49 protein-coding genes and 1 riboswitch (2 of these 50 cut by a window edge) are annotated in these 56526 nt (G+C 71.4%); of the genes, 24 read left to right on the forward strand and 25 right to left on the reverse strand.

The genetic code is table 11. The features are described 5' to 3' along the window. The 6 genes from AB0J76_RS15575 to AB0J76_RS15600 all read right to left on the reverse strand — a co-directional run. On the reverse strand, window positions 1-1145 hold the 5' portion of the coding sequence (locus AB0J76_RS15575) for a GH1 family beta-glucosidase (RefSeq protein ID WP_352325794.1). The gene continues 265 nt to the left of window position 1, outside the view; the window shows 1145 of its 1410 coding nt (coding positions 1-1145); the start codon lies at window positions 1143-1145; its stop codon lies beyond the left edge, outside the window. Next, a complete protein-coding gene (locus tag AB0J76_RS15580) occupies window positions 1142-1972 on the reverse strand; it encodes a carbohydrate ABC transporter permease (protein ID WP_352325795.1) in 831 nt (276 codons plus the stop codon). Before AB0J76_RS15580 ends, AB0J76_RS15575 begins: the two co-directional genes overlap by 4 nt. Then, window positions 1969-2925: a sugar ABC transporter permease gene (locus tag AB0J76_RS15585; RefSeq protein WP_352325796.1), complete on the reverse strand. Its 957-nt coding sequence runs from the start codon at window positions 2923-2925 to the stop codon at window positions 1969-1971. The genes AB0J76_RS15580 and AB0J76_RS15585 overlap by 4 nt, the downstream gene beginning before the upstream one ends. Window positions 2926-2981: 56 nt before the next feature. Beyond that, the gene (locus AB0J76_RS15590) at window positions 2982-4322 is read right to left on the reverse strand and encodes an extracellular solute-binding protein (protein WP_352325797.1); all 1341 of its coding nucleotides are present in this window, start codon (window positions 4320-4322) and stop codon (window positions 2982-2984) included. A 364-nt stretch (window positions 4323-4686) separates the two neighbouring features. Then, window positions 4687-5979, reverse strand: a complete 1293-nt coding sequence (locus tag AB0J76_RS15595) for an RNA polymerase sigma factor (protein WP_352325799.1) — start codon at window positions 5977-5979, stop codon at window positions 4687-4689. Between the two features lie 45 nt (window positions 5980-6024). Continuing rightward, the gene (locus AB0J76_RS15600; protein ID WP_352325806.1) at window positions 6025-6453 is read right to left on the reverse strand and encodes a YciI family protein; all 429 of its coding nucleotides are present in this window, start codon (window positions 6451-6453) and stop codon (window positions 6025-6027) included. 161 nt (window positions 6454-6614) lie between these two features. On the opposite strand from AB0J76_RS15600, the gene AB0J76_RS15605 reads away from it, so the two are divergent. Next, the gene (locus AB0J76_RS15605; RefSeq protein WP_352325800.1) at window positions 6615-7433 is read left to right on the forward strand and encodes a class I SAM-dependent methyltransferase; all 819 of its coding nucleotides are present in this window, start codon (window positions 6615-6617) and stop codon (window positions 7431-7433) included. A gap of 54 nt (window positions 7434-7487) precedes the next feature. On the opposite strand, the gene AB0J76_RS15610 is transcribed toward AB0J76_RS15605, so the two are convergent. From AB0J76_RS15610 to AB0J76_RS15620, 3 genes are all read right to left on the reverse strand, one after another. After that, a complete protein-coding gene (locus tag AB0J76_RS15610; RefSeq protein ID WP_352325801.1) occupies window positions 7488-8192 on the reverse strand; it encodes a CHAP domain-containing protein in 705 nt (234 codons plus the stop codon). A 5-nt stretch (window positions 8193-8197) separates the two neighbouring features. Continuing rightward, a riboswitch (cyclic di-AMP (ydaO/yuaA leader) is annotated at window positions 8198-8335 on the reverse strand. A gap of 117 nt (window positions 8336-8452) precedes the next feature. Then, complete coding sequence (locus tag AB0J76_RS15615; RefSeq protein ID WP_352325802.1) at window positions 8453-9406, reverse strand: Gfo/Idh/MocA family oxidoreductase; 954 nt, start codon at window positions 9404-9406, stop codon at window positions 8453-8455. A gap of 19 nt (window positions 9407-9425) precedes the next feature. Next, complete coding sequence (locus AB0J76_RS15620; RefSeq protein WP_352325803.1) at window positions 9426-10247, reverse strand: aldo/keto reductase; 822 nt, start codon at window positions 10245-10247, stop codon at window positions 9426-9428. Between the two features lie 97 nt (window positions 10248-10344). Between AB0J76_RS15620 and AB0J76_RS15625 the strand changes: the two genes are divergently transcribed. Continuing rightward, a complete protein-coding gene (locus AB0J76_RS15625; RefSeq protein WP_352325804.1) occupies window positions 10345-11289 on the forward strand; it encodes a hypothetical protein in 945 nt (314 codons plus the stop codon). Next, on the forward strand, window positions 11286-12464 hold the full coding sequence (locus AB0J76_RS15630) for a DUF6716 putative glycosyltransferase (protein ID WP_352325805.1): 1179 nt from the start codon (window positions 11286-11288) through the stop codon (window positions 12462-12464). The genes AB0J76_RS15625 and AB0J76_RS15630 overlap by 4 nt, the downstream gene beginning before the upstream one ends. On the opposite strand, the gene AB0J76_RS15635 is transcribed toward AB0J76_RS15630, so the two are convergent. The 5 genes from AB0J76_RS15635 to AB0J76_RS15655 form a co-directional block, all read right to left on the reverse strand. Further along, window positions 12448-13683, reverse strand: a complete 1236-nt coding sequence (locus AB0J76_RS15635) for a polysialyltransferase family glycosyltransferase (protein WP_364389724.1) — start codon at window positions 13681-13683, stop codon at window positions 12448-12450. The two genes, AB0J76_RS15630 and AB0J76_RS15635, sit on opposite strands and share 17 nt — an antisense overlap. Then, window positions 13683-14669: a glycosyltransferase family 2 protein gene (locus tag AB0J76_RS15640; RefSeq protein ID WP_352329669.1), complete on the reverse strand. Its 987-nt coding sequence runs from the start codon at window positions 14667-14669 to the stop codon at window positions 13683-13685. The genes AB0J76_RS15635 and AB0J76_RS15640 overlap by 1 nt, the downstream gene beginning before the upstream one ends. 3 nt (window positions 14670-14672) lie before the next feature. Beyond that, on the reverse strand, window positions 14673-16709 hold the full coding sequence (locus AB0J76_RS15645) for an N-acetylneuraminate synthase family protein (RefSeq protein WP_352329671.1): 2037 nt from the start codon (window positions 16707-16709) through the stop codon (window positions 14673-14675). Window positions 16710-16782: 73 nt separating this feature from the next. Beyond that, window positions 16783-17502, reverse strand: coding sequence for a response regulator (locus AB0J76_RS15650; protein WP_352329673.1), 720 nt, complete (start codon window positions 17500-17502; stop codon window positions 16783-16785). Further along, the gene (locus AB0J76_RS15655) at window positions 17499-18992 is read right to left on the reverse strand and encodes an ATP-binding protein (protein ID WP_364389726.1); all 1494 of its coding nucleotides are present in this window, start codon (window positions 18990-18992) and stop codon (window positions 17499-17501) included. The genes AB0J76_RS15650 and AB0J76_RS15655 overlap by 4 nt, the downstream gene beginning before the upstream one ends. Before the next feature lie 103 nt (window positions 18993-19095). Between AB0J76_RS15655 and AB0J76_RS15660 the strand changes: the two genes are divergently transcribed. Then, on the forward strand, window positions 19096-20424 hold the full coding sequence (locus AB0J76_RS15660; protein ID WP_352327955.1) for a cation:dicarboxylase symporter family transporter: 1329 nt from the start codon (window positions 19096-19098) through the stop codon (window positions 20422-20424). A gap of 27 nt (window positions 20425-20451) precedes the next feature. Here AB0J76_RS15660 and AB0J76_RS15665 read toward each other — a convergent pair whose 3' ends face one another. The 3 genes from AB0J76_RS15665 to AB0J76_RS15675 form a co-directional block, all read right to left on the reverse strand. Next, window positions 20452-21270 (reverse strand): SAM-dependent methyltransferase, encoded by an 819-nt coding sequence (locus AB0J76_RS15665; RefSeq protein WP_352327954.1) that lies wholly within the window; start codon window positions 21268-21270, stop codon window positions 20452-20454. Window positions 21271-21317: 47 nt separating this feature from the next. Further along, a complete protein-coding gene (locus AB0J76_RS15670) occupies window positions 21318-22673 on the reverse strand; it encodes an ATP-binding protein (RefSeq protein ID WP_352327953.1) in 1356 nt (451 codons plus the stop codon). A gap of 63 nt (window positions 22674-22736) precedes the next feature. Next, window positions 22737-24230: a glycoside hydrolase family 13 protein gene (locus tag AB0J76_RS15675; RefSeq protein WP_352327952.1), complete on the reverse strand. Its 1494-nt coding sequence runs from the start codon at window positions 24228-24230 to the stop codon at window positions 22737-22739. Between the two features lie 298 nt (window positions 24231-24528). Between AB0J76_RS15675 and AB0J76_RS15680 the strand changes: the two genes are divergently transcribed. Genes AB0J76_RS15680 through AB0J76_RS15705 form a run of 6 tightly spaced genes read left to right on the forward strand, consistent with a single transcriptional unit; the run spans window position 24529 to window position 31638 of the window. Beyond that, a complete protein-coding gene (locus tag AB0J76_RS15680; RefSeq protein WP_352327951.1) occupies window positions 24529-25818 on the forward strand; it encodes a maltose ABC transporter substrate-binding protein in 1290 nt (429 codons plus the stop codon). Window position 25819: 1 nt separating this feature from the next. Next, complete coding sequence (locus AB0J76_RS15685; protein WP_352327950.1) at window positions 25820-27388, forward strand: ABC transporter permease subunit; 1569 nt, start codon at window positions 25820-25822, stop codon at window positions 27386-27388. Further along, the gene (locus tag AB0J76_RS15690; protein WP_352327949.1) at window positions 27385-28224 is read left to right on the forward strand and encodes a sugar ABC transporter permease; all 840 of its coding nucleotides are present in this window, start codon (window positions 27385-27387) and stop codon (window positions 28222-28224) included. Before AB0J76_RS15685 ends, AB0J76_RS15690 begins: the two co-directional genes overlap by 4 nt. A 5-nt stretch (window positions 28225-28229) precedes the next feature. Continuing rightward, on the forward strand, window positions 28230-30014 hold the full coding sequence (locus AB0J76_RS15695) for a glycoside hydrolase family 13 protein (protein ID WP_364389730.1): 1785 nt from the start codon (window positions 28230-28232) through the stop codon (window positions 30012-30014). A 58-nt stretch (window positions 30015-30072) separates the two neighbouring features. Beyond that, complete coding sequence (locus AB0J76_RS15700; RefSeq protein WP_352326742.1) at window positions 30073-31323, forward strand: right-handed parallel beta-helix repeat-containing protein; 1251 nt, start codon at window positions 30073-30075, stop codon at window positions 31321-31323. A gap of 18 nt (window positions 31324-31341) precedes the next feature. Beyond that, complete coding sequence (locus tag AB0J76_RS15705; protein ID WP_352326743.1) at window positions 31342-31638, forward strand: hypothetical protein; 297 nt, start codon at window positions 31342-31344, stop codon at window positions 31636-31638. A 3-nt stretch (window positions 31639-31641) separates the two neighbouring features. Here AB0J76_RS15705 and AB0J76_RS15710 read toward each other — a convergent pair whose 3' ends face one another. Further along, a complete protein-coding gene (locus tag AB0J76_RS15710) occupies window positions 31642-32802 on the reverse strand; it encodes a thiolase family protein (RefSeq protein ID WP_352326745.1) in 1161 nt (386 codons plus the stop codon). 70 nt (window positions 32803-32872) lie between these two features. Further along, entirely contained in the window at window positions 32873-33430 is a 558-nt protein-coding gene (locus AB0J76_RS15715) for a WHG domain-containing protein (RefSeq protein WP_352326747.1), read from the reverse strand. Between the two features lie 54 nt (window positions 33431-33484). Here AB0J76_RS15715 and AB0J76_RS15720 point away from each other — a divergent pair, with 54 nt between their 5' ends. The 3 genes from AB0J76_RS15720 to AB0J76_RS15730 all read left to right on the forward strand — a co-directional run bounded on the left by AB0J76_RS15720 (window position 33485) and on the right by AB0J76_RS15730 (window position 38675). Beyond that, window positions 33485-36601, forward strand: a complete 3117-nt coding sequence (locus AB0J76_RS15720; RefSeq protein WP_352326749.1) for a cytochrome P450 — start codon at window positions 33485-33487, stop codon at window positions 36599-36601. 232 nt (window positions 36602-36833) lie between these two features. After that, window positions 36834-37469, forward strand: coding sequence for an amino acid-binding protein (locus tag AB0J76_RS15725; RefSeq protein ID WP_352326751.1), 636 nt, complete (start codon window positions 36834-36836; stop codon window positions 37467-37469). A 42-nt stretch (window positions 37470-37511) separates the two neighbouring features. Further along, entirely contained in the window at window positions 37512-38675 is a 1164-nt protein-coding gene (locus AB0J76_RS15730) for an acyl-CoA dehydrogenase family protein (RefSeq protein ID WP_352326753.1), read from the forward strand. Here the strand turns inward: AB0J76_RS15730 and AB0J76_RS15735 are convergent, their stop codons facing one another. Next, window positions 38676-39032 carry a metalloregulator ArsR/SmtB family transcription factor gene (locus AB0J76_RS15735; RefSeq protein WP_352326755.1) on the reverse strand — a complete coding sequence of 119 codons (357 nt, stop codon included), beginning with the start codon at window positions 39030-39032 and terminating at the stop codon, window positions 38676-38678. Window positions 39033-39083: 51 nt separating this feature from the next. Here AB0J76_RS15735 and AB0J76_RS15740 point away from each other — a divergent pair, with 51 nt between their 5' ends. The 3 genes from AB0J76_RS15740 (at window position 39084) to AB0J76_RS15750 (ending at window position 42857) form a co-directional block, all read left to right on the forward strand. Further along, window positions 39084-40208 carry a cation diffusion facilitator family transporter gene (locus AB0J76_RS15740; RefSeq protein ID WP_352326756.1) on the forward strand — a complete coding sequence of 375 codons (1125 nt, stop codon included), beginning with the start codon at window positions 39084-39086 and terminating at the stop codon, window positions 40206-40208. Window positions 40209-40232: 24 nt separating this feature from the next. Further along, window positions 40233-41495 carry an acyltransferase gene (locus tag AB0J76_RS15745; protein WP_352326757.1) on the forward strand — a complete coding sequence of 421 codons (1263 nt, stop codon included), beginning with the start codon at window positions 40233-40235 and terminating at the stop codon, window positions 41493-41495. A gap of 186 nt (window positions 41496-41681) precedes the next feature. Then, the gene (locus tag AB0J76_RS15750; protein WP_352326758.1) at window positions 41682-42857 is read left to right on the forward strand and encodes a hypothetical protein; all 1176 of its coding nucleotides are present in this window, start codon (window positions 41682-41684) and stop codon (window positions 42855-42857) included. A gap of 62 nt (window positions 42858-42919) precedes the next feature. Here AB0J76_RS15750 and AB0J76_RS15755 read toward each other — a convergent pair whose 3' ends face one another. The 4 genes from AB0J76_RS15755 to AB0J76_RS15770 all read right to left on the reverse strand — a co-directional run bounded on the left by AB0J76_RS15755 (window position 42920) and on the right by AB0J76_RS15770 (window position 47107). Beyond that, window positions 42920-43543 (reverse strand): NAD(P)H-dependent oxidoreductase, encoded by a 624-nt coding sequence (locus AB0J76_RS15755; protein ID WP_364389735.1) that lies wholly within the window; start codon window positions 43541-43543, stop codon window positions 42920-42922. Between the two features lie 652 nt (window positions 43544-44195). Further along, window positions 44196-44450: a hypothetical protein gene (locus AB0J76_RS15760; protein ID WP_352328475.1), complete on the reverse strand. Its 255-nt coding sequence runs from the start codon at window positions 44448-44450 to the stop codon at window positions 44196-44198. Between the two features lie 136 nt (window positions 44451-44586). Further along, entirely contained in the window at window positions 44587-45198 is a 612-nt protein-coding gene (locus AB0J76_RS15765; protein WP_352328473.1) for an RICIN domain-containing protein, read from the reverse strand. Window positions 45199-45823: 625 nt separating this feature from the next. Beyond that, window positions 45824-47107 (reverse strand): ATP-binding cassette domain-containing protein, encoded by a 1284-nt coding sequence (locus AB0J76_RS15770; protein ID WP_352328471.1) that lies wholly within the window; start codon window positions 47105-47107, stop codon window positions 45824-45826. Window positions 47108-47338: 231 nt separating this feature from the next. Here AB0J76_RS15770 and AB0J76_RS15775 point away from each other — a divergent pair, with 231 nt between their 5' ends. The 4 genes from AB0J76_RS15775 to AB0J76_RS15790 all read left to right on the forward strand — a co-directional run bounded on the left by AB0J76_RS15775 (window position 47339) and on the right by AB0J76_RS15790 (window position 51510). Then, on the forward strand, window positions 47339-48808 hold the full coding sequence (locus tag AB0J76_RS15775) for a glycoside hydrolase family 13 protein (RefSeq protein WP_352328470.1): 1470 nt from the start codon (window positions 47339-47341) through the stop codon (window positions 48806-48808). After that, window positions 48805-49830 (forward strand): LacI family DNA-binding transcriptional regulator, encoded by a 1026-nt coding sequence (locus tag AB0J76_RS15780; RefSeq protein WP_352328468.1) that lies wholly within the window; start codon window positions 48805-48807, stop codon window positions 49828-49830. The genes AB0J76_RS15775 and AB0J76_RS15780 overlap by 4 nt, the downstream gene beginning before the upstream one ends. Window positions 49831-49864: 34 nt before the next feature. Further along, window positions 49865-50743 carry a PfkB family carbohydrate kinase gene (locus tag AB0J76_RS15785; protein ID WP_352328466.1) on the forward strand — a complete coding sequence of 293 codons (879 nt, stop codon included), beginning with the start codon at window positions 49865-49867 and terminating at the stop codon, window positions 50741-50743. A gap of 122 nt (window positions 50744-50865) precedes the next feature. Continuing rightward, entirely contained in the window at window positions 50866-51510 is a 645-nt protein-coding gene (locus AB0J76_RS15790; protein ID WP_364389738.1) for a signal peptidase II, read from the forward strand. Between the two features lie 470 nt (window positions 51511-51980). Here AB0J76_RS15790 and AB0J76_RS15795 read toward each other — a convergent pair whose 3' ends face one another. Further along, the gene (locus AB0J76_RS15795; RefSeq protein ID WP_352327637.1) at window positions 51981-53336 is read right to left on the reverse strand and encodes a sorbosone dehydrogenase family protein; all 1356 of its coding nucleotides are present in this window, start codon (window positions 53334-53336) and stop codon (window positions 51981-51983) included. A gap of 230 nt (window positions 53337-53566) precedes the next feature. On the opposite strand from AB0J76_RS15795, the gene AB0J76_RS15800 reads away from it, so the two are divergent. From AB0J76_RS15800 to AB0J76_RS15815, 4 genes are all read left to right on the forward strand, one after another. Further along, a complete protein-coding gene (locus AB0J76_RS15800; protein WP_352327636.1) occupies window positions 53567-54172 on the forward strand; it encodes a TetR/AcrR family transcriptional regulator in 606 nt (201 codons plus the stop codon). A gap of 161 nt (window positions 54173-54333) precedes the next feature. After that, window positions 54334-54798, forward strand: a complete 465-nt coding sequence (locus AB0J76_RS15805) for an MFS transporter (protein WP_352327635.1) — start codon at window positions 54334-54336, stop codon at window positions 54796-54798. Between the two features lie 73 nt (window positions 54799-54871). Next, window positions 54872-55786, forward strand: coding sequence for a sugar kinase (locus AB0J76_RS15810; RefSeq protein ID WP_352327634.1), 915 nt, complete (start codon window positions 54872-54874; stop codon window positions 55784-55786). Window positions 55787-56083: 297 nt separating this feature from the next. Next, window positions 56084-56526 carry the 5' portion of a bifunctional 4-hydroxy-2-oxoglutarate aldolase/2-dehydro-3-deoxy-phosphogluconate aldolase gene (locus AB0J76_RS15815; RefSeq protein WP_352327633.1) on the forward strand. The gene runs 178 nt beyond the window's last position, so 443 of the gene's 621 nt are visible here — the first part of the coding sequence; the start codon lies at window positions 56084-56086; the stop codon falls past the right edge of the window.

Genomic DNA, 56526 nt, shown 5'->3' on the forward strand with positions numbered 1-56526 from the left:
TCGGCCAGCACGTCGTCGAAGGCGGCGCCGTTCTCGGAGACCACCATCGGGATCGGCGGGTAGTCCCGCGCCACCCGGGTGAGCACCTCCACCAGGCCGTCCTCGTCGATCTCCCAGCCCATCGCGGTGACCGGCCGGCCGCCGTTGACGAACGAGACGTGCTCGCTGCCCACCCACGGCGAGGCCGTGTCCGTGGGGGCCGCCGCCGCCGACGCCTTGCCGCCGGGCGCGCCGGAGACCGTGAAGCGGCTGTAGTAGTTCACCAGCAGCACGTCGATCGGCGCGTTGATGATCTTCATGTCGCCCGGCCGCACGAGGTCGTCGTCGATCGGGATGTCGTACAGCACGTCCTCGGGGTAGCGGCCGGTCAGCAGCGCGTCCAGGAAGAACCGGTTCTGCAGGCCGTCGATACGGCGGGCCGCGTCCAGGTCGGCCTCGCTGCCGGTCTCGGGGGAGATCGCGTACAGGTTGACGCAGCCGCCGGCGCGGCGCGCGTCCATCGCCTGGACGGCCAGGCCGTGGGCGAGGTTGAGGTGATGCGCGCCCCTGATCGCGTTGCGCGGCTCACGCCGGCCCGGGGCGTGCTCGCCCGAGGCGTAGCCGAGGAACGCGGCGCACCATGGCTCGTTGACCGTGCTGAAGGTGTGGACGTGGTCCTTCAGCGCGTCGTGCACGATCGTGGCGTACTCGGCGAAGCGGTAGGCCGTGTCGCGGTTGGGCCAGCCGCCCTTGTCCTCCAGCTCCTGCGGCAGGTCCCAGTGGTAGAGGGTCAGCCACGGGTCGATGCCGTTGTTCTGGAGCTCGTCGGTGAGCCGCTTGTAGAAGTCCAGGCCCTTCTGGTTGACCGCGCCCGAGCCGGTCGGCTGGATCCGCGGCCAGGACACCGAGAAGCGGTAGGCCGTCAGGCCCAGGTCCGCCATGATGGCGACGTCCTGCCGGTAGCGGTGGTAGTGGTCCATGGCCACGTCCCCGTGGTGCCCGTTGAGCACCCGCCCCGGGGTCTTGGTGAAGGTGTCCCAGATGGACGGGCCGCGTCCGTCCTCGGTGACCGCGCCCTCGATCTGGTACGCCGAGGTGGCCGCGCCGAACGCGAAACCGGGAGGGAAGCGCAGCCCGGGACGAATCTGTTCCTCTTGTGTCGTCACGCCTTGACCGCACCTTCCATGAGTCCGCCGACGATCTGGCGGCCGAATGCGACGAATACCGCGATGAGCGGAATGATGGACAGCGCGGTACCCGCGAAGATCAGCGAGTAGCTGGTCGAGTAGCGCGCGTTGAGCGAGTTGATGGCGATCTGCACGGTCGGGTTGTCCGGCGTCAGCACGATCAGCGGCCACATGTAGTCGTTCCACATGAGCATGAAGGTGTTGATGCCGAGCACCGCCATGCCCGGACGCACGGCCGGCAGCACGACGTTCCACCAGATCCGCAGCGTCGCCGCGCCGTCCACCCTGGCCGCCTCGACCAGTTCGTTCGGCACGGCCTGGCGCGTGTACTGGGTCATCAGGAACACGCCGAACCCGTTGAGCAGGTACGGCAGGATGATGGCCTTCAGCGTGCCGGTCCACTCCAGGCTCACCATCATGCGGTAGAGCGGGACCACGCCCATCTGCTGCAGCGGCACCGCCATCGTCAGCAGCACGAGCAGCAGCAGGATGTTGCGGCCCCTGAACTGCAGGCTGGCGAAGGCGAACCCGGCCAGCGTGGAGATGATCACCACGGACACGGTGACGATCGCCGCGCTGACGAAGGAGTTGGTCAGGCCGAGCAGGAAGTGCGCGTCCTCGTTCTCCAGCACCGCGACGATGTTCTCGCCGAGGTTGCCGCCGGGCAGGAACTTCGGCGGCACCGACACGGCGTCGGAGTTCGTGCGCGAGGCGATGACGAGCATCCAGTACAGCGGGAACGCCGACAGGAAGATGGCCACCCCGAGCATGACCCGCGTCATGACGGTCGGTTTCCAGCCGGTCACTTGGCGCCTCCGATCCGCCGGACGAACAGGAAGTTGACGGCCGCGCCGATGAGGATCAGCAGGAACAGCAGCCAGGCGGCCGCCGCGGCATAGCCGTAGTCGAACTCGCGGAAGCCCTGCTTGACGACGAACATCGCCACCGTCTGGAACTGGCCCTGCGAGCCGCCGTCCACGTTGCCGTTGTAGAAGGTGGTCGGCTCGGAGAACAGCGTCAGGCCGCCGATCGTGGAGTTGAGCACCACGAAGATCATGGTCGGGCGCAGCATCGGCAGCGTGATCTGCCAGAACTGGCGCCGCCGGGACGCGCCGTCGATGGCGGCCGCCTCGTACAGGTCCTTGGGGATCGTCTGCATGCCGGCCAGGAAGATGATGGCGTTGTAGCCCGTCCAGCGCCAGTCGACCATCGCGGCGATGGCCAGCCAGGACGGGAAACGCTCGGCCCGCCAGTTGATCTTGTCCCCGCCGAACCAGCCCAGGACCCAGTTGACCAGGCCCCAGTCGCGCGCGAACAGCTGGGTGAACACCACGGCGACCGCGACCACCGAGGTGACCAGCGGCAGCAGCACGCTCATGCGGATCGGCAGGCGCCAGCGCAGCTTCTTGTTCAGCGCGTTGGCCAGGAACAGGGCCATCAGCATCTGCGGGATCGTGGCCAGCAGGAAGATGCCGACGGTGTTGGTGACGGCGTTCCAGAAGTCCTCGTCGGCCAGCAGCGCGGCGTAGTTGCCCAGCCCGGCCCACTTGGTCTCGCCGGTCAGGCTGTACTTGTAGAGCGAGTAGTAGAGCGTGAAGGCCAGCGGGAACAGCCCGAAGGCGGCGAACAGCAGGAAGTACGGGGACACCAGGGCGTACGGCATGGCCTTGACGTCGAGTCGGGAACGCCAGAGGCGGCCGGGTGGGCGGGCGCGGCGACGGTTGCCCCGCGCCGGCCGCGGATGAGAGTCGAAGCTCATAACAGACCTTTCGGCGGCAAGCCCGGCCCGCCAGTCGCGGGCCGGGCGGAGCAAGATCAGCCCGCGGCCTTCACCGCGTCGTCGACCAGCTGCTGCCAGGCCTTGTCGTAGGCCACCGAGCCGTCGTCCATGCCCTGGATGACCGACTCGACCGCGTTCTTGACCTGCGCGTGCTTCACGCCGAGGAAGACCGGCTGCAGGCTCTCCGCGGACTTGGCGAAGATCTCACCGATCGGGGCGTCGCTGAAGAACTCGTTCTTCGCGCCCTGCACGGCGGCGTCGGCCTGGGCCTTGCTGTTGCTCGGCATGTTGCCGAAGTCGGTGAAGATGCTCGCCTCGGTCTGCGCGCTGGTCAGGTAGTCGGCGACCTGCGCGGCCTCCTTCGGGTGCTTGGACTGCTTGGGCACGGCCACCCACGAGCCGCCCCAGTTGCCGCCGCCGCCGGGCACCGAGGCGACGTCCCACTTGCCCTTCATGCCGTCACCGGCGTTGCCGGAGACCACGCCGAGCATCCAGGACGGGCAGCCGACCGTGGCGAAGGCGCCCTTCTGGGTGCCCGCCGCCCACTCGTCGGTGAAGTTGCGCAGCTTGGCCGTCAGGCCGGACTGGCTGAGCTTGGAGGCGAAGTCGAAGCCCGCCTTCACCGCCGGGTTCTTGTCGACGATGAGGTTGTTGTCCTTGTCGAAGTAGGCGACGTTGCCGTTCTTGGCCGCCTCCTGGTACAGCACCACGTTGTAGAGGGTGTTGGTGCCGTCGGTGAACTTGGTGTCCTTCACCTTCGCCTGGAACTGCTGGCCGACCTTCATGAAGTCGTCCCACGTCGGCCACAGGGCGGCGACCTTCTCGCGGTCCGTGGGCAGCCCGGCCTTCTTGAACAGGTCCGTGCGGTAGCACAGGCTCATGCCGCCGATGTCCGTGCCGAGGCCGAAGATCTTGCCGTCGGCCGTCACGCCGTTCTCCCACTTCCAGGCGGGGTAATCGGCCTTGCGGCCCTCAAGGCCGTACTCCTTGAGGTCGGCCCACCACTCGGGGTGCGCCTTGGCCAGGCCCATGCCGCCCTCGTCGATGCCGACGACGTCGCCCGCGCCGTTGCCCGACTGCAGCCACTGGATCATCTGGGGCCAGTACTGCTGCTCGAACTGGTCGGTCAGGTGCTCTTCCTTGATCTGGATGTCCTTGTGCTCGGCGTTCCACTTCGCGATGGCGTTCTTGTAGCCGAAGTTGGAGCCGCCGCCGAAGGTCTGCACCCGGATGGTGACGGGCTCGGCCGCCGCCGCGGAGGAGGCGGGGCTGTTGCCGGCGGCCGGCGTGTCGCCGCTGCCGCACGACGCGACGGTCAGCGCCGCCGCGGCCAGGGCTGAGGCCGCGGCCAGACCGCGACGCTTGCTGATCATCATGGGAGACCCCTTCTCGGGTGACTGATGGGAGGTGCACCGCGGCATGCGCTCCGCCGCGGTGGGAGTGTTTGGGAGCGCTCCCACAAAGGGTGCACTTACCGGCTGTGTCCGTCAATCCGCCGAAACGGAACCGTTACCAATCGTGCGTTTTGCCCCCCGTAATCAGGATTTAAGGGGATGAAGGGTGTGAAGGGCCGTTTGGGAGCGCTCCCACCTCAAGAGACATCTTTCGTGCCGCATCAAGGGCATGTCGCCCGGACACTGCGGGCTTGCTCCCGGTCAGGTCCCGCTGTCACGGAGCGTGACGGTCTTCTGGAGCGGTCCAGTGACCGCCTCGGCGCCACGCGGTCGGGGGAGGCGGCGCTCAGCAGGCGGCGGCGCGTTCGCGCAGCAGGGCGCGTTCGCGGGAGTTGCGGGTCATCGCGGCAGCCCGTTCGAACTCGGCCCGCGCCTCCTCGTGCCGGCCCAGCCGGAACAGCAGGTCGCCGCGGACACTCGGCAGCAGGTGGTAGCCCTTGAGTGACGGCTCGTCCACGATCTGGTCGAGCAGGTCAAGGCCCACCGCCGGGCCGTAGGCCATCGACAGCGCCACCGCGCGGTTGAGCTCGACGACGGGGGAGCGGGCCAGGCGGGCCAGCGCCTCGTACAGGCTCGCGATGCGCACCCAGTCGGTGTCGCCGGGGTCGAACGCGCGGGCGTGGCAGGCCGCGATCGCGGCCTGCAGCGTGTACGGCCCCGCCGCGCCCGCCGGCTCCCCGGCCCGTTCCTTGTCTCGCTCCCGGTCTCGTTCCCCGGCCAGTTGCTCGGCCAGTTGCTCGGCTCGGGCCAGGGCCGCCAGCCCGCGCCCGATGAGCAGCCGGTCCCACCGGGTGCGGTCCTGCTCCAGCAGCAGCACCGGCTCGCCGGACGGCCCCACCCGGGCCGCCGCCCTGGACGCCTGGATCTCCATGAGCGCGACCAGCCCGTGCACCTCCGGTTCTGCGGGCATCAGCCCCGCCAGCACGCGGCCCAGCCGCAGGGCGTCCTCGCACAGGCCGGGCCGCATCCAGTCGTCGCCCGCGGTCGCCGAGTACCCCTCGTTGAAGATCAGGTAGATGACCTCCAGCACGGACGACAGGCGTCCGGCCAGCTCGGGGCCCTGCGGCACCTCGAACGGGACCTTCCGGTCGGCCAGGGTGCGCTTGGCCCGCACGATCCGCTGGGCGGCGGTCGGCTCGGGCACCAGGAACGCGCGGGCGATCTCGTCGGTGCTCAGGCCACCGAGCACCCGCAGCGTCAGGGCCACCCGCGCCTCCATCGACAGCGCCGGATGGCAGGCGGTGAAGACCAGCCGCAGCAGGTCGTCCTCGATCTCGTCGGGTTCGGGCGGCTCCGCGGCGGTCTCCAGCCGGTGGCCCAGCTCGGCCAGGTTGCGGGACATCCGCTCGTTCCTGCGGATCAGGTCGACGGCGCGGCGCTTGGACACCGTCATCAGCCAGGCGCCCGGGTTGCGTGGCACGCCCGATTCCGGCCACTGCTCCAGGGCCGCGACCAGCGCGTCCTGGGCCAGCTCCTCGGCCAGGCCGACGTCGCGGACCAGCCCGGCCAGGCCGGCGATGAGCCGGGGGGCCTCGATCCGCCAGACCGCCTCGATCGCCCGGTGGGTGTCGGAAGCCATCACCGGCTCATGACACCAGCACCGTCCTGGGTCCGCAAGGCGAGGTCAGCTCTCCCGCCCGTCCAGACGCCGGCGCATGGCCTTCTCCCGCTCGATCTCCGCCGGGTCGGACGAGGCCGCGTCGGGCGCGTCGGAGGCGTCGTACACCCGCCACACGTCCAGGCCGATGCCGTCATAGCCCTCCGGGACGGGCACGCGCATGGCCCATTCCAGAGCCTCCTCCCTGGACTTCACCTGGATCAGCCAGAACCCCGCGATCAGCTCCTTGGCCTCGGTGAACGGGCCGTCGATCACCGTGGCCCGGCCGCCGCTGTAGGCGATCTGCGCGCCCTGCGAGCTCGGGTAGAGTCCTTCGGCGGCCAGCAGCACCCCCGCCTTGGCCAGCGCCTCGTTGTAGGCGTGCATGTTGTCGACGAGCTCCTGGCTGGGCAGCGCCCCGGCCTCGGTCTCCCCGTTGGCCCTGCCGACGATCATGAATTTCACCCTGGCGTCCTTCCGTCCGCGGCCCCGGGGCGGAGCCGGCCTCGCCGAAGCGTCGAACGGGCGCCGGCCGGATCGACAAGGGCACGGGCCGTCCGCTTCCAGGGCACCGTACCGGTCGTGCGGCCGGGTGGCCGATGTGCCATCCTCGCCCCATGCCCCAACCCGCACAAGACGCCCCCGTCCCCAACCGGGCCCTGTGGGACGAGCGTGCCCGCGTCCACGGCTCCACCTCCACCGACCGGTTCTACGACGTCGACGCCTTCCTCGCCGGCCGGCAGACGCTCTACCCGCTCGAACGCCGCCTGGCCGGCGACGTCACCGGCCGGGACCTGCTCCACCTGCAGTGCCACTTCGGCCTGGACACGCTGAGCTGGGCCCGCCTCGGAGCGCGGGTGACCGGCGTCGACTTCTCCCCGGTGGCGGTCGAGCGCGCCCGCGACCTGGCGGCCAGGGCCGGGCTGGCGGCCACGTTCGTGGAGGCCGACACGCAGCGGCTGCCGGCGGAGCTGGCCGGCGGCTTCGACGTGGCGGTGGCCACGTACGGAGTCCTGTGCTGGATCGGCGACCTGGACGCCTGGATGCGCGGCGCGGCCATGGCGCTGCGGCCCGGCGGGCGGCTGGTGCTGGTCGACCTGCATCCGGCCTACCAGACGGTGGCCTCGCTCGATCCGCTGGTGGCCGACTGGCCCTACGGCGGCGGCCAGGCCCACAAGGAGACGGTGACCGGCACGTACGCCGACGCCGCGGTGGTGACCGAGACGCATGAGGCGGTCGAGTACCCGTACTCGGTGGGGGAGATCGTCACGGCGGCGGCGCGCGCCGGGTTCACGGTGGCCGAGCTGGGCGAGCACGTCGAGACCGACCTCGACCCGCGCGGCCTGCTGCCCGAGGGCCCGGACGGCCGGTACCGGTTCCCGTTCGGGGACTCGCACCTGCCGATCCTCTACTCGCTGGTGGCGGTCCGGCCCTGAGACGCGGCGAGCGCGCGTCCCTCGTGCGGGACGCGCGCTCGGAGCGGCGGGAGGTCAGCTCGCGTACTGGGGGTATCCGTAGCCGACGACCTGCGACTTCGGACGGACGCGCTCCTCGACCTTGCCGTTGCCGGTGTTGCCCTCGATCGTGGAGATCGTGCCGTCGCCGTTGTCCTTGACGACGAAGCCGACGTGCTGGATGGCGTCCAGGCTCTTGCTGCCGCCCCAGGAGAAGAAGACCACCGCGCCGGGCTTGGCCTCGGTGCCCCAGCGGTCGTTGGCGGCGAACCACTTGGCGTGGGCCACGGTCCAGGCGTCCCAGCCGACCTGGGGGCGGGCGCCGGTGTGCTCGCCGACCCAGGAGACGAAGATCGAGCACCAGGGGGCGTTCAGGTACATCGCGCGGGTGCCGCCGTCGCGGGCGATGGTCTCGGCGGCGCGCTGGGAGTCGGCGTACCACTTCTGGAACTTGGTTCCGCCGCCGTAGGCGTTCTCGGAGGTGCCGACCTGGGCCCTGGCCATCGCCAGGACCTGCTGGGCGGTGACGTTGACCTGGGTCTCCTCCGCCTTGCGGGTGTGAGCGGCGGCCTGCGGCGCGACGGCCGAGTGGCCGGTCGCGGCGGCCGGGCCGGCGCTGTCGGCGGCGGCGGCGGTGGCGTGGGCGCCGAGGGCGGAGGCGAGGACGGCCGCGCCGAGCGCGGCGCGGGCGTAGGTGATCTTCGGGGCACGGATAGGACGGTGCTTGGCCATCGAGGGCATGTGACTCCTTGCTTCCATGCCGCTTACCGGGTTAGCTGACGGGTTCGGACGTGGAAGCTGCCCTACGGCACCGAAGTGCCGATTCACCCCAAAGGACGTGGGTCCCCGGTTCCGCCCGGAGGCGGATTCAGCGGTCACAGGACGATCCTGTGAAATGTCGTGCGATGGTTGGACAAAGCCGGACAAACCGGACGTCTGCCGCGAGATGCCCCACAAGGTAATACACCGGGCAAGAGTCAGGCAAGTGGCTAAAGGTCCAGCTAGGCGAGTTGCGCCCGCGCCTCGGCCAGAAGCCCCATCATGGCAAGGGATTCGTCAAGCGGCATGATCGCACTCTCCGTGCGGCCCTCGACCGTGGCCGCGCGCACCTCGCGCAGCTCGCCCGCGTAACCGTTGTCGGCCGGGTCGAGCACCAGCTCCTCGGTCTCCATCGACGGCCCCGACAGCAGCACCCGCTGCGGCGCCCAGAACGGCGCCAGGATGTCGGCCCGCATCGACGTGCCCACCACGCTCGCGTCGTTGGCGTGATGTGCCAGCAGCGACACGTCGACCAGGGCCCGCCGCCCGTCCGGGTACAGCAGCAGCCCGCCGGCCTCGGCGTCGACCCCGCTGGGCGCCAGCGAGCCCGCCATGCGCAGCTCCGCGGGCATGCCGAGCAGCAGCTGGGCCAGCCCGAACGGGTAGATCCCCAGGTCGAGCAGGGCCCCGCCGCCCAGCTCCGGCGCCCACAGCCGGTGGGCGGGGTCGTAGGGCAGCGCGAAGCCGAACGAGGCCCGCACCGACCGGATCTCACCGAAGCGCGGGTCGGCCGCCACCTGCTGGATGAGCGGGTTGAAGCGCATCCACATGGCCTCCATGAGGAAGACCCCGGCCGCGCGGGCCAGCGCCACCATGCGCTCGGCGTCGGCCACGTCGGCCGCCAGCGGCTTCTCGCACAGCACCGACTTGCCCGCCGCGATGGCCGCCTCGGCCACCTCCAGGTGCTGGGCGTGCGGCGTGGCGACGTAGATCGCGTCTACGGCCGGATCGGCGCACAGGGCCTCGTAGGAGCCGTAGGCCGACTCCGCGCCCAGCTCGTCGGCCAGCGCCCGCGCCCTGAGCGGGCTCCGCGAGCCGACGGCGCCCACCCGCATGCCGGGCTCGGCCACGATGGCCGCCCCCACGGTACGCGCGATGCCGCCGGTCGCCGCTATTCCCCAGGTGAAATCTCGCACGACCGAGATCGTAGAGCGCTCAGGTCAGGTTGAACGAGTCGGGGTCGGGCCCGATCCGCCGCCCCGCGTTCATCGCCCCGATGGCCGCCATGTCCTCGGTGTCGAGGATGAAGTCGAACACGTCGATGTTCTCCTCGATCCGCGACGGCGTGACCGACTTGGGGATCACCACGTTGCCGAGCTGCAGGTGCCAGCGGAGCACGATCTGGGCGGGCGTCTTGCCGTACTTCTCCGACAGCACGCGCAGCGCCGGGTCGGCCAGCAGCCCCTTGCCCTGCCCGAGCGGGCTCCACGCCTCGGTCAGGATGCCGTTGGCCTCGTGGAAGGCCCGCATCTCGCGCTGCTGGAAGTACGGGTGGAGCTCGATCTGGTTGATCGACGGCGTGATGTCGGTCTCCTCCATCAGCCGGGTCAGCGTGGCGACCGTGAAGTTGGAGACCCCGATGGCCTTGGCCCGGCCGTCCCGGTAGATCTTCTCCAGCGCCCGCCAGGCCTGCACGTACCTGTCCTGCTGCGGGGCCGGCCAGTGGATCAGGAAAAGATCTACGTAGTCGAGGCCCAGGCGGGCCAGGCTCTCGTCGAAGGCCTGCTCGGCGCGCTCGTGGTCGCCGTTCCACAGCTTGGTGGTGACGAACACCTTCTCCCGTGGCACCCCGGCGGCGCGCACGGCCCGGCCGACGCCCTCCTCGTTCTCGTAGGCGGCGGCGGTGTCGACGTGCCGGTATCCGGCGCGCAGCGCGGTCGTCACCGCGTGCTCGGCGTCGTCGGCAGAGACCTGCCAGACGCCGAAGCCGAGCTGTGGTATCTGCACACCGTCGGTGTTGAGCATCAGCGAGTTCATACCCTCCATTGTTCACGTGTCGTTTCTTGCGGCTTAAGCAGGCCGGGCTACCTTGAGGCGGGTCGTGCAAGGCCATCCACCGGCTGGGGGAAACAGAGTGGTCAGACAGGCGTCGGCCTGGGTGGAGTCTCCGCTCCAGATGCTGTGCGCCGTCGAGGCCCACCACGCCGGGCTGCTCGGCCCGGACACCGTGGTCGTGCCGCGCGCCGGCCTGCGCCCGCTGCGCGCCACCCGCAAGGAGCTGCGCCGCCTCGACCTGCCCGCCGGCCTGCTGCTGGACGAGCCGCGCGAGCGCATGCCGCGCCGCGTCCAGGCCGTGGGCGACGCGTTCTCCGGCAAGGTCCAGATGCGCTGGCTGACCTCCGACCCCGGCCGCATCGTCGTCGTGGACGACGGCCTGGCCACGCTCAGGCTGCTCGAACTGCTGGCCGCCGGGCCGTTCCGGCCGCTGCTGCGGGCGCGGGCGACCCCCTCGCGGGCGCGCGCCCTGCTGGGCCTGGCCGCCGCGCTGCGGCTGCGGATGAGCCGGGTGTCGGTCTTCACCGCCCTGCCCGTCCCCGACGAGCTGGCCGCGGCCGTCCGGGAGGCGGGCGTCGACCTCGTCCGCCACGACTTCGCCTGGCTGCGCGCCCAGCCGCCGAGCGCCCAGGGGCCCGCCGAGCGCACGGTCGTCCTCGGCACCTCCCTGGTCCGCAACGGCCTGGTCCACCGCGACCACTACCTGCGCTGGCTGACCGAGCTGGCCGGGCGCGAGCCGCTGGCCTACTACCCGCACCGCCGCGAGGACCCCGTGGACCTGGCGCTGATCGGCGAACGTCCCGGCATCACCGTGCACGACGCGGGCGTGCCGGCCGAGCTGACGCTGCGCGGCCTCGACGCCGGCCAGCGGGTGCTCAGCCTGCCCTCGACCGCGATCACCTCGCTGCGGGTGCTGCTCGGCCCGCGCGGCGTCGAGGTCGAGCCGGTGGACGTTCCCGACGACTGGTGGACGAGCAGGGCGGCCCCCGGCCTGCGATCGCATTTGACAGGAGCTTCCAGGTGAGGGTGCTGGCGGTAGCCGACTCCGACTCGTATCTGAAGTGGGCGGCCTGCCTGCTCGACGACCTGCCCGCGGGCTGCGAGAGCGAGCTGGTGGTGGTGCGCACCCCGATCGCGCCCTCGCCGGAGCAGATCGCGGCGGCGGTGGGCGGGCGCGCGGCGCCGCCGGTGTTGTCGGCGCGCTCGCTGCGCCGCCTGGCCGAGCGCACCCGCCCCGACGCGATCCTGGTGGGCTGCACGGGCCCGGTGGTGGACGTCCTGGTGGCCGACGTGCTGGCCGGGCTGCGGCCGGCGGGCCGGGCACGGCCGGTGTTCGTCAGCGGGCTGCCCGGCATCTCGGTCCCGGCCACGGAGAAGGCGTGGCTGTTCCGCAGCGGCTGCGACCTGTTCGTGGTGCACAGCGAGCGCGAGGTGGCCGAGTTCTCCGGGATCGCCGGCCGGCTCGGCGGGGGAGGGGCGGTCGGGCTGGCCAGGCTGCCGTTCCTGCGGCCCGGCGCGGCGTCCGGCGGCGGCGATCGGGTCGTGTTCGCCACCCAGGCCAAGGTGCCGCGGGCGCGCGAGGAGCGCGAGCGGGTGCTGCTGGCGCTGGCCGAGCTGGCCGGACGCCGCCCCGGCCTGGACGTCGTGGTCAAGCTGCGCGCCCTGGAGCACGAACGCCAGACCCACAACGAACGCCACCACTACCAGCGGCTGTGGCGCGAGATGGGCGAGCCGGGCAGGCTGACGTTCGCGGCCGGGTCGATGCACGAGCAGTTGTCGCGGGCGGCCGGGTTCGTCACGGTCAGCTCGACGGCCGCGCTGGAGGCCGTCGCCATGGGCGTGCCGTCGCTGGTGCTGAGCGACTTCGGCGTCAGCGCCGAGATGATCAACCTGGTGTTCGAGGGCAGCGGCCTGCTCGGCACGCTCGACGACCTGGCCCTGGGCGACTTCCGCACGGCCGAGCCGCGCTGGTGCGAGGCCAACTACTTCCACCCGGCCGGCCGTGACGACTGGGCGGCCCTGCTGACCGGCCTGGCCGCGGACGGGGCGCGCCCGCCCGCCCGCTCGCTGCTGGACGGCCCCGAGCACGCCGCGGCCCGCCGCCGGGCCAGGTTGCGGGTGGAGGTGCCGCCCACGATGTTGCGGGCGGGCTACCGGGCCAAGCGGCGGGTGCGCCGCTACCTCAGATCGCTGACCTGATCTTCCTGCGCAGCCTGGACAGCGCCGAGGGCGGCTCGGCCAGCCCCAGCGTCTCCAGGCGCTTGCGCTTGAAGTAGCGCCCGTCGAACGTGACGCCCGACGGGCGCAGCTCGGGATAGGCGTCGGCCTGCATGCAGTAGCCCACCGCGCGCACCAGCGCGGGCAGGTCCGTGCGCGGCGGCTCGTCGATCACGCCGTCGGCGTTCAACCGTGGCAGCAGCGCGTCCACGATCGTGGCCGGCACCCTGTTGCTGTTCTCGTACGGCGTGAGCCGGTCCAGCACCAGGCCGGTGCCGAAGGAGGCGACCGGCAGGCCGAAGTAGCGCCGGGCGGTCACCAGGCCGGTGGAGAAGCAGCCCACGACCAGCTCGGGGCGCTGCGCGGCGAAGCACACCTCGGCCGGCACGCTCTCCCCGGCCACGGTCAGCCGCACCCCCAGCGGCCCGGCCGCCGCGCGCAGCAGTTGCGCGTGCCGGCGGCCGGCGGCCGGGTGCGGCTTGAACACCACGTCGGTGCAGCCGCGGGCGGCCAGCGCGCGCAGCATCGAGGCGTGCAGCCCGGCCTCCTCCTCCGGCGTGACGATCTCCAGCGCCGACAGGTACTGGCCCAGGACGACCGCCTGCCCACCGGGCATGTCCGGCGCGGTGGCGGCCACCTCGTCCACGACCGCGAGGAAACGCTTCTCGGGCAGCATGACGGACGGCACGCCGTACTCGCTGAGCAGCAGCGGGGTCAGGCCGGGCACCAGGTCGAGGTGGAGCAGCCGCTCGATGCGGCGGGAGATCTCCGCGGGCAGCGGGTCGCGGGTCGGCCCGTAGCTCATCAGGCCGTCGGAGTAGACGGTGATCGGGCAGTCGCGCACCAGGCCGGCGATCGTGCGCGCGGGCGGCACCGCGATCGACTCCAGCACCAGCTCCTCGACGTCGTCCAGCGCCAGGTGGGAGCGGATCAGCCGCTCGAACATCGGCACCTCGATGACCCGCGCCCGCCAGTCGGAGGGGTGCAGCGGGGCGATCAGCTCGTTCCAGGAGTGCACCTCGTCGAAGCGCGAGCGCAGGGCGGCGAAGCCGGGCGTGGCGTCGAGCGGCACCGACACCTCGGGGATCGCCGCGTTGTTCGACACGATCAGCACGCGCCGGCCCGCGCCGAAGCGGCCGTCGTCGATGGCCGCGGCCAGCGACATCGCGCCGAACAGCGTCGAGGCGTAGAAGACCTTCATCAGGAATCCTCCCGATCCCGGCGGATCCGGACGTGGGGGCTGGGGGCAATGTCGGGAACCAGGGCGCGCAGCACGGCCTCCCGCTCGACGGCCATCCGCGACACGGCGTCGGCCACCAGGTCGGGCGGCAGGCCGCGGACCATCTGCGCGCCCCGCTCCTCGAACCGGGCGCGCAACGCCGGCGTGAACCGGCCCGCGAGCTCCAGGTGGTGGGCCAGCAGCGCGCAGAAGTTGCGCGCCGCCTTGGGCAGGAACTCCGGCTCCAGGTCCTTGAGGACCAGCTCGAAGGCGTCGAAGAAGTGCAGCTGCCGCTCGTCGCCGACCTGCGTCAGCGACCCGGACACCAGCCGCCGGTAGAACACCCCGGCCATCGGCACCACCGCGAACGTGGCCGCCTCCCGGTGCAGCCGCCAGATCCACGGCCGGTCCTCGGCGGTGTGCAGCGAGCCGGGGAAGTGCAGCAGGTCCCGCAGCGAACGCCGGTAGACCCCGGCCCACGCGTACGGGTAGTCCACCATGGTCCGCTCCCCGGCCGGCAGGATCGCCGAGCGGGGGTCGAGCACCACGCCGCGGCGCGACAGCGGGGCCCGGTGCACCACCCGCCTGCGCCCCTCCACCTGGACGTGGTCGACGCGCACGAAGTCGCAGCCGAGCCCGTCGATGGCCGCCACCAGCCCGGCCAGGTAGCCGGGCGCCAGCCAGTCGTCGCCGTCCATGAACGTGACGAACCGCCCCGAGGCGGCCGACAGCCCGGTGTTGCGGGCGTCGGCCAGCCCCACGGGGGCGGGGTTGCGCAGCACGGCCAGGCCGGGCAGGTCGCGGGCGAAGTCGGCGATGATGTCCGGGGTGGCGTCCACGGAGCCGTCGTCCACGACGATGAACTCGAAGTCGGGCCGGGCGTTGCGGGCGAGCGAGGTGAGCGCGTCGGCGATGAAGCGCTCACCGTCACGCACCGGCACGACGACGGAGAGAGTGGTCGGCGTCATGACTCAGACGGTCACCCGGCGCAGCCGGGCCTTGGGCGCCTCCTCGCCGGGGAAGACGCGCTTGACGCCGTCGCCCATGGCCTGCTCGATGATGCGGATGTCGCGGACGAGGTGCTCCAGCCCCGACGGCTCCAGCGAGGCGGCGTGGTCGGAGCCCCACATGGTGCGGTCGAGCGTGATGTGCCGCTCGACGCAGACCGCGCCCAGGGTGACCGCGGCCAGGGAGATCTGCAGGCCGCGCTCGTGCCCGGAGTAGCCGACCGGCACGCCGTAGCGCTCCTTGAGCGTGGTGATCGTGCGCAGGTTGGCCTCCTCCGGCGGCAGCGGGTACGTGGAGGTGGCGTGCATCATGATCAGCCGGTCGGTGCCGAGGATCTCGACCGCCTGGTCGATCTCCGGCAGCGTGGACATGCCGGTGGACAGGATGAGCGGCTTGCCGGTGGCGGCCAGGGCGCGCAGCAGCTCGTGGTCGGCGACGCTGGCCGAGGCGATCTTGTGCGTCAGCACGTCCATGTCTTCCAGGAACTCCACGGACGGCACGTCCCACGGCGAGGCGAACCAGTGCAGGCCGCGCTCGTCGCAGTACTTCGCGATCTGCCGGTACTCGTCGTGGCCGAACTCGGTGCGCTCCTTGTACTCCAGGTACGTCATCTCGCCCCACGGCGTCTGCCTGATCTGGCCCTTCTGCTCCTCGGGCACGCAGATCGCGGGGGTGCGCTTCTGGAACTTGACCGCCTGGCAGCCCGCGTCGGCCGCCACGTCGATGAGCCGGCGGGCGAGGTCGAGGTCGCCGTTGTGGTTGATGCCGATCTCGCCGATCACGTACACCGGCTCGCCGTCGCCGACCAGCACGTCACCGATCGCGACCGGGCCGAGCCGCGGCCGGGCCTTGGCCTCGGCGACGGGCGGCTCGGGCCGGGCGGCCACCACCAGGTCGCACAGCTCGCGCACCGCGCCGGAGCCGCCGGGCCTGGTGAGCACCACGCGGGCGGCGGCGCGCACGCGCGGGTGCGCGTCGGGGGTGGCGATCGGCCAGCCCACCTCGGCCATCGGGCCCAGGTCGTTGACGTCGTTGCCGACGTAGGCCACCCGCGCCGGGTCCAGGCCCTCGATGGCCAGCCAGTCGCGCAGCACGATGCGCTTCTCGGCCAGGCCCTGCAGCACGGGCACGCCCAGCTTGCGGGCGCGGGCGGCCACGACCGGGTTCTGCTCGGTGGACATCACCAGCACCTTGACCCCGGAGCGGCGCAGCAGCGCGACGCCCATCCCGTCCGAGCGGCTGACCAGGACCATCTCCCGGCCGTCGGAGTCGATGTAGGCGCGGTCGTCGGTGTGCACGCCGTCGAAGTCGGTGATGACCGCGTCCACGTCGATCGGCTCGGGCTTGTCGATGAACGGCGCCAGGGCGCGCACCAGCTCCAGGTCCTCGGGGTCGTCGACCTCGATGGCGTGCTGCGGCGGCACCGGCTGCACGGCGACCTCGCCGAAGAAGCGGTGGCCGTGCTCGCGCAGGCCGGCGGTGCGCATGACGTAGAAGGCGCCGTTCTCGCGGAACTGCGGCTCGCGGTCCTGCCTGCGCTGCCGTACGGCGGGGTCGTGGTTGACGCCCGCGCCCGCGGCCGTCCACAGGAACTCGTGCGTCGGCAGCCCGGACACGACCGAGTCGGCCTCGCCGTCCAGGACCTTGCGCACGGCCGCCGACAGGTCCTCGGGGTCGATGAACGCGCTGGTGCACTGCACCAGGACGACCACGTCCGGGTCCGCGCCGAGCGCGTCCAGGGCGTGCAGCACGGCCGACTCGCTGGAGGCGGTCGCGCCGCTCAGCTCCGCGGGCCGCTCCACCACGGTCGCCCCCGCCGCGCGGGCGGTCTCGGCGATCTGCGGGTGGTCGGTGCTGACCACGACCTGGTCGACGAGCTCGGCCCGCAGGCACGCCCGTACCGCGCGGGTGACCAGCGGGACGCCCCCGACCAGGGCGAGGTTCTTCAGGGGAACGCCCGCCGAACCTCCGCGGGCGGGAACAACGGCCAGGACTCGCAAGTGACTTCTCCTCAGTGCATCGGATCGCACCCAGAAGCTAAGGGCCCGGATTGAACGGGCAGCGTCACCGCCATTAACTTTCCATGGGGATCCGGTAGAGCAACTCTGGCCGGCCCACCCCGCCGTACTGCGGCACGCGCACCGCCGTCCCCAGCTCGACCAGGTGTTCCAGGTAGCGGCGGGCGGTCACCCGCGACACCCCGACGGCCTGCGCCACGCTCTGCGCGGTGCTGCCGCCGGGCCGCTCGCGCAGCCGCGCCGACACGGCGTCGAGGGTGTCGCGGGCCAGCCCTTTGGGCAGCTCGGAGCTGCCGCGCAGGGTGCCGAGCACCCGGTCGACGTCGCCCTGCGCGACGATCACGCCGGTGTCCTGCCTGAACCGGGCGTAACGCGCCAGCTTCTCGGCCAGGGTCGCGTAGGTGAACGGCTTGAGAAGGTACTGGGAGACGCCCAGCGACACGGCCGAGCGCACCGTCGGCAGGTCGCGCGCCGAGGTGACGGCGATGACGTCGCACAGCAGCCCGCCGGCCCGCACCGCGCGGCACACCTCCAGGCCGTGCATGTCGGGCAGGTACAGGTCGAGCAGGATGAGGTCGACCGGCCGGCCGCGCAGGAACCGCAGCGCCTCGCCGCCCGAACGCGCCACCCCGGCCACCTCGAAGCCGGCCACCCGCTCGACGTAGACCCGGTTGGCCTCGGCGGTGATCTCCTCGTCCTCCACGATCAGCACGGAGACCGGCACGTCCGGCCGGCTCGCCGCGCCCGCCCCGGCACCCGTGTCCGGCCGGCTCATCGGACCCGCTCCGGGGCCGGCAGCCGCACCGTGAAGGCCGACCCGGCCACCTCGATCGTGCCGCCGAGCCGCCGCACCGCCTGCCCGACCAGCGCCAGCCCGAGCCCGTGGCCGTCGCCCTTGGTGGTCCAGCCCTTCGCGAACGCCTCCGGCGCGGTCAGCCCCGGCCCGTCGTCGGTCACCCTGATCACGATCCCGTCCCGGTCCGCGCCCAGGTGCACCTCGACCCGGGTGGCCGCGTCGAGGGCGTTGTCGACCAGGTTGCCGACGATCGTCACCAGGTCGCGCGGGTCCAGGCCCAGGTCGTCGAGGTCGCTGTCGGGCGTGAGCAGCAGCTCGCCGCCGCGTTCGGCCGCCTCGGCGCTCTTGCCGAGCAGCAGCGCGGCCAGCACCGGCTCGCGTACCGCGCCCACCACCCGGTCGGTCAGCTCCTGCGCCGCGCGCAGCTCGGCCGTGCCCAGCGCGACGGCCTGCTCGGTGCGTCCCAGCTCGACCAGCGTGATCACGGTGTGCAGCCGGTTGGCGGCCTCGTGCGCGGCCGAGCGCAGCGAGTCGGCGAAGCCGCGTTCGGCGTCGAGCTGCCCGGCCAGCGCCTGCAGCTCGGTGTGGTCGCGTACGGTCACCACCGTGCCGAGCCTGCTGGCCGCGCCGTTGACGGCCAGCACCCGGTCGCCGGCCAGGTGCACGCGTTCCTCGTGGCCCTCCAGCAGCGCGGGCAGGCCCAGCTCGGCCAGGTGCCGGCCCTCGGCGTCCGGCGGCAGGTCCAGGAGCTGCCTGGCGGCGTCGTTGCAGAGCGTCAGCGTGCCGTCGCCGCCGACCAGCAGCAGGCCCTCCCGCACGGCGTGCAGGACGGCGTCGTGGTGGTCGTGGATGCGGCCCAGCTCGACCGGGCCGAGCCCGTGGGTCTGGCGGCGCAGCCGTACGGTGACCAGCCACGTCCCGGCCGCGCCGAGGCCGAGGGCGAGGGCGGCGACCAGGCCGCTCCAGGCGACCTGGTCGCGCAGCCGGGCGCTGATCCGGTCGATGGTGATGCCGGCGCTGACCAGGGCCCGGACCCGGCCGCCGGACCACACGGGCGTCACGGCCCGCTCGGAGGGGCCGAGCGTGCCGGTGTAGGTCTCGACGAACGTCTGCCCGGCCAGGGCCCGGCCGGTGTGGCCGAGGAAGCGCCGGCCGATCTCGGCCGGGTTCGGGTGGGTGTAGCGGGTGCCGTCCGGCTTCATGATCGTGACGAAGTCGACGCCGGTCTCCTTGCGGACCCGTTCGGCGTACGGCTGCAGGGCCAGGGTCGGCTCGGGGCCGTCGAGGGCGGCGGCCACGCCCGGCGCGGCGGCCACGCTGACCGCCACGGCCCTGGCCGTGGCGCCCGCCTCCTCGGTGAGCAGGCGGTGGGCCTGCACCAGCGCGAGCACCGCGCAGCCCGTCACGGCGACCGCGACCACCAGCAACTGCAGGACCAGCATCTGGCCCGCCAGGCTCCAGCGGCGCATGAGCCCCCCTTGCGTGAACGAAACTTACTCAATCGTGACGTGGGTCACAGCGAGCCGCATAGTCGCACGACCAGCCCCTTTTTCAAAGCGGTGGAGACCCCTCATGCGTGATCGCACTCGTTACCTGTACCTGGCCGTCATCGTGGCGGTCCTGCTCGGCATCCTGGTCGGATTCGTCTGGCCGGAGGCGGGCAAGGAGCTCAAACCCCTCGGCACCGGGTTCGTGGCGCTGATCAAGATGCTGATCAGCCCCATCATCTTCTGCACGATCGTGCTCGGCATCGGCTCGGTACGCCAGGCCGCCAAGGTCGGCAAGGTGGGCGGCCTCGCGCTCGGCTACTTCCTGGTGATGTCCACCGTGGCCCTGGTCATCGGCCTGCTGGTCGGCAACGTCATCGACCCCGGCTCCGGGCTGCACCTGACCGACGCCGCCCGGCAGGCCGCCGAGGCCGAGGCGGCCAAGGGCGAGGCCACCGGCGGGGTGGACTTCCTGCTCGGCATCATCCCCGTCACGCTGGTGTCGGCCTTCACCGAGGGCTCGGTCCTGCAGACGCTGCTGGTGGCGCTGCTGGCCGGGTTCGCGCTGCAGGCCATGGGCGAGCGCGGCGCGCCGATCCTGCGCGGCGTGGAGCACGTCCAGCGGCTGGTGTTCCGCATCCTGGCCATGGTCATGTGGGCCGCGCCGGTCGGCGCGTTCGGGGCCATCGCGGCCGTGGTCGGGGCCACCGGGATCGAGGCGCTCAAGAGCCTGGCCATCATCATGGTCGCCTTCTACGTCACCTGCCTGCTGTTCGTCGGCGTGGTGCTGGGCGCGCTGCTGTGGCTGGTGGCCCGGGTCAACCTGTGGTCGCTGCTGCGCTACCTCGGCCGGGAGTTCCTGCTGATCCTGTCCACGTCGTCGTCGGAGACGGCGCTGCCGCGGCTGATCGCGAAGATGGAGCACCTCGGCGTGAGCCGGACGGTGGCCGGCATCACCGTGCCGACCGGCTACTCCTTCAACCTCGACGGCACCGCCATCTACCTCACCATGGCCACGCTGTTCATCGCCTCGGCCACCGGCGCGCCGCTGCAGGTCGGCGAGCAGGTCTCGCTGCTGCTGTTCATGATGGTCGCCTCCAAGGGCGCCGCGGGCGTGACCGGGGCGGGCCTGGCCACGCTCGCCGGCGGCCTGCAGTCGCACCGCCCCGAGCTGGTGGACGGCGTCGGCCTCATCGTCGGCATCGACCGGTTCATGTCCGAGGCCAGGGCGCTGACCAACTTCGCGGGCAACGCCGTGGCCACCGTCGTGGTGGGCACCTGGACCGGCGACTTCGACCGGGAGCGGGCCGCCGAGGTGCTGGCCGGACGGGCGCCGTTCGACGAGTCCACGCTGATCGACGAGGAGGACGACCGCCCCGAGCCGGAGCCCGGACGGCAGGCCGCGCGCGTCTAGGGTGGCCGGCTCTCGGCGCTCGCAGCTCTAGGGTTTGCGGCCGATGCCCGCGTACCCCATGCGGGCGAAGTCGTCGTCGTAGAAGGGCGGGCTCTCGGGGTCGGTGAACGGGAAACCGAGCTCCGGCCCCTTGCCCGTGGCCAGACCGGGCGGGATCAGCTCGAAGTCGCCGAAGAAGGCGGCGATCTCCTTGCCGGGCCGCGGGCAGAACGGCGCGTTGGCCCGCCGGTAGAAGTGGCTGACGCGGGCCAGGCGCTCGGGCGCGTGGTCGGTGCCGACGTGCGACAGGGCCAGGTAGCTGCCGGGCGCGAGCGCGTCGCGGTAGGCGGCCACGAAGCCCTGCGGGTCGTCGGTGTCGGGGATCAGGTGCAGCAGGAACATCATGAGCACGGCGACGGGTCTGCCGAAGTCCAGCAGGCCGCGCACCTCGGGGCTGTCCAGCACCTCCTGCGGGCGCCGGACGTCGCCGTGCAGCATGGCCACCTGCTCGGGGCCGGCCAGCAGGGCCCGTCCGTGGGCGGCCACCACCGGGTCGCTGTCCACGTAGACCACGCGGGCCTGCGGGGCGTACCGCAGCGCCACCTCGTGCACGTTCTCGGCGGCCGGCAGGCCGGAGCCCAGGTCGAGGAACTGGGTGACGCCCTGCTCGCACAGGTACCGCACCACCCGGCCGATCAGCAGCCGGTTCTCCCGCGTGCCGTCCCTGACCTCCGGCATCGCGCTCAGCACCAGCTCGGCCAGCTCGCGGTCGGCCGGGAAATTGTTCTTTCCGCCCAGGAAGTAGTCGTACATGCGCGCGGTGTTGGGGATGTGAGGATCCACGCCCTGGGGGACTTCTTGCGTCATGAGGGCATGATCCACTAACCGGCTGCCGGAAATCTACGCTTTCGACATCAGATGGCCGGAAGCCGCAGGACGAACCGCGCCCCGCCCGGACGGTCCTCCACCCGCACGCTGCCCCGGTGGGCCATCGCCACGTCCCTGGCGATGGCCAGGCCGAGTCCGGTGCCGCCGGAGTCGCGGCTGCGGGCGGCGTCGAGGCGGGTGAACCGCTCGAAGATGCGCTCGCGGTCGGCCTCGCGGATCTCCTGCCCGTCGTTCTCCACCGCCAGCACGGCGGTGCCGCCCCTGGCCGGGCCCGCCTCCCTGGTGACCACGACCCGCACCATGGTCTCGGCGTGCCGCTGGGCGTTGTCCAGCAGGTTCGTCAGCACCCTGGCCAGTTGCAGGCGCACGCCCTCGACGACCACGCCCTCGGTCAGCTCCAGCCGCGTGGGCAGCTTGTCGCTGCGCACGGCCAGCTCCTGCCGGACGAGCTCGGCCAGGTCCACCGGCTCCCTGGCCACGTCCACCCGGGAGCCGATCCTGGCCAGCAGGAGCAGGTCGGTGATGATCGCCTCCAGCCGGTCGGTGTCCCGCAGGGCGCTGTCCACCAGCGCCTCGATGTCGGTGTCGTCCGGGTAGAGCTGGGCGCTCTCCAGCTGGGCGCGCAGCCCGGCGATCGGGGTGCGCAGCTCGTGGGAGGCGTCGGAGGCGAACTGGCGCTGCTGCAGCGCGGAACGTTCCAACCGGGCCAGCGTGTTGTTGACGGCCTTGGCCAGCATGGCGACCTCGTCCTCGCCGCCCGGCTGGGTGACCCGGTGGCTCAGGTCGCCGGCGCTGACCGCGTCCAGCTCGGCGCGCATGGTCGCCACCGGGCGCAGCGCGCGGCCGGTGACCAGCCAGGTCGCCCAGGCCGTGAGCGCGATCAGCACCGCCACCTGGGAGAACACGATCACCTCCAGCGTCTGCGAGGCCAGCACCTCCGGGGTGCTGCGGCCGGCGTAGACGATGGGGGAGTCCTCCGACATGCCGGCCTTGACCGCCGACAGGTGCACGCACTCGGTCGGCAGGCAGTTGGTGGTGTTGACCACCCGGCTCTCGGCGGTGGGCCGCACGTCGCTGAGCGGCGGCAGGTTCCTGGCCGCGTCGCTGCTGGCCAGGACGCGGCCGTCGGTGCCGACGATCTGGATCAGGTCGATGGACGGGTTGGGCACCGGGATCGTGGCGCCCTGCGGCAGCCCGCCCGCGCGCATCTCCGAGGCCACCCGCTCGGCGGTGTCCCGCGTGTCCCGGTAGACGCCGGCCGTCACCAGCGAACGCGAGACGATGCACCCGGCGATGCCCACGGGGATCAGCACGAGGGCGGCTACGGCCGTCGCGATGAGGGTGACGCGTCCGCGCAGGGAGCGGGCCCACAGGGGTGGCACTCCCTGAGACTACTAACCGTCATTGCCGCCAAATGCCGCGTCAAGGGAAAGGTTCCCCCAACCTCACCGCTGGATCCACACGGTGGTGTCCGGCGGGACCGAGCCGTCGGCCGTCAGCGGGCCGCTGGCCAGCAGCACCGTGCCGGGCACGACCGGCGCGACCGGGCGCTCGCCGGTGTTCAGCATCACGACCAGGCCCGGGTCGCGCTGGACGGCCAGCGCGTCCTCGGGGGTCTCCAGCCAGCGCAGCGTGCCGCCGCCGAGCGCCGGGTGCTGCTTGCGCAGCCGGAGCGCGGCCCGGTAGAGGTTCAGCGTGGAGTCCGGGTCGTGCTCCTGGGCCTCGGCCGACAGCTGCGTCCACGACGGCGGGATCGGCAGCCACGGGTCGCGCCAGCCGCAGCCCGGCTCGCTCGTCCACGGGATCGGCACCCGGCAGCCGTCGCGGCTCTCGCCGGTGCGCCGGAACGCCGGGTCCTGGCGCAGCTCGTCGGGCAGGTCGAGGACCTCGGGCAGGCCCAGCTCCTCGCCGTTGTAGAGGTAGGCCGAGCCGGGCAGGGCCAGCATGAGCAGCGTCGCCGCGCGGGCGCGGGCCAGGCCGCCGTGCCGGGTGACGTGGCGCGGCTTGTCGTGGTTGGACAGCACCCAGGTGGTGGGCGCGCCGACCAGCTCGGCCTCGGCCAGCGACTTCTCGATCACCGTACGGAACGACTTGGCGTGGAAGTCGGCCATCATGAACTCGAAGTTGAACGCCTGGTGCAGCTCGTCCGGCCCGACGTAGCGGGCCAGCCGCTCGGGCGAGGACACCCACGCCTCGGCGACGGCCATCCGCCCGCCGGGGTAGGAGTCGAGGATCGGCCGCCACTCCCGGTAGATGTCGTGCACGCCGTCCTGGTCGAAGTAGGGCACCTGCTCGTCGCCCAGCATCTCGGCCTGGCGGCCCTCCTTCGGGCCCACGTCGGGCAGCCCCTCGGCCTTGACCATGCCGTGGGCGACGTCCACGCGGAAGCCGTCCACGCCCCGGTCCAGCCAGAAGCGCAGGACGTCGCGGAACTCGGCGCGCACCTCGGGGTTGTCCCAGTTGAGGTCGGGCTGCTCGGGCGCGAACAGGTGCAGGTACCACTGGCCGTCCTCGACCTGGGTCCAGGCCGGGCCGCCGAAGATCGACTCCCAGTCGTTGGGCCGGTCGCGGAAGATGTAACGGTCGCGCAGCCCGGCCTGGAACCAGGGGTGCCGGTCCGAGGAGTGGTTGGGGACCAGGTCCACGATCACCCGGATGCCGCGGTCGTGGGCCTCGGCGACCAGGGCGTCGAAGTCGGCCAGCGTGCCGAACATCGGGTCCACGTCCCGGTAGTCGGCCACGTCGTAGCCGCCGTCGGCCATGGGCGAGGTGTAGAAGGGGCTCAGCCAGATCGCGTCCACGCCCAGCCGCGCGAGGTGGCCCAGGCGTTCCCGCACGCCCTTCAGGTCGCCGGTGCCGTCGCCGTCGGCGTCGGCGAAGCTCCGGGGGTAGACCTGGTACACGACGGCGTCCCGCCACCAGTCGTCGTTGCCGATCATGGCTTTCCTTCCCCCGATGTCCGTGATGTCTGGTGCAGGATGTCGCGCGTCCTTGCGACAGGTCAAGTGCAAGTTTCGGAAAGTTGCAGATTCCCGGTACGCCCGTTATCGGAGGTGCGGCGAGGTCAGCGCGTCGCCGGTCGGATGTGGTTCCGGTAACGCTCTTTCGCAAGTTCTTCCAATTCTTGCAAAGAGCCGCTAACGTCCCGGAAACGTAAGCCGTGACCAGCGGCGGAAAACGATCTTCGGCGGCGGCGCACGCAGGCGTCGCCGCTCCTCCATGACCTCGGGAGGTCTCATGCGTGTACGGGTCCTGGGAGTGGCCGCCCTCTCCACCCTCGCGTTCGCCGCTACGGCTTGTGGTGACTCCGGCTCGACCGCCCCGTCGGCGCAGCCCAGCGGCTCGGCCTCGGCCTCGGCGTCGGCCTCGGCTCCGGCCCCGGCGGCGGGCGGCACGCTGGTCATCTGGGCCGACCCGAGCCGGGTCAAGCCGCTCAAGCCCTTCGCCGACCGGTTCGGCGCCGAGAACGGCGTGACCGTCGAGGTGAAGGAGATCAGCAAGGACAACCAGATGACCTTCCTGACCGCCTCCCAGCAGGGCAGCGGCCCGGACATCATGATCGGCGCGCACGACTGGATCGGCAACCTCGTCCAGAACGGCGCCATCGACCCCGTCACGCTGACCGACGAGCAGAAGGCGGCCTTCTCGGAGATCGCCATGAAGGCGGTCACCTTCAACGGCCAGGTGTACGGCGCCCCGTACGCGGTGGAGAACATCGCCCTGATCCGCAACACCAAGCTCGCCCCCGACGCCCCCGCCACGCTCGACGAGATGATCGCCAAGGGCAAGGAGCTGAAGAAGGCCGGCAAGGTCAAGGAGGTGCTCTGCCTGCCCGTCGGCGTCAAGGGCGACGCCTTCCACGCCTACCCGCTGTTCGCCTCCGCGGGCGGCGCGCTGTTCGGCCAGACCGCCTCCGGCGACCCCGACCCCAAGCAGGTGCTGCTCGGCTCCGAGGGCTCGGTCAAGGCGTTCGGCAAGCTGAAGGAGCTCGGCGAGAAGGGGGACGGCGCCCTGAAGACGTCCGTCACCAACGAGAACTACATCGTCAACTTCGCCGCCGGCAAGTGCGCCTACCTGGTCTCCGGCCCGTGGGCCATGAGCGAGGTCAAGAAGGGCGGCATCTCCTACGACATCACGCCCGTCCCGGCGTTCAAGGACGGCAAGCCGGCCACGCCGTTCGTCGGCGTCCAGTCGTTCTTCGTGGCCGCCAAGGGCAAGAGCAAGGCCCTGGCCCAGGAGTTCGTCGCCAACTACGTCACCAACAAGGACGTCGCCAAGGCCCTGTACGAGGCCGACCCCCGGCCCCCGGCGCTGACCGCCGCCCTCCAGGAGGTCCAGGCCGCCGACCCCGACGCCGCCAAGTTCATGGACGCCGGCAAGAGCGGCATGCCGATGCCCGCCATCCCCGAGATGGCCGCGATCTGGGAGCCGTTCGGCATCGCGGAGACCGCCGTGGTCAAGGGCGGCGACGCGGCCAAGGCCGCCGCGGCCGCGCAGAAGGCCATCGACGGCGCGCTCAAGAACTGACATGGCCCAGGACGTGCACGAGGCCGTGGGGACCACCGTGTCCCCGCGGCCTCGCCGGGAGCTCACCACGGCGTTCGTGGTGAGCAGGATCGCGGTGCTGGCCGTGGCCGCGGCGATCCTGCTCTACGCCGTGCCGCCGCTGGTCGCCGCGCAGTCGTGGGTCTCGCTCACGCTGCTGGGGCTGGCCGCCGCGGCCATCTCCTACCTGTACCTGACCCGCCGTTTCATCCCGGCCAAGTACCTCGTCCCCGGCACCGTCTTCCTGATCGCCTTCCAGGTGCTGCCCGTGCTCTACACGGTGACCACGGCGTTCACGAACTTCGGCGACGGGCACCGCGGCGACAAGGCCGACGCCGTCACCGCCATCGAGACCGGCTCGGTGCGCCAGGCCCCCGGCTCGCCCGAGTACGGCCTGACCGCCGCCCTGCGCGGCGACGAGCTGGTGTTCCTGCTGGTCGACCCCAAGACCAAGCAGGTGCGGCTGGGCACCGCCGAAGGGCTGACCCCGCTCGCCGGCGCCCAGGTCGGCCTCACCGGCAAGGTGCTGTCGGCGCCCGGCGTGACCGTGCTGAAGGCGCCCGAGGCGGCCGCCCGCGGCCAGGAGATCTCGGCGCTGTCCGTGCCGACGCCGGGCGGCGCGATCAAGGCCAACGGCCTGAGCCGGGCCGTGGAGGGTAAGGCCGCGCTGATCTACGACGCCGCCTGCGACTGCGTCAGGGGCAACGGCGACACCTGGACGGCCGACGAGGCCCAGGGCTACTTCGTCAACGCCAAGGGCGAGCACCTGGCCCAGGGCTGGCAGGCGAACGTCGGCCTGGACAACTTCGCACGTGTGCTGACCAACCCCACCATCTCCGGCTACTTCGTCGGCGTGCTGGGCTGGAACCTGGTGTTCGCGCTGGCCTCGGTGGCCGGCACGTTCGGGCTCGGCATGGCCGTGGCGCTGGCGCTGCACCACCCGCGCATGCGCGGCACGAAGATCTACCGGATCGCGCTGATCCTGCCCTACGCCATGCCGGCCTTCGCCATGCTGCTGGTCTGGCGCGACATGTTCAACCGCGACTTCGGCCTGATCAACCAGTTCTTCGGGCTGAGCGTCGACTGGCTCGGCGAGCCCGTCACCGCCCGCTTCGCGGTCATCCTGGTCAACCTGTGGCTCGGCTTCCCGTACATGTTCCTGGTCACCACCGGCGCGCTCCAGGCGATCCCGCGCGAGCTGACCGAGGCGGCCTCCATCGACGGCGCCACGCCGTGGAAGGCGTTCCGCCGGGTGACGCTGCCGCTGCTGCTGGTCGCGCTGACGCCGCTGCTGATCTCGTCGTTCGCGTTCAACTTCAACAACTTCAACGCCATCGCGCTCACCACCGACGGCGGGCCGTTCCCGGCCGAGAGCCCGCAGGTGGGGGCCACCGACCTGCTGATCACCTACACCTTCCGGCTGGCGTTCGGCGCGGGCGGGGCGCAGTTCGGGTTCGCGGCGGCGATCTCGGTGTTCATCTTCGCGATCGTGGCGGTCATCTCGGCCGTGGCCTTCCGCCGTACCCGCAAGCAGGAGGAGGTCTACGCATGAGGATCGCGCTCAGGCACGTGTTCGTGCTGGCGGTGTGCGCGTTCGCGCTGTTCCCGATCCTGTTCGTGGTCTCGGCCGCGATCAACCCGATGGGCACGCTGGCCTCCACCGACCTGGTGCCGTCGGGGGCGAGCCTGAACAACTTCGTCAACCTGCTCACCTCCGACGACTATCCGTTCGGCCGGTGGTTCTTCAACTCGGTGTTCATCGCGCTGGTCTCGTCGTTCGCGAGCCTGCTGCTGTCGATGCTGGCCGCCTACGCCTTCAGCCGCATGCGCTTCACCGGCCGCCGGGTCGGGCTGCTGGCGCTGCTGCTCATCCAGATGTTCCCGCAGTTCCTGGCCATCGTGACGATCTTCATGATCTTCACCAGGGTGACCGAGCTGTACCCGGCGTTCGGCTTCAACACCGTCTGGGGCCTGCTGCTGCTCTACCTGGGCGGCGCGCTGGGCGTGAACACCTGGCTGATGAAGGGCTTCCTCGACACCGTTCCCAAGGAGCTCGACGAGGCCGCCACCGTGGACGGCGCCACCCACGCGCAGATCTTCTGGCGGATCATCATGCCGCTGGTCACGCCGATCCTCGCGGTCACCGCGCTGCTGGCCTTCATCGGCATCATGAGCGAGTTCCTCATGGCCAACGTGTTCCTGCGCGACCCCGAGAGCAAGACCCTGGCCGTCGGCATGTACGGCATGATCGCCGGCGACCACCGCAACGCCAACTTCGGCATGTTCGCCGCCGCGACGTTGCTCACCGCCGTACCCACGGTGAGCGTGTTCCTATGGCTGCAGAAGTACATCGTCTCCGGCCTGACGGCCGGGGCTGTCAAGGGATAGGTCCATTGCGTCATGTCGGCGAGCCGCACCACGACGGCTCAGCTCTCTACGTCTCCATCCGGGAACCGGCGCTCGGCTCGCGGGTGACCCTCTGGCTGCGCGCCCCGCGCGCCGCCGGGATCACCGGGGTGCACGTGCGCACCGTCTGCGACGGCGAGCCCCGCTACGCCGAGGCCCGCGTCGACGAGTCCAGGACCGGCACGCCGGTCGCCGGCTACGGCGCGGACGACGTGTGGTGGCAGGCGGAGGTCACCGCCGTCAACCCGGTCACCCCGTACCGCTTCCTGCTGCACACCCGCCGCGGCCAGCTGTGGCTGACCGCGGCCGGCCCGGTCGGCCACGACGTGACCGACGCGAGCGACTTCCGCCTGGTCTGCCACCAGGCGCCGCCCTCGTGGATGTCGGACGCGATCGTCTACCAGATCTTCCCCGACCGCTTCGACCGCTCCGGCCCGATGCCGGACCTGCCCGACTGGGCGCTGCCGCGCGACTGGGACCGCGACCCGGTGATCCCCAGCGGCCCCGGCACCGCCCAGCAGTTCTACGGCGGCGACCTCGACGGCATCACCCGGCGCCTGGACCACATCCAGAGCCTCGGCGCCGACACCGTCTACCTGACGCCGATCTTCCCCGCCCGCTCCAACCACCGCTACGACGCCGCGAGCTTCGAGCACGTCGACCCGCTGCTCGGCGGCGACGAGGCCCTGCACCGGCTGTCCGGCGCGCTGCACGCCCGCGGCATGCGCCTGCTCGGCGACATCACCACCAACCACTGCGGCGACGCCCACGAATGGTTCACCGCCGCCGTCTCCGACGTGAACGCCCTCGAACGGGAGATGTTCTACTTCGACCCCGACACCGGCGACTACGAGTCGTGGTGGGGCGTCAAGTCGCTGCCCAAGCTCAACTGGGGCAGCGAGCTGGTGCGCTCCAGCATGCGCGCGGTGCTGAAGAAGTGGCTCGGCCCCCTGGACGGCTGGCGCGTGGACGTCGCCAACATGACCGCCAGGCTCGGCGCCGACGACCGCAACCACGAGGTCGCCGCCATGCTGCGCCGGCAGCTCGGTCCCGAGGCCGCCTTCATCGCCGAGCACAACCACGACGCCTCGCTCGACCTCGACCGCGACGGCTGGCACGGCACCATGAACTACGGCGGCTTCACCCGCCCGGTCTGGGCCTGGCTGCGCGGCCCCGACCTGGACCTGCCGCACTTCCTCGGCGTGCCGGGCGGCGTGCCCGAGCGCGACGGCACCGACACCGTGGCCACCTTCAGGTCCTTCGCCTCGCACATGTCCTGGCGCTCGCTCACGCACTCCTGGCAGCTCCTGGACTCCCACGACTCGCCGCGCATCCGCACGGTGACCGGCTCGCGCGAACGCCACCTGCTGGCCCTCGGCCTGCAGGCCACGCTGCCCGGCACGCCTATGGTCTTCGCCGGCAGCGAGTTCGGCCTGACCGGGATCAACGGGGAGCACTCGCGCACCCCCATGCCCTGGAACCGGCCGCACGACCAGGACCCGGCGACCCTGTCGGCCTACCGCGAGCTGCTCGGGCTGCGCCGCGCCGAGCCCGCGCTGCGTCACGGAGGGTTGCGCTGGCTGCATTCCGACGCCGACTGCCTGGTCTTCGCGCGCGAGACCTTCGAGGAGTCGCTGCTGGTGGCCGTCCGCCGGGCACCCGGGGCCGCGCTGCCCATCGGGGCGCAGGCCCAGGGCATCCACAATGCCCAGGACGGAGACGTGATCCCGGGGGACGGTCCTTCGGTGAGTGTGTGGCGCATCACACGCTGATCACGCTACGGTATGGCCTGGCCCCGTACCGTCTTCAACTGGATAGTGGTGTGCCCGCATGAGGTTGCTCTCCGTAGCCGTCGCAGCATCGCTCCTTACCGCCGTACCGACCGCCGCGGAAGCCAGGGCGGCCACCACCTACTACGTCGACTCCAGGGCCGGCGACGACTCCGCCGCCGGCACCCGCCCCGACAAGCCGTGGAAGTCGCTGGAGAAGGTCAGCTCCACCGACCTCAAGCCGGGTGACGTCGTCAGCCTCAAGCGGGGCGGCAGCTTCACCGGCCCGCTCCGGCTCACCGCGAGCGGCACCGCCGCCCGGCCCATCGTCATCCGCTCCCACGGCACCGGCGCCCTGCCCCGCATCAGCGGCGACGAGCGCGACTGCGTGGTCGTCAAGGGCGCCTACTGGCAGATCAGCGGCCTGCGCGCCACCGGTTGCCGGTTCGCCGGGTTCCAGCTCGGCGGCCACCACATCGAGCTGAGCGGCGTCGCGGCCGACGGCAACGTCGCGGGCGTTTGGGTCACGCCGTCCGGCTCGCACAACACCGTCCGCGACAGCACGCTCACCGCCAACAACCGCATGAGCGTCGACGACGAGGGCGGCGACAACGACTCCGGCGCCTTCGGCGTGCTGCTCAACGGCGACGACAACCTGGTGACCCGCAACACCATCACCGGCAGCTACGCCAGGAGCCACGACTACGGCACCGACGGCTCCGCCGTCGAGATCTTCAACGGCGACCGCAACCGCATCACCTACAACCACGCGCGCGACAACGAGACCTTCACCGAGCTCGGCGCGCAGAAGGGCAAGACCGCCACTGGCAACGTCTTCGCCTTCAACGTCGTCACCTCCGGCCGCAGCCGCGGCTCCTTCCTCATCACCCGCGGGCCCGGCCACGTCGTGGGCCCGGTCAAGGGCACGATCGCCGTCCAGAACTCGGTCTACCTGCCGGCCAAGGACACCATCGGCTGGTCCTGCCACGACGGCTGCGGCCCCTCCATCCTCCGGCTGCGCAACAACGTGATCGCGGTCGGCGGCGAGGCCGGCTGGGCCGACGGCAAGGGCGTCGACGACGGCGGCAGCGTCTACTACGGCCGCAAGCTCACCTTCAAGCTCGGGCCGAAGTCGGTCAGGGCCGACCCGCTGTTCCTCTCCCGCACCGACCTTCGCCTGCGTCCGGGCTCCCCGGCGCTGGGCCGTGGCCTGCCGCTGTCGCCCGCCTGGTACGGCGGCACCGCCCTCGGCAAGGACATGCTGGGCCGGCCGCTGTCCGCCGCACCTGACGCCGGTGCCTACCAGCGGTAGCGGTGTAGCCTACGGGGCATGGTCCCGGATCTTCGCCTGCCGCTGGTCAAGCAGCTCGCCGAGGCCGACGCGCCCCACCGCTTCTGGCACACCGCCGACCCGGGCGGGCGCGTCTGGCTGTTCGAGAGCGTCGAGGGCGACGGCGAACACTGGGCGATCAGGCAGATCGAGGTCGGCGCCGACCGGGTCGCCCACCGCTACTGGTGGGGCCGGCTCCAGGACGATCACGGCTTCCTCACCGACCAGCCGCTGGAGATCTGGGAGCTGACCGAGATCACCCAGGCGGCGTTCGAGGCCGTCTGGGCCGCCGCCTGAGCCTCAGCCCGCGTTCTCCAGAACGAGCGCGTTGGCCAGGCCGCCCGCCTCGCACATGGTCTGCAGGGCGTAGCGGGCGCCGCGCGTGCGCATGGCGTGCACGAGCGTGGTGGTGATGCGCGCGCCGCTGGCGCCGAGCGGGTGACCGAGGGCGATGGCGCCGCCGTTGACGTTGACCTTCGCCGGGTCGGCCCCAGTCTCCTGCAGCCAGGCCAGCACGACGCTGGCGAAGGCCTCGTTGACTTCGAACAGGTCGATGTCGGACAGCGCGAGCCCGGCTCGGCGCAGCACCTTCTCCGTGGCCGGGATCACGCCGGTGAGCATGAGCAGCGGGTCGGAGCCCGTGACGGCGAAGCTGTGCAGCCGGGCCAGCGGGCGCAGGCCGAACCGCGCGGCGGTCTCGGAGCTGGTGATCAGGACGGCCGCCGCGCCGTCGTTGATCGGGCTGGCGTTGCCCGCGGTGACCGACCAGGAGATCTGCGGGAAACGCCCGGCGTAGCCTGGGTCGGCGTAGGCGGGCCGTAGCCCGGCCAGGATCTCAGGCGTGGTGGCGGGCCGGATCGACTCGTCGCGGTCCAGGCCGGCGATCGGGACGAGCTCGGCGCCGAAGTCGACGGCGGCGGCCTTGGCGTGGGAGGCGGCGGCGAAGACGTCCATCTGCTCGCGGCTCAGCGACCACTTGGCGGCGATCAGCTCGGCGCTGATGCCCTGCGGGACCAGCCCCCCGGGGAAACGCGCGGCCACCGAGGGCCCGAACGGGTCGGCGCCCGGCGGCACGTTCGACCACATGGGCACCCGGCTCATCGACTCCACGCCGCAGGCCACGACCAGGTCGTACGCGCCGGACATGACGCCCTGCGCGGCGAAGTGCACGGCCTGCTGGGACGAGCCGCACTGCCGGTCGACCGTGACCGCGGGCACCGAGTCGGGGAGGCCGGCGGCCAGCCAGGCGTAGCGGGTGGTGTTCATGGCCTGCTCGCCCACCTGGTCGACGCAGCCGCCGATCACGTCGTCGACCAGTGACGGGTCCACGCCGCTGCGCTCGATCAGCGCGCGGAGGGCGTGGGCGAGCAGGTCGACGGGGTGCGTCCCGTGCAGCCCGCCGCCGGGTTTGCCCTTGCCGAGCGGGGTGCGTACGGCTTGCACGATGACGGCGTCGCGCATCGCGGCCTCCTGTCCGTTGGAAATTCCAACTCACTCTAACGCGAGCGGGTTGGACTTTCCAACGCAGGCGTCATCGTGCGGCCAGGCCGTTGATGATCATGTGCAGGGCGACGTCGAAGCTGCGCTCGACCTCCTCCGGCTCGCCGCTCAGGTGCCCCTGCGTCTCGGCGAAGACGAACCCCGAGACGAACGCGTGCAGCACCTCGCTCGTCCGCCGCAGCTCCTCCTCGGGCACCCCGGAGGCGCGCAGGATGCGGTAGAGCGCCTGCCACAGCGGCAGCCGCCGGTCCTCGCTGAACTCGGGATGGTTGTGCAGGTAGGACCACATGGCCGGATGTTGCCGGGCGTGCCGGTGGTAGGCCAGGGCCAGGGCGCGGAGCTGGTCCTGCCAGGGGGTGCCGTCGTCGGGCGGCAGCGGCAGCCGGGAGCTGACCGTCTCGCAGATGCGGGCCAGCAGCGCCTCCTTGCTCGCGACGTGGTGGTAGACCGACATGGGGTTGACGTCGAGCTCGGCGGCCAGTTTCCGCATCGACAACCCCTCGACGCCGGCCTCGTCGATCAGGCGAAGCGCCGTGGAACAGATCTCGTCAAGGCTCAGGGGAGCTCCCCTGCGTGCGCTCACTGCCATACAGCGTATGGTAGCGTCAGCCATACGGTGTATGGCTACCCGAAGGGAGCACTCATGAGGCGTATCCCCGCCCCGCAGGGCCTGCCGATCCTGGGCAACACGCTGCAGATCCCGGCCGACTCGCCGGTGGAGCACTTCGTCAAGGTCGCCGAGCGGTACGAGGAGGGCATCTTCCGGCTGGAGGTCGCCGGCCGCACGATCGTGCTGGTCTACGACCCCGACCTGGTCGCGGAGGTGTGCGACGAGAGCAGGTTCGTCAAGCGCATCAAGCCGCCGCTGTCGATCGTGCGCGACTTCGGCGGCGACGGCCTGTTCACCGCCGAGCCGGACGAGCCGGTGTGGGGGCAGGCGCACCGCATCCTGCTGCCCGCCTTCAGCCAGCGTTCGATGAAGGCGTACTACCCGCAGATGCTGGAGGTCGCCGAGCAGCTCGTCGCCTCGTGGGCCGGCCGCCAGGGGCAGGACCTGCCCGTGGCCGACGACATGACCCGGCTCACGCTGGACACGATCTCGCTGACCGGCTTCGGCTTCCGGTTCGACTCCTTCGCCTCGCCCGAGCTGCACCCGTTCCTGAAGGCCATGGGCGGCGCGCTGACCGAGGCCATGCTGCGCAACCAGCAGCTCCCGCTCGTCACCAAGCTCAAGCGCGGCCACGAGGACGCCTACCGCCGCGACATCGAGACCATGCGCGCCCTGGTGGACGACGTGATCAAGCAGCGCCGCGCCGAGGGAACGGGCGACGCCAAGGACCTGCTCGGCCTCATGCTGGCGGCCGCCGACCCGCAGACCGGCGGTCGCCTGTCCGACGAGAACATCCGCAACCAGGTGCTCACCTTCCTCATCGCCGGGCACGAGACCACCAGCGGCCTGCTCTCCTTCGCCCTGTACAACCTGCTGCGCGACCCGCACACCCTGGCCAGGGCCTACGACGAGGTCGACCGCCTGCTGCCCGGCGACGAGCCGCCCAGCTACGAGACGATCATGAAGCTCGACGTCATCCCCCGGATCCTGGAGGAGACGCTGCGGATCTGGTCGCCGATCCCCGCCTTCGCCGTCAGCGCCGTCGAGGCCACCACCATCGGCGGGTACGAGATCGAGGCCGACCAGAGCGTCGCCGTGCTGCTGCCGTCGCTGCACCGCCACCCCAAGGCGTGGGAGCGGCCGGCGGAGTTCGACATCGACCGCTGGCTGCCGGAGAACAAGAAGGCCCACCACCCGGCGGCGTACAAGCCGTTCGGCAACGGCGAGCGGGCCTGCATCGGCCGCCAGTTCGCGCTGACCGAGGCCCGGCTCGCCCTGGCCATGATCCTGCGCCGCTTCGCCGTCTCCGACCCCGACGCCTACCGGATGAAGATCAAGCAGACGCTGACCATCAAGCCCGACGGGTTCACCCTGCGGGTGCGCGAGCGCCGCGCCCACGAGCGCACCGCGCCCGCCGCCGACGTGCAGGCCGCCGGGGAGAGCGAGCGGCACGACCTCGCGGTCACCGGCGTGCCGCTCACCGTCGCCTACGGCTCCAACCTGGGCACCGCCGCCGACATCGCCGAGCGGCTGGCCGAGCGGGCCGGCCGGTCCGGCTTCGCCACCACCCTGACCACCCTGGACGACCTGACGCCGCCGTCGCAGGGGCTGCTCGTCGTGGTCGCCTCCTCCTACAACGGCAAGGCGCCCGACAACGCGCAGCGCTTCGACGCCCTGGAGGAGCTGCCCGACCTGTCGGGCGTGCGCCTGGCGGTGCTCGGCTGCGGCAACTCCCAGTGGCCGACGTACCAGGCCTTCCCGCGCCGGGCCGGCGAGAAGCTGACCGCCGCCGGGGCGGTGCCGCTCGTCGAGCGCGGCGAGGCCGACGCCGACGGCGACTTCGACGGCGACGTCTCGGCGTGGACGGCCCGGCTGTGGGCGGCGCTGGCCGAGGAGTACAGCGCCCCGGCGGGCGCGGCCGGCCCGCGCTACGAGATGGAGGTGCTCGGCGAGAGCGAGGTCAGGCCGGCCGTCGTCTCCGAGCGGGCCGTGCCGATGACCGTCGTGTCCAACGAGGAGCTGACCGGCGACCCCACCGGGCTGTGGGACTTCTCCGCCGAGGCCCCGAGGCCCGGCGTGCACTCCATCGTGGCCCGCCTGCCCGAGGGCGTCACCTACACGGCGGGCGACCATGTCGCCGTCTTCGCCAAGAACGACCCCGAGCTGGTCGAGTGGGCCCTGCGCTGCCTGCGGGTGCCGCGCGAGCAGGTGGTGCGGCTGCGCGCCGCCGGCGCCACCCACCTGCCCGTGGACACGCCGGTGACGGCCGGCCTGCTGCTGACCGAGTTCGCCGAGCTGCAGGAGGTGGCCACCAGGGCCGACCTGGAGGCCCTGGCCGCGCACACCGGCTGCCCCTGGACGCGCGGCCAGCTCGCCGAGCTGACCGCGAACTACGCCGACGAGATCCTGGCCAAGCGGGTCTCGCCGCTGGCCCTGCTGGAGCGTTTCCCGGCCGTCGAACTGCCGCTGCCGGTGTTCCTGGAGATGGCCGGGCCGATCCGGCCGCGCTACTACTCGGTCTCCTCCTCGCCGCTGGCCGATCCGGGCCTGGTGCGGCTCACCGTCGGGCTGGTCGAGGGGCCCGCCTGGTCCGGCAGCGGCACCTACCAGGGCATGTGCTCGGCGTACCTGGCCGGGCTGCGGCCCGGTGAGGTGTTCTACGGGTACGTACGCGTGCCCGCGCCGCCGTTCCGGCTGCCCGCCGATCCGGCCACACCGGTGATCCTGGTCGGCCCCGGCACGGGGTTCGCGCCGCTGCGCGGCTTCCTGGAGGAGCGGGCGCTGAGCGGAGCGGGCGGCCGGGCCGAGGTGTTCACCGGCTGCCGCCACCCCGATCACGACTGGCTGTACCGGGACGAGGTGACCGCCTGGGGCGCCCGCGAGGAGGTGAACGTGCACACCGCGTTCTCGGCCGTGGCCGGGCACCCGTACCGGTACGTCCAGGACGCCGTGGCCGATCACGCGGAGGAGGTGTGGGCGCTGCTGGAGCAGGGCGCGTACGTGTACGTCTGCGGCGACGGCCTGCGCATGGCCCCGGCGGTGCGCCAGGCGCTGCTGGACGTGCACCGGCGGCACACCGGCGGGGACGGCGCGGCCTGGCTGGCCGCCCTGGAGGCGGACGGCCGCTACCAGCAGGACGTGTTCGCCTGATCCGCCCCGCCTGATCCCCGCCTGATCCCCACGTGCGGGGATCGGTCTGCCTGATCCTTGAACGATCCTTGGTCGTTTTTGGGAAAACACCTGCTCAAACCGCCATCCAGGTTCGACAATCCGGACTTACCGCCGGATCCTGGGATATAAGCGCAGCATGCGCGACATATCCGTGGAACGTGCGCGAAACCTGTCTACGGCACTGTGAGAGCCTCTGGGAAGGGGGCGGCCAATGCTGCTGCGACTGAGGGTGTCCCTGCCGGACCGGCCGGGCGGCCTTGGCCAGGTCGCGAAGGCGCTGGGGACGCTCGGCGCCGACATCCTGCAGGTCACCGTGCTGGAACGGGAGACCGGCCGGGCGGTGGACGACTTCATCGTGTCCTGGCCGGGCCCGGTCAGCGCGACGGAGGTCTGCGAGCGGCTCTCGGCGACGCCGGGCGTACGCGTCGAGGGCGTCTGGCCCACCCGTGACGTGCCCGGCTCCGCCCCCGACTACGACCTGCTCATGCACGTGGCGACCGAGCCGGCCCGCGGGCTGGCCACGCTGGTGGACGCCCTGCCCGCGCTGTGCGGCGCCGAGTGGTCGGTCGCGGTCGAGGACGGAGCCGTGCGGCACGCCTCGATGGCCGCGCCCGAGGTGGTGAACCTGCCCGACCCGCCGCCGCGCGCGATCACCCTGGACTCGGCGGACCTGCGGCTGATGTTGCTGCCCCTCGTCCCGCAGGGCATGCACGTCGTCGTCGCGCGGGCCGGCGGACCGGTCTTCCACCGGGCCGAGCTGGAACGCGCGGTCCGCATCGTGGACGTCGTCGCCAAGCTGGCCGCCGGCGCCCCCGGACGATTGACCGGCCAAACATCAGACGAATAACGTGAGCCTCGACCGTCCCTCCCGCGCAGAGGACCTGAGGCCATGGATTTCGAGCTGACCGACGAGCAGAAGGCCTTCCGCGAGACCCTGCGCGCCTTCGTGGAGAAGGAGATCCTGCCCGTGGCCACCGAGTGGGAGCACTCGGGCCGCTACCCCACCGAGATCGTCGAGAAGATGAAGCAGATGGGGCTGTTCGGGCTGACCGTCCCCGAGGAGTACGGCGGCCTCGGCGCCGACATGGTCTCCTTCGCGCTGGTCTTCGAGGAGATCGCGCGCGGCTGGATGGGCGTGGCGGGCACGATCGGCTCCCACTCGCTGGCCTGCTGGATGATCGCCAAACACGGCACCGACGAGCAGAAACGCCTCCACCTCGCCGACCTGGCCGCGGGCGTCCGGCGTACCGCCATCGCGCTCACCGAGCCCGGCGCCGGCACCGACCTGCAGGGCATCCAGACCCGCGCGGTGCGCGACGGCGACCACTACGTGGTGACCGGCACCAAGACGTGGATCACCAACGCCCGGCACGCCGACCCGCTGCCCGTCCTGGTCAAGACCTCGGTCACCGAGCCCGCCCACAAGGGCATGTCGGTGCTGCTCGTCGATCCGGCCGCGCCCGGCTTCGGCGTCAGCCGCGACCTGCCCAAGCTCGGCTACAAGGGCACCGAGACCTGCGAGGTCGTGCTCGACGAGGTGCGCGTGCCGGTCTCGGCGCTGCTCGGGGGCGTCGAAGGACGCGGCATGCAGCAGGTGCTGGGCGGGCTGGAGATCGGCCGGGTCAACATCGCCGCCCGCGCGGTCGGCGTCGCGCAGGCGGCCTACGACGCCGCCCTGGAGTACGCGCGCGAGCGCACCGCGTTCGGGCAGCCCATCGCCGACTTCCAGGCCATCCAGCTCAAGCTCGCCGACCTGGCCACCGAGATCCAGGCCGCCCGGCTGCTCACGTACTGGGCCGCCGCCCAGGCGGACGGTGGCAAGCGGGTGGACATGGAGGCGGGCATGGCCAAGTACTTCGCCTCCGAGGTGGCGCTCAAGGCATCGCTGGAGGCGATGCGCATCCACGGCGGCTACGGCTACTCCCAGGAGTTCGTGGTCGAACGGCTCTACCGGGACGCGCCGCTGATGGCGATCGGCGAGGGCACCAACGACGTGCAGCGGCTGGTGATCGCCCGCGCCCTCGTCTCCGGCAAGGGCCGGGTGGGCTGGTAGCTAGTCGTGCCGGGGCAGCCCCGAGACCTCGTGGTCGGCATGGGACAGCGCCTCGGCGATGAGCGCCCGCACGTGCCCGTCGCGGGCGCGGTAGAGCACCCGGCGGCCGTCCCTGCGGGTGTCCACCAGGCCGGCCAGCCGGAGCTTGGCCAGGTGCTGCGAGACCGACGGGCGCGCCGCGCCGACCGCCTCGGCCAGGGAGTTGACGTCCAGCTCGCCGGCTGACAGTTCCCACATCAGCCGGAGCCGGGTGGCGTCGCCGAGCATGCGGAAGGCGTCGACGGCGGCGTTGACCTGGGCGGGAGTGGGTTGCTCCTGCGAGTGGTCCGCACCTGAGACGTTGTCGCGTGCGTACATGACTACATATCCTGGCCGGAGCGGACGAGCTGCGCAAGCGAAGGGGTGCTCATGTCTGACTCCGATACCCATCCGCACGGCCACGGCCACGGCCACGGCCACGGCCACGGCCACGGCCACCGTCACGGTCACGGGAATGGTCACGGCCACGGGCACGGGCACGGTCACGGGCCGGGGGAGCGGCGGGGGTTCAGGGCGCTGGCCGCCAAGGTCGCGCACGTGTTAACGCCGCACAGCCACGACAGCGCCGCCAGGACCGACAGCGCCCTGGAGTCCAGCAGTCGGGGCATGCGCGTGCTGGCCGTGTCCTTCGCCGTCCTCATGCTCACCGCCGTGGTCCAGGCGGTGATCGTCGTGGCGTCGGGGTCGGTCGCGCTGCTCGGCGACACCCTGCACAACCTGGCCGACGCGCTGACCGCCGTCCCGCTGGCCATCGCGTTCTCGCTCGGCCGCCGCGCCGCCACCCGCCGCTTCACCTACGGCTACGGCAGGGCCGAGGACCTCGCGGGCATCGCCATCGTCGTGCTCATCGCCGCCTCGGCCGCGCTCGCCGGGTACGAGGCCGTCCGGCGGCTGGTCGAGCCCCAGGACGTCCGGGCGCTCGGCTGGGTCGCCGCCGCCGCGCTGGCCGGGTTCGTCGGCAACGAGTGGGTGGCGCGCTACCGCATCACCGTGGGCCGCCAGATCGGCTCGGCCGCGCTCGTGGCCGACGGCCTGCACGCCAGGACCGACGGCTTCACCTCCCTCGCCGTGCTCCTCGGCGCGGGCGGCGCGGCACTCGGGTTCCCGATCGCCGACCCGGTCGTGGGCCTGCTGATCACGGTCGCCATCTGCTTCGTCCTGCGCGACGCCGCCCGCGAGATCTACCACCGCCTCATGGACGCCGTCGACCCCGCCCTGGTGGACGAGGCCGAGCGCATCCTGGCCGGCGTCCCCGGCGTCGAGCGCGTCGGCTCTGTGCGCCTGCGCTGGCTCGGCCACGCCCTGCACGCCGAGGTCGAGATCCTGGTCGACCACGCCATGTCGGTCGTGGACGCGCACGCCGTGGCGGTCGAGGCCGAGCACCGCCTCATCCACGACCTGCCGCGCCTGCGCGCCGCCACCGTCCACACCGACCCCTGCGGCCCCGACGGGGCCGACCACCACGCGTCCCTGGCGACCCACCGCATCACCTAGCCCGCTGCGGGTAAGTTGGGGCGGGTGCCGACCGCCGCGTCCTCCCACCCGACCACGCCAGGCGCGCCGTCCAGGCTCGCCTGGCTCGACGCGCTGCGCGGCATCGGCGCGCTCGCGGTGGTCGCCGAGCACCTGCTGCCGTGGTTCCTGCCCGCGCTGCGGCCCTACTGGTTCAGCCTCGGCGTCTACGGCATCCTGGTGTTCTTCCTGGTCAGCGGGTACATCATCCCGACTTCGCTGGAACGGCACGGCGACGTGCGGGCCTTCTGGGCCAGCCGCGCCTTCCGCCTCTACCCCCTCTACCTGGCCGTGATCGCGCTGGTGCTGGCCGCGTCCTGGTGGGTGCCGGTGCGCGAGGGCGTGCCGCGCGACGGCAGCGCGGTCGCGGCCCACGCGACCATGCTGCTCGACGTCGTGAGCGTGGGCGGCGTGGCCGACACGATGTGGACGCTGTCGTACGAGATGGTGTTCTACCTGCTGGTCACGGCGCTGTTCCTGGTCAGGGCGCACGAGCGCAGCGGGCTGGTGTCCGTCCTGTTCGCCGGGGCGTCCGTGGCGGTGGGGCTGGTGGTGTCGGGGGCGGTCCTGCGCGGCGGATGGCCGGCGTACGTGTCGTGCGCGGTGTTCGGCGCCGGGCTCGCCTGCGTGGTCGGCGGCTGGTTCCGCCGGACCGCCGCGTGCGTGCTCGGGCTGATGGCGCTGGCGTTGCTGCTGCTGAGCAGCCGGGTGCCGTGGCTGGGCGCGGCCGTGGTCGCGGTCATGTTCGCCGGCACGGCGATCCACCGGTGGGAGCGCGGGCGCGGCGGCCTGTGGCCGGTCGCGGTGACGGCGGCGCTGGTCGCCGTGGCTCCGGTGTGGGCGATCGAGAGCGGCTGGTGGTGGGTCGAGGCCGACGTGTGGCTGACCACGATCGCGCTGGCGGCGGCCACCTTCGCGGGCGCGATGGCGCTGCGCGGGCGGCGGCTGCCCGCCGTGCTCACCTGGCTCGGGCTGATCAGCTACTCGCTCTACCTGGTGCACCATCCGCTGCTGAAGTACTTCGTGGAGGTCACCGGCGACCTGCGCCGGGCGCCGCTGCCGTACCAGCTCGCGATGGCCGGGCTGGCCCTGGTGCTGATCCTGGCCGTCAGCGCGCTCTCCTACCGCTACGTCGAACGTCCCATGCAGGCGCTGGGCCGGCGGCTCTCCCGGCGGTCCGCCGCCGCGGGCGCCGCGCCGCGCACGATCCCCGTCACGGGCGCCTCGGCCGCGGGCGGCCAGGGCGACGGCTCGGGGCGCACCGCGTAGGCCGGCACGATCCGGTCGCCGGGCTCGTGCCGCCGGCTCGTGGAGGGCAAGATGGGGTGCGGGTCATCGGCGCGGACCCTGCCGGGCCGTCGCGCGGCCTCCTCGGCGTTCCCGCCGGGCCCGGGGCCGGTCAGGGCGCGTGCCGGGGCCCCGCGGTCGCCGGCGGGTGGGAGAGGGGCCGAGGTCATGCCGGGTTCGCTGGTGCTCATGGGGTCGGGGGAGACGAGCCCGACCATGGTCGAGGTCCACCGGGCGGTGGCCCGCGGGCTGCGCGCGGGGGCCCGTGCCGTGCTGCTCGACACGCCCTACGCCTTCCAGGAGAACGCCGCCGACATCTCCGCCCGCGCCCGCCGCTACTTCGCCCGCAGCGTCGGGCTGGAGGTCGAGCCGGCCACCGGGATCGTGGGCGCGGACTGGGTGTTCTCGGGGCCGGGCAGCCCCACGTACGCGCTCGACCGGTGGGCCGCCTCCGGCGTGGCCGGCGACCTGCGTGCCCGGGTGCGCTCCCGGCAGGGAGTGACCGTGCTCGCCTCGGCCGCCGCCTGCACCGCGGGCCTGGCCACCGTGCCCGTCTACGAGATCTACAAGGTGGGCGCCGACCCTCACTGGCGCGAGGGCATCGGCCTGCTGGCGCCGCTGGGCCTGCGGGCCGTGCTGATCCCGCACTTCGACAACGCCGAGGGCGGCAGCCACGACACCCGCTACTGCTACCTGGGCGAGCGGCGGCTGTCGCGGATGGAGCGGGAGCTGCCGCCGGAGACCGCCGTCCTGGGGCTCGACGAGCACACGGCGCTGATCATCAACCTGGAGTCGGAGGCGGTGGAGGTGGCGGGGCGCGGCGGCCTGACCGTACGGCGTCCGGGGGCGGTGACCGTCCTGCCGGCCGGGACCCGTACGAGCCTGGCCGTCGTCCGCGACCTGGCGGCGGGCGCCACGACCGGGACGGTCCCGCCGCCCCGGCCCGCCCCCGCCGTGGGCCCTGCCGTCACGCTGGAGGAGACGATCCGCTCCTGCGAGCGGCTGTTCGAGGACGCGGTCGGCAGGCCGGACCTGGTGGCGGCGGCGCGGCTCGTGCTCGACCTGGAGGCGGAGATCGTCACCTGGGCGGCCGACACCGAGGAGGACGCCGGCGGGGTCGACCAGGCCCGGGAGCTCATGCGGCTGCTGATCGCCCGGCTGGGCGAGGTCGCCGCGACCGCCGGCCTGCGCGCCCTGGTCGAACCCCTGCTCGAGCTGCGCGCGCAACTGCGGCGGGAGGGGCGGTACGAGATCGCGGACGCGCTGCGCGCGACGATGGCGCGCGGCGGCGTGACCGTGGAGGACACCCCGGCCGGTCCGCGCTGGAGCCCGGCGACGGTCTAGAGCGTCATGGCGACGCGTTGGGCGGCGGTCCGGAAGGTCCTGCCGACGCGGCGGGCGGCGGTCTAGAAGGTCCGGGCGACGCGGCGGGCGTGCTCGTCGGCCTGCTTGCGTTCGGCGTCGTAGGAGCCGGTGAGCGTGGGGTGGTGGCGGATCTCCTGGACGTCGGCGATGCCCGTCCAGCGCAGCCAGTCGCCGAAGAACGTGGACTGGAAGTCGGCGCCGAACTCCGGGCCGAGCCCCGGCCCCCACACCGCACTGGTGTAGACGACGGCCGCGCGCTTGCCGGTCAGCAGCGCGCGGTACCCCGTCTCCGGGTGCACGTCGAAGATCATCGCGGGCTGGCTGACCACGTCGATGAACTGCTTGAGCTTGTACGGCACGCCCGCGTTCCACATCGGCACGCTGAACAGGTAGCGGTCGTAGGCGTCGAAGCGCTCGAACGTCCTGACCGCCGCGGCCCAGGCCTCGGCCTCCTCGCCCGCGGGGGTGCCGCCGCCGAACACCGTCATCTTGGCGCGGGCGGCGGCGGGGCCGAACTCGGGCAGGGTGCCGTCCCAGAGGTCGAACCGGTCCACGGTGTGGCCGGGGTGGGTGGCGAGGTACTCCTGGACGAACGTCTCGGCGATGGCGGCGGAGATCGACTCCGTGCCGCGGGGTGAGGCGGAGATGTGCAGCAGCCTGGACATGGCGAACACCTTTCTGGACTATGGTCCGATTAGTGCCGCCAACAATACGGACCGAAGTCCGCTTAGTCAAGGCTCGATCAGGCACGGCCGACGTGCCCGCTTCTGCGTGGGCCTTCGTCGTCGTCGTGGCGGGCACGTGGGGCGCATCGAGGCGTTGACGTCCTGCGCCGCAGGTCAGCGCGACGTAAGCCCTTCGCGCCCCTGTCCCTCCGCTGGGTCCCCCGCCGCGCCTGGACGGGCGCGAGCGGCTGGGAGGGAACCCCCGCATTCCGAGGGCGCGTTCATCCCGTGGCAGGCGCGGCTGTGGCTCGCGCCGGAGGGCCCGACCGTGATCATGCTGATCGACGGCACGAAGAGCATCCGCCGCATGGTCCCGCTCTCGGGCGCGCACTGCTCGATCGTGCCGGCTGTCCAGCGCGAAAGTCCGATGTCGCACCACGAGGCGTCCACACAGCCGCTGCGTCTGTCCGGTTTCGGCGGCGACATTGGAGCGCCGTACTGCGATCTGATTTCGGCGGCGGCACGAGCCAGAAGGTGCGGCAACCGGGCGGCATTCGACCGATCCCGCCCTCCGGGGCCTGACTCAGGACGCATACCAGCGTGAGGGCCGCTCGGCCTGCGGCCGGGTGCCCCTCACGCTGTGGCAAGGGTTTCAGCCCTTCTGCCTCTTCTTCTTCGCCCCGAGAACGGCGCCGCGGATTCCCCCGGCGATCCCGCCGAGATGGGCACCGACCGCCATGCCCGTCAGGCCGCCGTCGGCGCCGGCCAAGCCGCCGAGGATGATGCCGGCGGTGGCCCCCCTGTCCGCCCCCTTCACGGCGCCCTTCAGCCCGCCGTCTGGCGTGTCGCGGATGATCTGTTCTTCGACCTTATCGATCGCCCTCTCGATGCTGCCCTTCTTGGCCATGAGCCCTCCCGTGTCGCGGAGCCAAGCTCTCCCTACAAGCAGTAGGCGGCCCGTCGGCCCGGAAGTCAACGCGGGCGGTCGGTGTCCTGGCTGGGCCCGGCGTGGCCGGAGCGCCTCGTGATCGTGCGCCCAGGCACTACCGTCGCTTGTACTGCCAGACCTGGTTGACACGGTTGTTGGCCCATTGGGTGGGACTGAAGCAGTCCCATATCTGTAGAGGCGCATTAGGCGGCGGCCAGTTGGGATACGACCCGTTTTCGACGTCGAGGCATCTTCCGCTGCTGACGCTTACCAGGCGTCTGAAACCCTTGTGGGGGCCGCTGTAGAATTCATCGGTCACCCACTGCTGATTGGGGCCTCCGTGACAGCCCCAGAGGACGACGGGTGTGCCGTTGCCTGTACCGCCGTTCGCGACGTCCAGACATTTCGTGCCGTTCTGGCCGGTCCATTTGATGAGGTCGGCGTTGGCTCCGCTGGGCGGGGACTCGAAGAAGAAGGCGTGGTAGTTTCCGCCGATCTTGGCGCCCAGTCGTATGCGTGAGCCGAGGGTGCATTCAGGGTTCTCAAGGTTGTAGTGACAGGTGTTCGGTATGTCGACGAAGAGCTGCCCTTCTGTGATCGGGTTGGTGATCCAGGTGTCGGGACCTCGAACACGATGGCTGTCCGTGTTCGCGGACGCGGGCGGCAGCACGGCGAGAAGCAGGAATGATGCGGTGATCGCGTGTAGACAGGTCTTGGGTTTCGGCATGGCGATTCCCCCTGGCGCTCTTGTCGCAGAGGCGAGCTCTGAATACGGGAGCGCAAATAAGCCTATCGCGGGATCCTTCGGGCTCTGCCAAGGCGTATTCAACGTCTCGCCAATTACCTTGTTCGGGAGAAGTGGGCAGTTTGAGTCTCAGCCGCTTCGCTTCGTCGACTTCAGCTTACGTGGCGAGGCCGAAAAGGAAGTTCCTACGCCATTGGACAACGTCGACATCGGCATTGCGGACAGTTCGGTACCGGCGCCTGGAAGTTCCCGCCCGGCGTCGCTGAGGTGTTCGACGACCACGTACCCGCCAGCATGCCCCACTACGACGTGGTCCAGGACCTCGTGGCCGGGACGACCGACTGGCTTGTCCCGGCCGCCGGCCTGGTTGCATCTGCCGCGCCGACGTTCGCCCAGCTTCGGCTGGTGTCGCACGGGCGCGACCGCGAGCAGCGAACCGGCCGGCACCTGCATGCCGTCGCCGGGCCAAAGGGTATCCATGTGCCTGCGCTCGACCGGCCTGCCGGCGAGCACAGCCAGGCGTCCGGCTGCGCCCACCGGTCGCGGGCGACGGTGGGCGAGGCGTCAGGAGTGGTTTCGCGGCGAGCCTGGAGGTGCGCGCCAGGGGTCAGCGGCGGGGCGGGTCGATGCGGGCGCCGTCCAGAGTGAAGATCATGAGACGGGACAGATCCACCGCGACCTTCGCCGCGTCCCCCGCCCGCCACATCGGCCGGTTGCCCAGCCGGACGATCAGGTCGGAGCGGCGGTGGAAGCCGCTGCCCACGTTCTGGCCGACCTGCTCCTGCTCCTCGTGCTCCTGCGCGCGCTGCGAGAAGAGCCGCCGCACCATCCCCGTCAGCCCGCCCGCGCCGCTGCGCTCGCCGTTGAGGCGGGCGCGCGGGTCCGGCGGCTCGGGCACCGGCACGGCCGGCATGCCGCACTCCAGGTACGCCAGCCACTCGTGCCCGTGGTACTCCAGCGCCCGCACCCGCCCGTAGAAGGACGGCCCGTCGTAGGACTCCGGCACCGGCGCCAGCCCGTCAGGACGCATGCCGACCAGCACCTGCCCGCCCGTGTGCTGAGAGATCGCGTACGCCCTGGGATCGCTCCAGGGCATCGTGAGCCGGTGCGGGCCGAAGTCGAGCATGACATACTGGTTCTGCGGCGTTCTGACACCGGCCGCCAACAGGTTCAACTGCTGAGAGTTGAGGAAGGCCGCCACGAACGCCGTCGCTGGATCGTTGTAAATCTGGGCCGGAGTGCCGACGTCCTGCAGGACACCGCGATTCAGGATCGCGATCCGGTCGGCCAGGGTGAGCGCCTCGACCTGGTCGTGCGTGACGTAGATCGTGGTGACCCCGAGCGACCTGACCAGCGCGGAGATCTCCATCCGCAGTTCGGTGCGCATGCCGGCGTCGAGGTTCGACAGCGGCTCGTCCATGAGGAACAACTTCGGCTGCCGGACGATCGCCCGGCCCATCGCCACGCGCTGCCGCTGGCCGCCCGACAGGGTGCCGGGGCGGCGGTCGAGCGTCTCGTCGATGTGCAGCGCCTTCGACAGCTCGGTGACGCGGTCGCGCACCATCGCCGGGTCCGACTTGGCGATCTCCAGGGGGAAGGCGATGTTCCCGCGCACGGTCCGGTGGGGGTAGAGGGCTCCGTTCTGGAACACCATGGCCACGTCGCGGTCGCGCGGTGGCAGGTGGTTGGCGAGCTGGCCGTCCAGCCAGAGATCGCCTTCCGTGATCTCCTCCAGGCCGGCGATCATCCGCAACAGCGTGGACTTGCCGCAACCGGAAGGACCGAGGAGGACGAGGAACTCGCCATCCTCGGCCTGCAGGCTCAGCCGGTCGACTGCCAGGTAGTCGCCCGGATACACCTTGGTCACTTTGTCGAGAACGACCGAGCTCATGGGCCCACACCTTGCGCGCGTGTCACCTGTGACGAGGCTGATTGAAGAGGTAGTACATCGCGCCTTAACGCTGGATGTCCACCCTTGACATAAAGAATCTCATCCGCAGTGGTTTCGGCCAGGGGTTTTAGGCGTCCGTATACCCATAAATCCGGATGCGAGGTGCATGGAAGGGCTTGCGTAAACTTGCGGCAAGGGCTTTCATGGTGCGGGCAACCCGGGGGGAGATCCATGAACATGTGGTGGCGTGACGCCGTGATCTACCAGGTCTACGTGCGCAGTTTCGCCGACGGCAACGGCGACGGCGTCGGTGACCTGATCGGCGTGCGCGATCGCCTGCCGTACCTGGTCGAGCTGGGCGTGGACGCCATCTGGCTGACGCCCTTCTACACCTCGCCGATGGCCGACTTCGGCTACGACGTGGCCGACTACCGGGACGTCGACCCGCTGTTCGGCTCCCTGGCCGACGCCAAGGCGCTCATCGACGAGGCCCACGGCCACGGCCTGCGCGTCATCGTGGACGTCGTACCGAACCACACCTCCTCGGCGCACGCCTGGTTCCAGGCCGCGCTGCGCGGCGAGCGACGCGATCGGTACATCTTCCGCGACCAGCCCAACGACTGGGAGTCGATCTTCGGCGGCCCCGCCTGGACCCAGGTCGAGGACGGCCAGTGGTACCTGCACCTGTTCGACCCCGCCCAGCCCGACCTCAACTGGGACGACGACGAGGTGCGCGGCGAGTTCGAGTCGATCCTGCGCTTCTGGCTCGACCTGGGCGTGGACGGCTTCCGCGTGGACGTGGCGCACGGCATGGTCAAACCGGCCGGCCTGCCCGACATCGGCCACGCGAACCAGACCAGGATGATCGGCCGCGAGCCGGTGCCGTACTTCGACAACGACGGCGTGCACGAGATCCACCGGGCCTGGCGGCGCGTGCTCGACTCCTACCCCGGCGAGCGCATCGGCGTCGCCGAGGCGTGGGCGCCCACCGCCGAACGCCTGGCCATGTACGTCCGGCCCGACGAGCTCCACCAGGCCTTCAACTTCCACTACCTGTTCACCCCGTGGGACGCCGCCGAACTGCGCGCGGTGATCGACTCCTCGCTCGCCACGGCCGGCTCCGTGGGCGCGCCCACCACCTGGGTGTTGTCGAACCACGATGTCAAGCGGCACGTCACCCGCTACGGCAGCCTGGCCAGAGCCCGCGCCGCGGCGCTGCTGACCCTCGCGCTGCCCGGCTCGGCCTACGTCTACCAGGGCGAGGAGCTGGGCCTTCCCGAGGTGCTCGACCTGCCGGAGGAGGTGTGCCAGGACCCGCAGCGGCTGCGCGACCCCGACAGCGGGCGGGACGGCTGCCGCGTGCCGCTGCCGTGGACCCGCGAGCTCGGCTGGCGCGACCCGTGGCTGCCGATCCCGGCCGACTGGGCCGACCTCAGCGTCCAGGCCCAGGACGGCGTCACGGGCTCCACCCTGGAGCTCTACCGCGCCGCGCTGCGCCTGCGCCGCTCCCTGGACGGCGACCTGGTCTGGCACGACTCGCCCGAGGGCACACTGGTCTTCTCCCGCGGCGACGTGCTGTGCACCGTCAACCTGACCGGCGCGCCCGTCGACTTCGGCGTCGAGGGAGAGCTGCTGCTCGCCTCCGATGTCCCGGGAGCAGCCGATTCGGCCGCCTGGTGGAAAGTAAAGTGTGTTCCATGAACGGTCACGCTCGCCTAGCCGACATCGCCGCCCAGGCCGGGGTGAGTGAGGCCACGGTCAGCCGGGTGCTCAACGGCAAGCCCGGCGTCTCGGCAGGCACCCGGCAGGCGGTGATGACGGCCCTCGACCTGATGGGTTACGAGCGGCCGCCCCGGCTCAGGCAGCGCAGCAACGGGCTCATCGGGCTCGTCACGCCCGAGCTGGACAACCCGATCTTCCCGGCGTTCGCGCAGGCCATCGAGAAGGCCCTGACCCAGCACGGCTACACGCCCGTGCTGTGCACCCAGCTGCCCGGCGGCGCCCCCGAGGACGAGTTCACCGAGCTGCTGGTCGACCGCGGTGTCAGCGGCATCGTCTTCGTCTCCGGCCTGCACGCCGACACCACCGCCCGGATGGACCGCTACACCCGCCTGATCGACCGCGGCCTGCCGATCGTGCTGGTCGACGGCTACAGCGAGCACATCGACGCGCCCTTCATCTCGCCCGACGACCGCCTCGCTGCCCGGCTGGCCGTCCAGCACCTGGTCGACCTCGGCCACGAACGCGTCGGGCTCGCGCTCGGGCCGCGCCGGTTCGTCCCGGTGATCAGGAAGATCGAGGGTTACAAGCAGGCGATGGCCCACCTGCTCGGCGCCACCGACGTCGACGACCTGATCTCCCACTCGCTGTTCTCGGTCGAGGGCGGGCAGGCCGCCGCCGCGCAGCTGCTGGCCCGCGGGTGCACCGGCATCGTGTGCGCGAGCGACCTGATGGCGCTCGGCGCGATCCGCGCCTGCCGGCAGAAGGGGCTGGCGGTGCCGGGCGACGTGTCGGTGGTCGGGTTCGACGACTCGCCGCTGATCGCGTTCACCGACCCGCCGCTCACCACCGTCCGCAAGCCGATCGGGGCGATGGCCTCGGCCGCCGTGCAGACACTGCTGGAGGAGGTCAGCGGCGCGCCGGCCAAGCACGTCGAGCTGATCTTCCAGCCGGAGCTGGTCGTGCGCGGCTCCACCGGTTCCGGTCCGCTGGTCAACCGCTGACCCCGGACGCCTACTGTGAAAGGTCGGCCCACCGTTGACGCCTGACGTGCTGGTCCTCGGCGGCGCCGGGGTGGACACCACGGTCTACGTGCCCGCGCTGCCTCTGCCGTACCAGGACACCTACCACGTGCCGCCCGTCGTCGACCGCGTCGGGAACACCGGGGCCGGGGTCGCCCTCGGCTGCCACGCGCTCGGGCTCGGCGTCGCCTTCGCCGACCTCATCGGCGACGACCCGCAGGGCGCGCTGATCAGGCACGCCCTGCGCGACATCGACTGCAGATGGGGAGTGGCGCGGGCGGGCACCCGGCGCAGCGTGCTGCTCGTCGGTCCCGACGGGCGGCGCACCTCCCTGCACGACCCCAAGGTCACGCCGGGGGAGCGGCTGCCCCGCGAGCTGTACGCCGGTCCGCGCCCCAGGCACGCGCACATCTCGATCATGGACTTCTGCCGCCACGTCTACCCCGACCTCGACGGCGTCCCCATCTCCACCGACCTGCACGACTGGGACGGCGTCGCCGACTACCAGAAGGACTTCGCCTACAACTCCGACCTGGTGTTCCTGTCGGCCACCGCCCTGACCGACCCGGCGGCCACGATGCGCGACATCCTCGCCGGGGGCCGCGCCCACACCGTCGTCTGCACGCGGGGCGCGGACGGCTGCCTCGTCCTGACCCGCGACTCGGCCACCGTACGCGCCTTTCCCGCCGCGCCCCTGCCCGGCCCGGTGGCCGACAGCAACGGCGCGGGCGACGCCTTCGTCTCCGGCTTCCTGTACGGCCTCCTGAACGGCCGGACGATTCCCGAGTGCGTCGGACTGGGCGCGATCGCCGGTGCCCACGCGTGCACGGTCGAAGGCACCCACGAATCCCCGATCACCGAGAAACTGCTGCTCGGCAGGGCGTCCCAGCTCTGAGTGAGCGTGGCCGCCACGAAGGTTCGGTAGATTCGGGGCGACAAGCCATGGATTGTGAGGCAAGAGTGTCGGACGAACGCGGCCCGCAGCAGACCAGCCGGGGAAGGCGGCCTCGCGCATGGATGATCGTGCTGGCCGCTGTGGTGCTCCTGGTCGATCAGGGGTCCAAGTTCTGGGCGCTGTCGGCGTTGTCCGGCGGCGCCGAGATCACGGTGATCCCGCGGCTGCTCTCGTTGCGGCTGCTGCTCAACCCCGGCGCAGCGTTCTCCCTGGGTGAGGGCGTGACCTGGGTGTTCACGCTGGCCGCCGCCGGGGCGGTCGCCGGCATCCTGTACGCGTCCCGGCGGCTGCGCTCGCCGGCCTGGGGTGTGGTGCTGGGCGCGCTGCTCGGCGGGGCCACCTCGCACCTGCTCGACCGCCTTTTCCGCCCGCCGGCGTTCGCGCAGGGGCACGTGGTGGACTTCATCGACTACGGCGGGTTGTTCGTCGGCAACGTCGCCGACATCGCTTTGACGGGCGGGTGCGCGCTGCTGTTCCTGCTCAGCGTCAGAGGGATCCCACTGGGGGACGCTCCCGGCGAGGAACGTTCGCCTTCGACGCCTTCGACGTCCTCGACGTCGCCAGCGTCTTCGACGTCCTCGACGTCGCCAGCGTCTTCGACGTCCTCGACGTCGCCAGCGTCTTCGACGTCTTCGGCGTCGCCGACGTCTTCGACCTCCTTGAAGCCCTCGACATCCTCAGCGCCTTCGGCAGAGGATCCCGCCTGATCGGCCTGCCTGATTGGGCCGATCTGATTGAGCCTGCGTGATTGGGCCTGCCTGAGTGGGGCTGTCTGATTAGGCCTGCCTGAGCGGCTCTGCCTGATTGGGCCTGCCTGAGCGGCCCCGCTCATCGCACCTGCCTGATCGAACGGCCAGGGGCCGGGTGGTGGTGAGCCTCCGCCCGGCCTCCGGTGCGGGTCAGTTCCAGGAGCAGGGGTTTTGGCAGGCGGTGTAGGTCACCGTTCAGTCGGACGAGAAGAAGATGCGCTTGTCGTAGCTGCCGCCACAGTGGTCGCACCAGGTCTGGTAGGTGCAACCGGCGTCGGCGGTCGTCATCAGCGACGACGCCGGTGACGCTCGCAGAGCGACGGAGCTCTTCACGGAAGTCGGCCTCAGAGCGAGGTGCCGGCAACGCGCCCTCCTTCCCCCGGCGTGAACCCACCCCCTCCTGTCTTCCGATCTGGCCTGGCCTGAGGTCAGGATCGGGGCGTGATGTGCCAGATCGCGTTTCCTGCGTCGTCTGCTACCAGTAGGCGGCCGTTACCCGTGATCACGCCGACTGGTCGGCCGTACGTGGTGCTCTCGTCCCGGGATGGCTTGAAGCCGGTCAGGAAGTCCTGGGGCTTGGCACTGGGCATGCCGTTCTTGAAGGGGACGTACACGACCTTGTAGCCGACAGGATCGCCGCGGTTCCAGGAGCCGTGTTCGGTGATGAAGGCGCCGCCGCGGTAGGCCTCGGGGAACGTGGGACTCTCCGAGAACGCCAAACCGAGGGGAGCCGTGTGAGCGCCAAGGGCGTAGTCCGGGCGGAGCGCGCGAGCCACCATCTCGGGACGCCGTGGCTGCACCCGCTCGTCTACGTGCTGCCCCCAATAGCTCCACGGCCAGCCGTAGAAGTCGCCAGGGCGTACACGTGTGAAGTAGTCAGGCGCGGCATCGTCGCCCAGGAGGTCGCGTTCGTTCACGACTGTCCAGAGTGTCCTGGACTGCGGTTCGAGGGCCAGGCCATTGGGGTTTCTGAGGCCGGAGGCCAGGATGCGCTCGCCACTGCCGTCAGGGTTGATCTCCAGGATGGCGGCGCGCCGTCGCTCGGCGTCCAGGCCGTGTTCGCCCGCGTTGCTGGACGAGCCGACCGTCACGTAGAGCTTGGTGCCGTCAGGGGCGGCGAAAAGGTTACGGGTCCAGTGGTTGTTGTAGCCGCCGGCCGGCAGGTCGAGGATCTTCTTTCCCAGGGCGGTGACACGGGTCTCACCCAGCTTGTACGGAAAGCGCCAAACGCCGTCCGTGCCCGCGACGTAGAAGGCCGCCTGGGTGCCGTTGGTGGCCGCCGGACCGAGCGAGTACGGCGCGGACGCGGCCAGCAGCGCCATCCCGAACGGCTGGTTGAGGTTCTCCAGGAACACACTGCGGAAGTCGGCCACGCCGTCGCCGTCGGTGTCGCGCAGCAGCGTGATCCGGTTGGCGCTGCGTTCGGAGGTTGAGCCGTCGTTGCGGCGCAGCCAGTAGAACAGCCCCATGATCGGGGACTCCGGGTCCTTGGGCAGGGTGGCCGACTCCGCCACGAGCACATCGCCGTTGGGCAACTCGTAGAGCCAGCGGGGATGCTCCAACTCGCCCGCGAACCTGGTGACCACGAACCCGGCCGGCGCCTTGGGCGCTCTGCCGGAGGGCCAGCCGACCACGTCAGGGGCGTTGACCTTGGGGATGGGGAACGTCTCGCGTTCTCCGAGTTGGGGGTCTGAGCCCAAGTGGGCGGCTGTCTGAGGGGCTCCGCCCCGGTTCACCGCGTAGGCCGCGCCGGCCACTGCGAGGACCATGAGCAGGAGCAGCACAAGCAGGGCTCGAAGCAGTATTCGGCGTCTGGGGCGGCGCGGGGCCGTCACCGGCGCTGTCACTTCGGAGGTCGTGGACACGGGGGTGTCTCCCGGTGAGCGGCTGATCGTTGATGGATGACTGGACGGCACGTAAGAACGGCAGCCAAGGATCCGCTCCCCTCGGATAAGCTGTCCGGAGTTAACGGCCGTTAGATTTCTAACATGTGTTAAGCGCGAGGTCAATTCTGATGCTCACCCGTCACAAGATCCTGGAAGCCGGCCTGGAGGTCCTCGAGGCCGACGGCGCCCACGGCATCAGCATGCGTAAGCTGGCCAAACGTCTCGATGTGACGGCGACGGCGATCTATCACTACTTCGACGGGCGGGAGTCGCTGCTGGAGGCCATCGTGGACGAGGTGTGCAGCAAGATCGTCTCTGAAGCCCCTCGTGAAGGGGGATGGAAGGACCAACTGCGTGGCCTCATGGCCTCGATGGTCAGGCAGTCGCTGGAGCATCCCAGGGCCTCGGTCTGGTCCATCACCACGTATGCCCGGCGTGCGCCCGTGATGAGCCTCCACGAGGCCATCTTCGGAATCCTCCTGGATGCGGGCTTCCCTCCTGACCAGGCGGATCACGTGAAAGGGGCGGTGCTGCGCGTGTGCGTCGGGCATCTCGTCCTGCACGAGGCCGCCGCGAGGGACTGGACCGAACTGCCCGCCGACCGGTATCCGCACTATCACGCGGTCGAGGCTGCCCGGCTGCGGGCCGACCAGGTCGAACACTTCAAGTTCGCGCTCGACGCCGTCCTCGCCGGGTTGCCCGACCCCAGCAATGAAGGTGATTCCCCTGCTTGACCGCCTTCGAGCCACGATATGGCGGCCCGGTGAAGCCGGTGGCCGGGCGAGTTAACGAGTGTTAGAGTTCGGCTCGGCTCCGCATCCAGCCGGGTGGAGTCAGGGCGAGGGCGTTCCGATGAGTGGAGGCGTGACCATGGCCGGACGATCGCGCTGTCGGCGTGACGTGCGCGGCAGCGGTGGAACTCGTCGCGATCCCGTTCTTCGGGCACCTGAGCGATCGTGTCGCCCGCCGGCTCGTCCACGCGACCGGCGCAGCGCTGCCGGCGGTGGTGGCGTTCCCGTACTTCGTGCTGCTCAACACCGGTGTCGTGCTGGTCGTCTTCCTCACAGTCATGATCACGCAGATCCAGCACGCCATGGAGTACGGCCCGCAGGCCTCGCTCATCGCCGAGAGCTTCCCGGCCAGCCTCGGGTACGGCGGTGCGGGTCTCGGCTATCAGCTCGCCTCGATCATCGGCGGCCCGGCGCCGCTGATCGCGACATGGTTGTTGCACAACTACGGCTGGCAGGCGATAGCGATCTTCATGATCGTCGCTGCGGTGGTGGGGTTCGCCGCCGCGCTGGCTCTGCCCGACCGATCCAGGATCGACATCTGCCAGCCCTCCGCCTACAAGACGACCTGATCGATCCTTCTCTTGTCTCTCATGACGTGATAGCACCGTTGACGGATCCGGAACGACAGGAGATGGGCAAGTCATGAGCGTCGTGGTGTGCGGTGAGGCCATGCTCCTGATGCTGGCCGAGCCCGGCATCCCCTTGGAACGTGCCACGGTCTTCCGTCGCTCCCTCGCGGGCGCGGAGTCGAACGTGGCCGCGGGGCTCGCCAGGCTGGGCCATGACGTGCGCTGGCTCGGCCGGGTCGGCGCTGACCCGGCGGGCCGGGCGGTCCTGTCCATGCTCCGAGCCGAGAATGTCGACACCCGGCACGCGGTCATCGACCCCGGTGCGCCGACCGGTCTGCTGGTCCGCGACAGCCATCCCTCCCGGGCCATCGACGTGCAGTACTACCGTTCCGGGACCGCCGCGTCCAGGCTGAGGCCGGACGAGCTGACGCCGGAGATGGTGAGCGGTGCGAAGGTCGTCCACATCACGGGCATCACTCCGATGTTGTCGGATTCCGCGCACCTGGCCACCCTGCGGCTGCTGGAGCTGGCCGGGCAGGCCGGAGCGCTCGTCTCCATCGACCCGAACATCCGCTACAAGCTGGGCGAACCCGCGGCATGGCGGGAGCGGGTGGCGCCGCTCCTGGCCAGGGCGGACGTGGTGCTGGCCGGCGAGGACGAACTCGAACTGCTCCACGTCGACCCGGCGACGCTGCCCGGCCTCACGGTGGTCAAGCACCGGGACAAGTCCGCAACGTGCGCAGGGCTGCGGCAGAAGGCGTTCTCGGTGCCGGTGACCGACCCCGTGGGAGCAGGGGACGGCTTCGCCGCCGGGTTCCTGTCGGGGATGTTGCACGGTGAGTCGTACGAGGTGTGCCTGCGCGAGGCGGCGGCGGTGGCGGCGCTCGTCGTCCAGTGCGCCGCCGACACCGACGGCCTTCCGGACCGGCCGGGCCTGGATCGTGCCTTGGCCGCCTTCACCGGGCACACCGAAACGGTCCACCGATAGCTGCCAACCAGCCGATGATTCTCCGCCGCCAAGAGTGCGATCGCCGCCGAAGAACAGCCGCTGCTGATCACTGATTCGTCGAAGTCATTCGCTACCAAGCACGAGCCTGTCGAAGGCGATCGAGTACGAAGTTTGCGCCCGTCCATGAGCTGACGAGGCCAGGGCGAAGGCGGTTCGTGGGAGGCGGCCAGGGGTGGGGTGGGCAGGGCGTTGGGTGGGCAGGCGGGGATCGTGCGTCACCACGGCGGGCGGCTCGCCGTGGCCGTTCGTCGGTGAGGAGACCGAAGGAAGGAAGTCATGTACCGCTGGGAGATCGTCCAGGCTGTCACGGAGCAACGCGTGTTCGGCATCGTCAGGGCCGCCACGCCCGAGGCGGCCCTGACGTCGGCCGAGGTCGTGCTGGATGCCGGGTTGCGTGCCGTCGAGATCGCGCTCACCACGCCCCGCGCCCTCAGCGCCGTGGCAAGGCTCACCGAACAGCGGCCCGACGCGCTGGTCGGGGCGGGGACCGTCCTCGACGCGGCCGCCGCCAGAGCCGCCGTGGAGGCCGGCGCGCGCTTCCTGGTCTCGCCCAGCCTGCACCCTGAGGTGATCCGCACCGGGCACCGCTACGGCGTGCCGGTCTTCCCGGGCGTGGCCACCCCGACCGAGATCGTTCGTGCCCTGGAAGAGGGGGCGGACGCGGTCAAGATCTTCCCGGCGACGGGCGTTTCACCGGCCTGGCTGCGGGATGTGCGGGC

This window comes from Nonomuraea sp. NPDC049624 (assembly GCF_040675255.1).
In the GTDB taxonomy this organism is placed as follows: Bacteria; Actinomycetota; Actinomycetes; order Streptosporangiales; family Streptosporangiaceae; genus Nonomuraea.

Bases quoted from the DNA above. Each gene is read 5' to 3' on its own strand.
- AB0J76_RS15725 (WP_352326751.1), top strand. From the start codon at position 36,834: ATGCTGCTGCGACTGAGGGTGTCCCTGCCGGACCGGCCGGGCGGCCTT.
- AB0J76_RS15690 (WP_352327949.1), top strand. From the start codon at position 27,385: ATGAGGATCGCGCTCAGGCACGTGTTCGTGCTGGCGGTGTGCGCGTTC.
- AB0J76_RS15700 (WP_352326742.1), top strand. From the start codon at position 30,073: ATGAGGTTGCTCTCCGTAGCCGTCGCAGCATCGCTCCTTACCGCCGTA.
- AB0J76_RS15600 (WP_352325806.1), bottom strand. From the start codon at position 6,453: ATGATCGTCGGCAGGGCCAACGGGGAGACCGAGGCCGGGGCGCTGCCC.
- AB0J76_RS15760 (WP_352328475.1), bottom strand. From the start codon at position 44,450: ATGGCCAAGAAGGGCAGCATCGAGAGGGCGATCGATAAGGTCGAAGAA.
- AB0J76_RS15710 (WP_352326745.1), bottom strand. From the start codon at position 32,802: ATGCGCGACGCCGTCATCGTGCAAGCCGTACGCACCCCGCTCGGCAAG.
- AB0J76_RS15610 (WP_352325801.1), bottom strand. From the start codon at position 8,192: ATGCCCTCGATGGCCAAGCACCGTCCTATCCGTGCCCCGAAGATCACC.
- AB0J76_RS15640 (WP_352329669.1), bottom strand. From the start codon at position 14,669: ATGACGCCGACCACTCTCTCCGTCGTCGTGCCGGTGCGTGACGGTGAG.
- AB0J76_RS15740 (WP_352326756.1), top strand. From the start codon at position 39,084: ATGTCTGACTCCGATACCCATCCGCACGGCCACGGCCACGGCCACGGC.
- AB0J76_RS15595 (WP_352325799.1), bottom strand. From the start codon at position 5,979: ATGGCTTCCGACACCCACCGGGCGATCGAGGCGGTCTGGCGGATCGAG.
- AB0J76_RS15620 (WP_352325803.1), bottom strand. From the start codon at position 10,247: ATGAACTCGCTGATGCTCAACACCGACGGTGTGCAGATACCACAGCTC.
- AB0J76_RS15735 (WP_352326755.1), bottom strand. From the start codon at position 39,032: ATGTACGCACGCGACAACGTCTCAGGTGCGGACCACTCGCAGGAGCAA.
- AB0J76_RS15800 (WP_352327636.1), top strand. From the start codon at position 53,567: ATGCTCACCCGTCACAAGATCCTGGAAGCCGGCCTGGAGGTCCTCGAG.
- AB0J76_RS15705 (WP_352326743.1), top strand. From the start codon at position 31,342: ATGGTCCCGGATCTTCGCCTGCCGCTGGTCAAGCAGCTCGCCGAGGCC.
- AB0J76_RS15765 (WP_352328473.1), bottom strand. From the start codon at position 45,198: ATGCCGAAACCCAAGACCTGTCTACACGCGATCACCGCATCATTCCTG.
- AB0J76_RS15680 (WP_352327951.1), top strand. From the start codon at position 24,529: ATGCGTGTACGGGTCCTGGGAGTGGCCGCCCTCTCCACCCTCGCGTTC.
- AB0J76_RS15730 (WP_352326753.1), top strand. From the start codon at position 37,512: ATGGATTTCGAGCTGACCGACGAGCAGAAGGCCTTCCGCGAGACCCTG.
- AB0J76_RS15715 (WP_352326747.1), bottom strand. From the start codon at position 33,430: ATGGCAGTGAGCGCACGCAGGGGAGCTCCCCTGAGCCTTGACGAGATC.
- AB0J76_RS15605 (WP_352325800.1), top strand. From the start codon at position 6,615: ATGCCCCAACCCGCACAAGACGCCCCCGTCCCCAACCGGGCCCTGTGG.
- AB0J76_RS15755 (WP_364389735.1), bottom strand. From the start codon at position 43,543: ATGTCCAGGCTGCTGCACATCTCCGCCTCACCCCGCGGCACGGAGTCG.
- AB0J76_RS15655 (WP_364389726.1), bottom strand. From the start codon at position 18,992: ATGCGCCGCTGGAGCCTGGCGGGCCAGATGCTGGTCCTGCAGTTGCTG.
- AB0J76_RS15590 (WP_352325797.1), bottom strand. From the start codon at position 4,322: ATGATGATCAGCAAGCGTCGCGGTCTGGCCGCGGCCTCAGCCCTGGCC.
- AB0J76_RS15770 (WP_352328471.1), bottom strand. From the start codon at position 47,107: ATGAGCTCGGTCGTTCTCGACAAAGTGACCAAGGTGTATCCGGGCGAC.
- AB0J76_RS15775 (WP_352328470.1), top strand. From the start codon at position 47,339: ATGAACATGTGGTGGCGTGACGCCGTGATCTACCAGGTCTACGTGCGC.
- AB0J76_RS15650 (WP_352329673.1), bottom strand. From the start codon at position 17,502: ATGAGCCGGCCGGACACGGGTGCCGGGGCGGGCGCGGCGAGCCGGCCG.
- AB0J76_RS15720 (WP_352326749.1), top strand. From the start codon at position 33,485: ATGAGGCGTATCCCCGCCCCGCAGGGCCTGCCGATCCTGGGCAACACG.
- AB0J76_RS15585 (WP_352325796.1), bottom strand. From the start codon at position 2,925: ATGAGCTTCGACTCTCATCCGCGGCCGGCGCGGGGCAACCGTCGCCGC.
- AB0J76_RS15675 (WP_352327952.1), bottom strand. From the start codon at position 24,230: ATGATCGGCAACGACGACTGGTGGCGGGACGCCGTCGTGTACCAGGTC.
- AB0J76_RS15685 (WP_352327950.1), top strand. From the start codon at position 25,820: ATGGCCCAGGACGTGCACGAGGCCGTGGGGACCACCGTGTCCCCGCGG.
- AB0J76_RS15790 (WP_364389738.1), top strand. From the start codon at position 50,866: ATGATCGTGCTGGCCGCTGTGGTGCTCCTGGTCGATCAGGGGTCCAAG.
- AB0J76_RS15660 (WP_352327955.1), top strand. From the start codon at position 19,096: ATGCGTGATCGCACTCGTTACCTGTACCTGGCCGTCATCGTGGCGGTC.
- AB0J76_RS15780 (WP_352328468.1), top strand. From the start codon at position 48,805: ATGAACGGTCACGCTCGCCTAGCCGACATCGCCGCCCAGGCCGGGGTG.
- AB0J76_RS15665 (WP_352327954.1), bottom strand. From the start codon at position 21,270: ATGACGCAAGAAGTCCCCCAGGGCGTGGATCCTCACATCCCCAACACC.
- AB0J76_RS15635 (WP_364389724.1), bottom strand. From the start codon at position 13,683: ATGAAGGTCTTCTACGCCTCGACGCTGTTCGGCGCGATGTCGCTGGCC.
- AB0J76_RS15750 (WP_352326758.1), top strand. From the start codon at position 41,682: ATGCCGGGTTCGCTGGTGCTCATGGGGTCGGGGGAGACGAGCCCGACC.
- AB0J76_RS15810 (WP_352327634.1), top strand. From the start codon at position 54,872: ATGAGCGTCGTGGTGTGCGGTGAGGCCATGCTCCTGATGCTGGCCGAG.